Annotated in this window: 50 protein-coding genes (2 of these 50 cut by a window edge); 28 read left to right on the forward strand and 22 right to left on the reverse strand. The window is 60.5% G+C overall.

Annotated elements, in window-relative coordinates:
* The 5 genes from BOP96_RS02475 to BOP96_RS02495 all read right to left on the reverse strand — a co-directional run.
* Positions 1-500 carry the beginning of a sarcosine oxidase subunit alpha gene (locus BOP96_RS02475; RefSeq protein ID WP_014720233.1) on the reverse strand. Its footprint begins 2,518 nt before the window's first position, so 500 of the gene's 3,018 nt are visible here — the first part of the coding sequence; it begins with the start codon at positions 498-500; the stop codon falls past the left edge of the window.
* Positions 497-799 carry a sarcosine oxidase subunit delta gene (locus BOP96_RS02480; RefSeq protein ID WP_003194855.1) on the reverse strand — a complete coding sequence of 101 codons (303 nt, stop codon included), beginning with the start codon at positions 797-799 and terminating at the stop codon, positions 497-499. Before BOP96_RS02480 ends, BOP96_RS02475 begins: the two co-directional genes overlap by 4 nt.
* A gap of 15 nt (positions 800-814) precedes the next feature.
* Entirely contained in the window at positions 815-2,065 is a 1,251-nt protein-coding gene (locus BOP96_RS02485; protein WP_003176546.1) for a sarcosine oxidase subunit beta, read from the reverse strand.
* A gap of 22 nt (positions 2,066-2,087) precedes the next feature.
* A complete protein-coding gene (gene glyA, locus BOP96_RS02490; RefSeq protein WP_020302144.1) occupies positions 2,088-3,341 on the reverse strand; it encodes a serine hydroxymethyltransferase in 1,254 nt (417 codons plus the stop codon).
* Between the two features lie 236 nt (positions 3,342-3,577).
* The gene (locus BOP96_RS02495) at positions 3,578-4,306 is read right to left on the reverse strand and encodes a TraX family protein (protein WP_014720234.1); all 729 of its coding nucleotides are present in this window, start codon (positions 4,304-4,306) and stop codon (positions 3,578-3,580) included.
* A gap of 90 nt (positions 4,307-4,396) precedes the next feature.
* Here BOP96_RS02495 and BOP96_RS02500 point away from each other — a divergent pair, with 90 nt between their 5' ends.
* From BOP96_RS02500 to BOP96_RS02510, 3 genes are all read left to right on the forward strand, one after another.
* Positions 4,397-5,437 (forward strand): threonine aldolase family protein, encoded by a 1,041-nt coding sequence (locus BOP96_RS02500; protein WP_014720235.1) that lies wholly within the window; start codon positions 4,397-4,399, stop codon positions 5,435-5,437.
* Between the two features lie 193 nt (positions 5,438-5,630).
* The gene (locus BOP96_RS02505) at positions 5,631-5,831 is read left to right on the forward strand and encodes a hypothetical protein (protein WP_014720236.1); all 201 of its coding nucleotides are present in this window, start codon (positions 5,631-5,633) and stop codon (positions 5,829-5,831) included.
* A 131-nt stretch (positions 5,832-5,962) separates the two neighbouring features.
* A complete protein-coding gene (locus BOP96_RS02510; protein ID WP_020302143.1) occupies positions 5,963-6,496 on the forward strand; it encodes an REP-associated tyrosine transposase in 534 nt (177 codons plus the stop codon).
* Between the two features lie 622 nt (positions 6,497-7,118).
* Here the strand turns inward: BOP96_RS02510 and gbcB are convergent.
* Complete coding sequence (gene gbcB / locus BOP96_RS02520) at positions 7,119-8,219, reverse strand: glycine-betaine demethylase subunit GbcB (protein WP_014720237.1); 1,101 nt, start codon at positions 8,217-8,219, stop codon at positions 7,119-7,121.
* 282 nt (positions 8,220-8,501) lie between these two features.
* On the opposite strand from gbcB, the gene gbcA reads away from it, so the two are divergent.
* The 3 genes from gbcA (at position 8,502) to BOP96_RS02540 (ending at position 12,136) form a co-directional block, all read left to right on the forward strand.
* Complete coding sequence (gene gbcA, locus BOP96_RS02530) at positions 8,502-9,797, forward strand: glycine-betaine demethylase subunit GbcA (RefSeq protein ID WP_014720238.1); 1,296 nt, start codon at positions 8,502-8,504, stop codon at positions 9,795-9,797.
* An 854-nt stretch (positions 9,798-10,651) separates the two neighbouring features.
* The gene (locus BOP96_RS02535) at positions 10,652-10,864 is read left to right on the forward strand and encodes a prepilin-type N-terminal cleavage/methylation domain-containing protein (RefSeq protein ID WP_014720239.1); all 213 of its coding nucleotides are present in this window, start codon (positions 10,652-10,654) and stop codon (positions 10,862-10,864) included.
* A gap of 51 nt (positions 10,865-10,915) precedes the next feature.
* Positions 10,916-12,136, forward strand: a complete 1,221-nt coding sequence (locus BOP96_RS02540) for a lytic polysaccharide monooxygenase (protein ID WP_038451788.1) — start codon at positions 10,916-10,918, stop codon at positions 12,134-12,136.
* A gap of 73 nt (positions 12,137-12,209) precedes the next feature.
* Here the strand turns inward: BOP96_RS02540 and etfB are convergent, their stop codons facing one another.
* The 6 genes from etfB to BOP96_RS02570 all read right to left on the reverse strand — a co-directional run bounded on the left by etfB (position 12,210) and on the right by BOP96_RS02570 (position 19,954).
* A complete protein-coding gene (etfB, locus tag BOP96_RS02545) occupies positions 12,210-12,986 on the reverse strand; it encodes an electron transfer flavoprotein subunit beta (protein ID WP_165901703.1) in 777 nt (258 codons plus the stop codon).
* Positions 12,987-12,990: 4 nt separating this feature from the next.
* Positions 12,991-14,211, reverse strand: a complete 1,221-nt coding sequence (etfA, locus tag BOP96_RS02550; RefSeq protein ID WP_073451767.1) for an electron transfer flavoprotein subunit alpha — start codon at positions 14,209-14,211, stop codon at positions 12,991-12,993.
* Positions 14,211-16,154 (reverse strand): dimethylglycine demethylation protein DgcB, encoded by a 1,944-nt coding sequence (gene dgcB / locus BOP96_RS02555; RefSeq protein ID WP_073451769.1) that lies wholly within the window; start codon positions 16,152-16,154, stop codon positions 14,211-14,213. The genes etfA and dgcB overlap by 1 nt, the downstream gene beginning before the upstream one ends.
* Before the next feature lie 137 nt (positions 16,155-16,291).
* A complete protein-coding gene (gene dgcA, locus BOP96_RS02560) occupies positions 16,292-18,352 on the reverse strand; it encodes a dimethylglycine demethylation protein DgcA (RefSeq protein WP_014720244.1) in 2,061 nt (686 codons plus the stop codon).
* Between the two features lie 15 nt (positions 18,353-18,367).
* Complete coding sequence (locus BOP96_RS02565) at positions 18,368-18,898, reverse strand: DUF5943 domain-containing protein (RefSeq protein WP_008033249.1); 531 nt, start codon at positions 18,896-18,898, stop codon at positions 18,368-18,370.
* Between the two features lie 78 nt (positions 18,899-18,976).
* The gene (locus tag BOP96_RS02570; RefSeq protein WP_014720245.1) at positions 18,977-19,954 is read right to left on the reverse strand and encodes a dipeptidase; all 978 of its coding nucleotides are present in this window, start codon (positions 19,952-19,954) and stop codon (positions 18,977-18,979) included.
* A 218-nt stretch (positions 19,955-20,172) separates the two neighbouring features.
* On the opposite strand from BOP96_RS02570, the gene BOP96_RS02575 reads away from it, so the two are divergent.
* The gene (locus BOP96_RS02575; RefSeq protein WP_014720247.1) at positions 20,173-20,574 is read left to right on the forward strand and encodes a lysozyme inhibitor LprI family protein; all 402 of its coding nucleotides are present in this window, start codon (positions 20,173-20,175) and stop codon (positions 20,572-20,574) included.
* Positions 20,575-20,617: 43 nt separating this feature from the next.
* On the opposite strand, the gene BOP96_RS02580 is transcribed toward BOP96_RS02575, so the two are convergent.
* Positions 20,618-21,580 (reverse strand): tyrosinase family protein, encoded by a 963-nt coding sequence (locus BOP96_RS02580; RefSeq protein WP_032902308.1) that lies wholly within the window; start codon positions 21,578-21,580, stop codon positions 20,618-20,620.
* A 190-nt stretch (positions 21,581-21,770) separates the two neighbouring features.
* Here BOP96_RS02580 and BOP96_RS02585 point away from each other — a divergent pair, with 190 nt between their 5' ends.
* Positions 21,771-22,187, forward strand: coding sequence for a DUF3010 family protein (locus tag BOP96_RS02585; RefSeq protein WP_014720249.1), 417 nt, complete (start codon positions 21,771-21,773; stop codon positions 22,185-22,187).
* A 31-nt stretch (positions 22,188-22,218) separates the two neighbouring features.
* Here the strand turns inward: BOP96_RS02585 and BOP96_RS02590 are convergent, their stop codons facing one another.
* Together BOP96_RS02590 and BOP96_RS02595 are read right to left on the reverse strand one after the other, a co-directional pair.
* The gene (locus tag BOP96_RS02590; protein WP_073451771.1) at positions 22,219-23,397 is read right to left on the reverse strand and encodes an AAA family ATPase; all 1,179 of its coding nucleotides are present in this window, start codon (positions 23,395-23,397) and stop codon (positions 22,219-22,221) included.
* Between the two features lie 68 nt (positions 23,398-23,465).
* Entirely contained in the window at positions 23,466-24,410 is a 945-nt protein-coding gene (locus BOP96_RS02595) for a GlxA family transcriptional regulator (RefSeq protein ID WP_032902306.1), read from the reverse strand.
* A 195-nt stretch (positions 24,411-24,605) separates the two neighbouring features.
* Here BOP96_RS02595 and BOP96_RS02600 point away from each other — a divergent pair, with 195 nt between their 5' ends.
* The 5 genes from BOP96_RS02600 (at position 24,606) to BOP96_RS02620 (ending at position 28,652) form a co-directional block, all read left to right on the forward strand.
* Positions 24,606-25,550 (forward strand): choline ABC transporter substrate-binding protein, encoded by a 945-nt coding sequence (locus BOP96_RS02600; RefSeq protein WP_032902304.1) that lies wholly within the window; start codon positions 24,606-24,608, stop codon positions 25,548-25,550.
* An 88-nt stretch (positions 25,551-25,638) separates the two neighbouring features.
* The gene (locus tag BOP96_RS02605; RefSeq protein WP_038451795.1) at positions 25,639-26,526 is read left to right on the forward strand and encodes a 3-keto-5-aminohexanoate cleavage protein; all 888 of its coding nucleotides are present in this window, start codon (positions 25,639-25,641) and stop codon (positions 26,524-26,526) included.
* Between the two features lie 75 nt (positions 26,527-26,601).
* Positions 26,602-27,567: an L-carnitine dehydrogenase gene (locus BOP96_RS02610; RefSeq protein WP_014720254.1), complete on the forward strand. Its 966-nt coding sequence runs from the start codon at positions 26,602-26,604 to the stop codon at positions 27,565-27,567.
* 102 nt (positions 27,568-27,669) lie between these two features.
* Positions 27,670-28,164 (forward strand): thioesterase family protein, encoded by a 495-nt coding sequence (locus tag BOP96_RS02615; protein WP_014720255.1) that lies wholly within the window; start codon positions 27,670-27,672, stop codon positions 28,162-28,164.
* Between the two features lie 224 nt (positions 28,165-28,388).
* Positions 28,389-28,652: a hypothetical protein gene (locus tag BOP96_RS02620; protein WP_014720256.1), complete on the forward strand. Its 264-nt coding sequence runs from the start codon at positions 28,389-28,391 to the stop codon at positions 28,650-28,652.
* Between the two features lie 87 nt (positions 28,653-28,739).
* Here BOP96_RS02620 and BOP96_RS02625 read toward each other — a convergent pair whose 3' ends face one another.
* Together BOP96_RS02625 and BOP96_RS02630 are read right to left on the reverse strand one after the other, a co-directional pair.
* On the reverse strand, positions 28,740-29,843 hold the full coding sequence (locus BOP96_RS02625; protein WP_003194907.1) for a GlxA family transcriptional regulator: 1,104 nt from the start codon (positions 29,841-29,843) through the stop codon (positions 28,740-28,742).
* A 528-nt stretch (positions 29,844-30,371) separates the two neighbouring features.
* The gene (locus tag BOP96_RS02630; RefSeq protein ID WP_014720257.1) at positions 30,372-31,748 is read right to left on the reverse strand and encodes an L-serine ammonia-lyase; all 1,377 of its coding nucleotides are present in this window, start codon (positions 31,746-31,748) and stop codon (positions 30,372-30,374) included.
* Positions 31,749-32,164: 416 nt separating this feature from the next.
* Between BOP96_RS02630 and BOP96_RS02635 the strand changes: the two genes are divergently transcribed.
* The 3 genes from BOP96_RS02635 (at position 32,165) to choV (ending at position 35,202) form a co-directional block, all read left to right on the forward strand.
* Positions 32,165-33,112 carry a choline ABC transporter substrate-binding protein gene (locus BOP96_RS02635; RefSeq protein WP_019817457.1) on the forward strand — a complete coding sequence of 316 codons (948 nt, stop codon included), beginning with the start codon at positions 32,165-32,167 and terminating at the stop codon, positions 33,110-33,112.
* Positions 33,113-33,181: 69 nt separating this feature from the next.
* Positions 33,182-34,027, forward strand: a complete 846-nt coding sequence (gene choW / locus BOP96_RS02640; RefSeq protein WP_073451773.1) for a choline ABC transporter permease subunit — start codon at positions 33,182-33,184, stop codon at positions 34,025-34,027.
* A complete protein-coding gene (gene choV, locus BOP96_RS02645) occupies positions 34,024-35,202 on the forward strand; it encodes a choline ABC transporter ATP-binding protein (protein WP_014720259.1) in 1,179 nt (392 codons plus the stop codon). The genes choW and choV overlap by 4 nt, the downstream gene beginning before the upstream one ends.
* A 157-nt stretch (positions 35,203-35,359) precedes the next feature.
* Here choV and BOP96_RS02650 read toward each other — a convergent pair whose 3' ends face one another.
* Positions 35,360-37,294 carry a BCCT family transporter gene (locus BOP96_RS02650; RefSeq protein ID WP_224796996.1) on the reverse strand — a complete coding sequence of 645 codons (1,935 nt, stop codon included), beginning with the start codon at positions 37,292-37,294 and terminating at the stop codon, positions 35,360-35,362.
* A gap of 389 nt (positions 37,295-37,683) precedes the next feature.
* Between BOP96_RS02650 and betI the strand changes: the two genes are divergently transcribed.
* From betI to yccS, 10 genes are all read left to right on the forward strand, one after another.
* Positions 37,684-38,277, forward strand: a complete 594-nt coding sequence (betI, locus tag BOP96_RS02655) for a transcriptional regulator BetI (RefSeq protein WP_003194919.1) — start codon at positions 37,684-37,686, stop codon at positions 38,275-38,277.
* 110 nt (positions 38,278-38,387) lie between these two features.
* Complete coding sequence (betB, locus tag BOP96_RS02660) at positions 38,388-39,860, forward strand: betaine-aldehyde dehydrogenase (RefSeq protein ID WP_014720261.1); 1,473 nt, start codon at positions 38,388-38,390, stop codon at positions 39,858-39,860.
* Positions 39,861-40,014: 154 nt separating this feature from the next.
* On the forward strand, positions 40,015-41,718 hold the full coding sequence (betA, locus tag BOP96_RS02665) for a choline dehydrogenase (RefSeq protein ID WP_014720262.1): 1,704 nt from the start codon (positions 40,015-40,017) through the stop codon (positions 41,716-41,718).
* Positions 41,719-41,933: 215 nt separating this feature from the next.
* Positions 41,934-43,376, forward strand: a complete 1,443-nt coding sequence (locus BOP96_RS02670) for a TldD/PmbA family protein (protein WP_073451775.1) — start codon at positions 41,934-41,936, stop codon at positions 43,374-43,376.
* Positions 43,376-44,692 (forward strand): TldD/PmbA family protein, encoded by a 1,317-nt coding sequence (locus BOP96_RS02675; protein ID WP_073451777.1) that lies wholly within the window; start codon positions 43,376-43,378, stop codon positions 44,690-44,692. The genes BOP96_RS02670 and BOP96_RS02675 overlap by 1 nt, the downstream gene beginning before the upstream one ends.
* A 72-nt stretch (positions 44,693-44,764) precedes the next feature.
* Entirely contained in the window at positions 44,765-45,655 is an 891-nt protein-coding gene (locus BOP96_RS02680; RefSeq protein WP_014720265.1) for an alpha/beta fold hydrolase, read from the forward strand.
* A gap of 36 nt (positions 45,656-45,691) precedes the next feature.
* Entirely contained in the window at positions 45,692-47,119 is a 1,428-nt protein-coding gene (gene mdtD, locus BOP96_RS02685) for a multidrug transporter subunit MdtD (protein ID WP_014720266.1), read from the forward strand.
* 130 nt (positions 47,120-47,249) lie between these two features.
* Positions 47,250-48,587 carry an ATP-dependent RNA helicase DbpA gene (dbpA, locus tag BOP96_RS02690; RefSeq protein ID WP_229999345.1) on the forward strand — a complete coding sequence of 446 codons (1,338 nt, stop codon included), beginning with the start codon at positions 47,250-47,252 and terminating at the stop codon, positions 48,585-48,587.
* 150 nt (positions 48,588-48,737) lie between these two features.
* Positions 48,738-49,916, forward strand: a complete 1,179-nt coding sequence (locus BOP96_RS02695; protein ID WP_073451878.1) for an NAD(P)/FAD-dependent oxidoreductase — start codon at positions 48,738-48,740, stop codon at positions 49,914-49,916.
* Positions 49,917-50,053: 137 nt separating this feature from the next.
* On the forward strand, positions 50,054-52,237 hold the full coding sequence (gene yccS / locus BOP96_RS02700; protein WP_019817463.1) for a YccS family putative transporter: 2,184 nt from the start codon (positions 50,054-50,056) through the stop codon (positions 52,235-52,237).
* Positions 52,238-52,343: 106 nt separating this feature from the next.
* On the opposite strand, the gene BOP96_RS02705 is transcribed toward yccS, so the two are convergent.
* Complete coding sequence (locus BOP96_RS02705) at positions 52,344-53,081, reverse strand: substrate-binding periplasmic protein (RefSeq protein WP_014720270.1); 738 nt, start codon at positions 53,079-53,081, stop codon at positions 52,344-52,346.
* A gap of 197 nt (positions 53,082-53,278) precedes the next feature.
* On the opposite strand from BOP96_RS02705, the gene BOP96_RS02710 reads away from it, so the two are divergent.
* Entirely contained in the window at positions 53,279-53,731 is a 453-nt protein-coding gene (locus BOP96_RS02710; RefSeq protein WP_014720271.1) for a GNAT family N-acetyltransferase, read from the forward strand.
* A gap of 98 nt (positions 53,732-53,829) precedes the next feature.
* Here BOP96_RS02710 and BOP96_RS02715 read toward each other — a convergent pair whose 3' ends face one another.
* Genes BOP96_RS02715 through BOP96_RS02725 form a run of 3 tightly spaced genes read right to left on the reverse strand, consistent with a single transcriptional unit; the run spans position 53,830 to position 56,792 of the window.
* Positions 53,830-54,126, reverse strand: a complete 297-nt coding sequence (locus BOP96_RS02715) for a winged helix-turn-helix domain-containing protein (RefSeq protein ID WP_073451780.1) — start codon at positions 54,124-54,126, stop codon at positions 53,830-53,832.
* A 17-nt stretch (positions 54,127-54,143) separates the two neighbouring features.
* Positions 54,144-54,644 carry a M48 metallopeptidase family protein gene (locus BOP96_RS02720; RefSeq protein WP_014720273.1) on the reverse strand — a complete coding sequence of 167 codons (501 nt, stop codon included), beginning with the start codon at positions 54,642-54,644 and terminating at the stop codon, positions 54,144-54,146.
* A gap of 42 nt (positions 54,645-54,686) precedes the next feature.
* The gene (locus tag BOP96_RS02725) at positions 54,687-56,792 is read right to left on the reverse strand and encodes a putative bifunctional diguanylate cyclase/phosphodiesterase (RefSeq protein ID WP_014720274.1); all 2,106 of its coding nucleotides are present in this window, start codon (positions 56,790-56,792) and stop codon (positions 54,687-54,689) included.
* 312 nt (positions 56,793-57,104) lie between these two features.
* Here BOP96_RS02725 and BOP96_RS02730 point away from each other — a divergent pair, with 312 nt between their 5' ends.
* Positions 57,105-57,671, forward strand: the 5' portion of a protein-coding gene (locus BOP96_RS02730) for a polysaccharide lyase family 7 protein (protein WP_058410801.1). 99 nt of this gene lie beyond the right edge of the window; 567 of the gene's 666 nt are visible here — the first part of the coding sequence; its start codon is at positions 57,105-57,107; its stop codon lies off the right edge, out of view.

Raw genomic sequence — 57,671 nt, forward strand, 5'->3', positions numbered from 1 at the left:
AAGTTGTCGTAGGTGTCCGGGTCGTTCTCGGTGGGCGAGCGGCCAAGGCCCGCCGCCTTGCGGATGTACTTCTCGTAGGTCATCCAGAACGATTGCGGGTACATGAAGGTTTTGTAGTAGAAACCCGGCGGCATCAGCTTGCCGCCGACCTTGCCGAGAATCCCCATCATGTCGTTGTTCACGCTCGGCCAGCCGTTGGTGCTGGTAGCAACCAAGCCCTGGTACAGCGCCTGTTGGGTGGCGCGCACGTTGGGGATCTGCGTGGCTTCGGTGGCGCCGATCTGCAGCACCGCGTTCGGCTCTTCGGCGCCCGCGGCAAAGATGCCCCGTGGGCGCGAATATTTGAAGCTGCGGCCAATGATGTCGACACCGTTGGCCAGCAGGGCGGCAGCCAGGGTGTCGCCTTCAAAGCCCTTGTAGCTCTGACCGTTGAACGTAAACGTCAGGACTTTATTACGGTCGATGCGGCCACCGTTGGACAGGCGATTGATCTGGCTCATACCTTCTCTCCAGAGGCCTTGGCGGTGAACTGAGGCTTCTCACCGATCTTGTAGGTTTCAAGAATTTCGTAGGTCACAGTGTCGCGGGTGGCGTTGAAATACTGGCGGCAACCGGCGGCATGGATCCACAGTTCGTGGTGCAGGCCGCGCGGGTTATCGCGAAAGAACATGTAGTCGCCCCACTGCTCGTCGGTGCAGGCATTCGGGTCTAGCGGGCGCGGGATGTGCGCTTGGCCGGACGCGTGGAATTCCTCTTCGGAGCGCAGTTCGCCACAGTGAGGACAGAAGATATGCAACATAGGGAATTTCTCCTGTTAGTGGGCGACGGCCGCAGCGCCGTGTTCGTCGATCAACGCACCGTTGTGGAAACGGTCGATGGAAAAAGGTGCGGCCAGTGGGTGCATTTCACCCTTGGCCAGGCTGGCGGCAAACACGTTGCCTGAGCCTGGGGTGGCCTTGAAGCCGCCCGTACCCCAACCGCAGTTGAAGAACATGTTCGGTACCGGGGTCTTGGAGATGATCGGGCAGGCATCCGGCGTGGTGTCGACGATGCCGCCCCACTGGCGGTTCATGCGCACCCGTGACAGCACCGGGAACATCTCGACGATGGCCTGGATGGTGTGCTCGATCACCGGGTACGAACCGCGCTGGCCGTAACCGTTGTAGCCGTCGATACCGGCGCCGATCACCAGGTCGCCCTTGTCGGATTGGCTGATGTAACCGTGCACGGCGTTGGACATGATCACGCTGTCGATAATCGGCTTGATCGGCTCCGACACCAGGGCTTGCAGCGGGTGGGATTCGATCGGCAGGCGGAAGCCCGCCAGCGAAGCCATGTGCCCGGAATTACCGGCAGTCACCACACCGACACGCTTGGCGCCGATAAAGCCCTTGTTGGTTTCCACGCCGATGCACACGCCGTTTTCCTTGCGGAACCCGATCACTTCGGTCTGCTGGATCAGGTCCACGCCCAAGGCATCGGCAGCACGGGCAAAGCCCCAGGCCACGGCATCGTGACGGGCCACGCCGCCGCGACGTTGCACGGTGGCGCCGAGCACGGGGTAACGGGTGTTCTTGGAGCAATCCAGATACGGGATTTCGTCGGCTACTTGCTGGGCATTCAGCAGCTCGCCGTCCACACCGTTGAGGCGGTTGGCGCTCACGCGGCGTTCGGAGTCACGGATGTCCTGCAGGGTGTGGCACAGGTTGTACACGCCACGCTGGGAGAACATCACGTTGTAGTTCAGGTCCTGGGACAAACCTTCCCAGAGTTTCATGGCGTGTTCGTACAGGTGCGCCGACTCGTCCCACAGGTAGTTGGAACGCACGATGGTGGTGTTGCGCGCGGTGTTACCGCCGCCCAGCCAGCCTTTCTCGACCACCGCCACGTTGGTGATGCCGTGTTCCTTGGCCAGGTAGTAGGCGGTCGCCAGACCATGCCCGCCGCCGCCGACGATGACCACGTCGTAGACCTTTTTAGGGGTCGGCGTGCGCCACATCTTCTGCCAGTTTTCGTGATGGCTGAGGGAGTGCTTGAAGAGGCCGAAGCCTGAGTAGCGTTGCATAGTCATTACTCCAAAACCGCGCTCAGCGATAAACCGGGAAATCAGCGCACAGGGCAGACACGTGCTTGGCCACGTTGGCCTCGACGTCGGCGTCGCCGAGGTTGTCGAGGATGTCGCAGATCCAGCCGGCCAGTTCGACGCACTGCGACACCTTGAAACCACGGGTGGTCACCGCCGGGGTACCGATGCGCAGGCCCGAGGTCACGAACGGCGACTGCGGGTCATTGGGCACCGCATTTTTGTTGACGGTGATGTGGGCGCGACCCAGAGCGGCATCCGCCTCTTTGCCGGTGAGGCCTTGGCGGATCAGGCTGACCAGGAACAGGTGGTTGTCGGTGCCGCCGGAGACCACATCGTAGCCACGCTTGATGAACACTTCGGCCATGGCCTGAGCGTTATCGATCACTTGCTGCTGGTACGCCTTGAAGCCGGGCTCGAGCGCTTCCTTGAAGCACACGGCCTTGCCGGCGATCACGTGCATCAGCGGGCCGCCCTGGGCGCCGGGGAATACCGCAGCGTTGAGTTTCTTTTCGATTTCTTCGTTGGCCTTGGCCAGGATCAGGCCGCCCCGTGGACCGCGCAGGGTTTTGTGGGTGGTGGTGGTGACCACGTCGGCGTAAGGCAGCGGGTTCGGGTACAGGCCAGCGGCAACCAGGCCGGCGACGTGGGCCATGTCGACGAACAGCAGCGCGCCAACCTTGTCGGCGATCTGACGAAAGCGTGGGAAATCCAGGGTCTTGGAGTAGGCCGAGAACCCTGCCACGACCATCTTCGGCTTGTGCTCGACCGCCAGGCGCTCGACTTCGTCGTAGTCGATCAGGCCGGTGTCGGTGTTGATGCCGTACTGCACCGCGTTATACAGCTTGCCCGAGGATGACACTTTGGCGCCGTGGGTCAGGTGACCGCCGTGGGCCAGGCTCATGCCCAGGATGGTGTCGCCGGCATTGATCAGCGCCAGGTACACGGCGCTGTTGGCGGAGGAACCGGAGTGCGGTTGCACGTTGGCGTAATCGGCGCCGAACAGCTGCTTGGCGCGCTCGATGGCCAGGGCTTCGACCTTGTCCACATGCTCGCAGCCGCCGTAGTAGCGCTTGCCCGGGTAGCCTTCGGCGTATTTGTTGGTAAGGCCACTGCCTTGAGCTTCCATCACGCGCTTGCTGGTGTAGTTCTCCGACGCGATCAGCTCGATATGATCTTCCTGGCGCTGCTCCTCGGCATTCATCGCCGCCAGCAGTGCGTCGTCATATCCCTGGATCTGGTCTTGTTTGCTGAACATCGCGTCTCTCCCAGCCTTTCGTATTGTTGAGGCCCTCGCAGGGCCCTTTGATGCGATGGTAGGGCTGGCGCGTGCGGGCCAAATGCCTGCGCACGCCACGCAAAGGTGCGTTTACGACATGGACTGAAGAATGTGCAAACGCTTGTGTGGGAGCTGGCTTGCCTGCGATGGCATCGCTGCGGTGCAACTGGCAGACCAAGGTGTGTGCATCGCAGGCAAGCCAGCTCCCACAGGGGTTAGGCGATGATCTGGCGGATGAGTAGCAGCAGCAAGAAATGCAGTGGATATAAAGCATAGGCCCAACGCCGCATCGCTGGTGGCGAGACATTTTTGGCATGTCGCAACAAGACCAAACCCACCCATGGCGCAATCAGACATGTTGCCAACCCCAACAGCGCCACCGGTGTGCCGCTATTCAGCAAAATCTGCCATTGGTTGGCGGCAACACAAACCAAGCCTGGAAGCACACTGAAATACCAAGGGCGACTGAACACCAGCAACATCGCCACGGGCAGCAACACACCGAAAAAACCGAACATCAAATGTGTCGCAAACGCCCCCGCGATACTGAGCGCTAACAGCGCTAATCCTCGATCAAAAAGCGCCTTTTGCTGCCAACCTCGGGCAACCAGCAAACCTAACACCAAAGTCGGCAGCACATTCAACGTATCGGCGTCCTCGATAAATAGCCGATACGGCACTTCGCTGATCACGCTGAACAACAGCAACCAACCCAGGTAGCGCCAATGGCCGGTCACTGGGACGTAACGGACACGATGCACATTGGCCGCAATCGCCAGGCAAAACCATGGAAACGCCAGACGCCCCGGCACGTATAGCCCATCCAGGCTCAGCCCCACATAGCGCAGGTGATCGAGCACCATACTCAACAGCGCCAGCCACTTGAGCAGATCCAAAGCGCCATCTCGGACAGGTCCGACAGGCAAGGTGTGAGTACCGTGCATAATTCCCCAACGACTTTGCATTTACAGTGCGTGCGTGCCCCCGGCAATCTTGGGTAAAGTGCGCACCAACATCGACCACAGGAACGGGCCATGACCGACAAGAGCCAACAATTTGCCAGCGACAACTATTCCGGCATCTGCCCGGAAGCCTGGGCCGCCATGGAACAAGCCAACCAGGGCCATCAACGCGCCTACGGCGATGATGAATGGACCCACCGCGCCGCCGACGGTTTCCGCAATCTGTTCGAGACCGACTGCGAGGTGTTCTTCGCCTTCAACGGTACGGCTGCCAACTCCCTGGCGCTGTCCTCGTTGTGCCAGAGCTACCATAGCGTGATTTGCTCGGAAACCGCCCACGTCGAAACCGACGAATGCGGCGCGCCGGAGTTTTTCTCCAACGGCTCCAAACTGCTGGTTGCCCGTACCGAGAACGGCAAGCTGACCCCGGAGTCGATCCGCGAAATCGCCCTCAAGCGCCAGGATATCCATTATCCCAAGCCGCGCGTCGTGACCCTGACCCAGGCCACCGAAGTCGGCAGCGTGTACACCCCGGAAGAAATCCGCGCCATCAGCGCCACCTGCAAGGAACTGGGACTGAACCTGCACATGGACGGCGCACGCTTCGCCAATGCTTGTGCATTCCTGGGCTGCTCACCGGCCGACCTGACCTGGAAAGCCGGCGTCGACGTGCTGTGCTTTGGTGGTACCAAAAACGGCATGGCGGTAGGTGAAGCCATCCTGTTCTTCAATCACAAACTGGCTGAAGACTTTGACTACCGCTGCAAACAGGCCGGTCAGTTGGCGTCGAAAATGCGCTTCCTTTCTGCGCCATGGGTGGGCCTGCTGGAAAATGACGCGTGGCTCAAGCATGCACGCCACGCCAACCATTGCGCGCAATTGCTCAGCAGCCTGGTGTCGGATATTCCCGGCGTGGAATTGATGTTCCCGGTACAGGCCAACGGCGTGTTCCTGCAACTCTCGGAACCCGCGATTGCAGCGCTGACCGCCAAGGGCTGGCGCTTCTACACCTTCATCGGCAAAGGCGGTGCGCGCTTCATGTGTGCGTGGGATACCGAGGAAGAGCGTGTGAGGGAATTGGCTGCCGATATTCGGGAAGTAATGAACGCTTAACGTACGAATTCGGCCAGTTGGTACTGGCCGATTGCCGAGACTGTTTTTTGATATTTCCGACCGCTACGTAGCTCGCTTTCATTGTCTAGCCTCTTGTTACCCGCAAGGAAAACGCAGCGATAACTGCCGCCTTTCGGGTTTCATCGCCAGCCGAATAATCGGCCGCAAAGGCACATCAATGGAGAGTTTTATCATGGAATATCAAAGTAATGGCAACACACTGCAAAGCGGCGGCGGCACTAGCACCACGGTCATAGACTGGGACGAGTTCAGGAAACACGCCAAGATCGGGGACACCATTCAGGAGCCCTCAAGGACGTTGACCATCTACGACAAAGCCTACGAATTGACAAACTCAGGCCAGCACTTCGTTGTTCATATCTATGCCCAATAACTGTTAACGCCTAAGCGCCGCGTCGCAGATTCATGGCCTGCGACGCGACGCTGAATCATGATCGTTCCCGCGCTCCGCGTGGGAATGCCTCCTCGGACGCTCCGCGTCCACCCGAAATCAAGGATGAACACGTGGGCAGAAGCCGCTATGTCATCACCGAACCCGAAAAACCCCACTTCCTCACCTGCACTGTCATGGAATGGCTCCCCCTCTTCACCTGCAACTACCTGGTGGACCATCTTCTGGATTGCTGGCGATATCAACAAAGCAACCACGCTTTAAACTTGTTTGGTTACGTCATCCTGGAAAATCACTTGCACTTTATTGCTCAAGCGCCAGATCTGGGAAAGTGCGTCAGCCAATTCAAATCCTTCACCGCCCGAACCATCATTGACGACCTGCAAAGCAAAGGCGCGGAGCGGGTATTGCAGCGCCTGCGTTTCTGCAAGCGTGCACACAAGACAGATCGTGTTTATCAACTGTGGCAGGAAGGTTCACATGCGGAGTTGGTTTACAGCGAGGCAGTCATGCGCCAGAAGCTTGATTACATCCATCACAACCCCATAAAGCGGGGCTATGTGGACCTGGCTGAACACTGGCGTTACTCCAGCGCGCGCAACTATGCAGGTATGCCAGGCCTGATCGACATCCAACCTTGGCTCTGAAGATCCGCGTGCCCCTTCCCTTACGACGGGACGCGGAGCGTCCCAGGTGGCGTTACCACGCAGAGCGTGGGAACGAGCATGTGCCTGCTGCCGGAAAGATCGTTCCCGCGCTCCGCGTGGGAATGCAGCCCGTGACGCTCCGCGTCACACCCTCAATGCGGCCGGACGCGGAGCGTCCTGGACGGCGTTACCACGCAGAGCGTGGGAACGAGCATGTGCCTGCTGCCGGGAAGATCGTTCCCGCGCTCCGCGTGGGAATGCAGCCCGTGACGCTCCGCGTCACCCCTCAACTGCGGCGGGACGCGGAGCGTCCCAGGTGGCGTTACCACGCAGAGCGTGGGAACGAGCATGTACCTGCTGCCGGGAAGATCGTTCCCGCGCTCCGCGTGGGAATGCAGCCCGTGACGCTCCGCGTCACACCCTCAATGCGGCGGGACGCGGAGCGTCCTGGGAGGCGTTACCACGCAGAGCGTGGGAACGAGCATGTGCCTGCTGCCGGGAAGATCGCTCCCGCGCTCCGCGTGGGAATGCAGCCCTTGACGCTCCGCGTCACACCCTCAATGCGGCCGGACGCGGAGCGTCCTGGGCGGCGTTACCACGCAGAGCGTTAGGAACGAGCAGATCAGAATTCGATGCGTACATCACCCTTCGGCACACTGCAGCACGACAGGATGTAGCCTTCAGCCTCGTCTTCTTCGGTAATCCCGCCGTTGTGCTCCATCTCCACTTCGCCGCCCAGTTTCATCACCTTGCACGTACCGCAGATGCCCATGCCGCAGGCCTTGGGGATCAGCAGGCCGAGCTTGGCCGCTGCGGCATGCACCGTTTCCCCCGGTGCCACGCGAATGCTTTTGCCGGACGCGATAAATTCCACTTGATGCAGGTCTGCCAGGTCGATCTCCGGCGCATCCGCCGCTTGCTCGGCCTGCTCCACCGCATCGGCACGGGCTTCGGGCGGCGTCGCGCCAAACGATTCCTCGTGATAACGCGTCATGTCGAAACCGGCAACTTCCAGCAAACGCTTCACCGCGTTCATGTACGGCGTAGGGCCGCAGCAGAACACTTCGCGCTCCAGGAAGTCCGGCACCATCAGCTCCAGCATCTTGTGGTTCAGATAGCCGCGATACCCGGCCCAGGGTTCGCCCAGGCCGTGTTTTTCGCAAATCAGGTGCAGGCTGAAGTTGTCGATCCGCGACGCCATGTGCTCCAGCTCGCGGTGATAGATGATGTCCTTGGGCGAGCGGGCGCTGTGGATAAACGTCATGTCGACGTTCGCGTTGGTGTCGTAAAACCAGCGCGCCATGGACATCACCGGCGTGATCCCAACGCCACCGCTGAGGTACAGCACTTTCGGGCTTGGGAAGTCGATGGCATTGAACAGCCCGACCGGGCCGTGCACCGCCAACTCCTGGCCTTCGTGCAAAGTGTCGTGCAGCCAATTGGAAACCCGGCCGCCCGGTACGCGCTTGATGGTCACCGAGAAGCTGTAAGGCACCGACGGTGAGCTGGAAATGGTGTACGAACGCATGATCGGCTGGCCTTCGATTTCCAGCTCCAGGGTGACGAATTGCCCTGGCTTGAAAAAGAACAGGATCGGCTGATCGGCCATAAAACAGAAGGTGCGCACATCCCAGGTTTCCTGGATGACTTTGACGCAACGGACGATGTGCCGGCCATTGGCCCAGGTCTGGGTGGTTACCGGATTCAGGAAATTATTGGACATGTTGTTCTCCACCGCCGACGTCGGCCTTATGGTGGCGATTCTGCGTAACGCGAGAACCACCCATTTACCTATCTGCGACATTCACATACTTACGGCGACCAGCCCCCAAAGACAGGGGCTTGCGCGTCGGGATCAGATTGGGCCATGTCGCCCATGGATAAGGTTCGACGTTACGCCGGGCCCACACTCGCTCCCAACAAAGACGCGTTCTTTACGCCTTGCACAGCACCAACCGTAGCCACTATTCGCCGGCCACACAGAATGGCCATGAGGACACACACGATGGACGTCACCGCAACCTTAAGCTTGGGCGATCCGCTGGAACCCGCACGCAAGGCCACCGCGCAAATGCTGCAAGAGCGCGAGCGCACTTTTTCGCTGCCGCAGCCGTTCTACTCTGATGAGCGGCTGTTCGATATCGACATGCAGGAGATCTTCCAGAAAGAGTGGTTGATCGCCGGCATGACCTGCGAAATTCCTACCAAGGGCAACTACCTGACCCTGCAAGTGGGCAAGAACCCAATCATCGTGATCCGGGGTGCCGATGGCGTGGTGCATGCGTTTCACAACGTGTGCCGCCACCGTGGTTCGCGCTTGTGCACCAGCGAAAAGGGCAAGGTCGCCAAGCTGGTTTGCCACTACCACCAGTGGACCTACGAGCTGGACGGCCGCCTGCTGTTCGCCGGCACCGAGATGGGCGCCGATTTCGACATGAAGCAGTACGGTTTGAAGCCGGTGAACGTGAAGACCGCTGGCGGCTATATCTTTATCAGCCTGGCCGAAAACCCGCCGGCCATCGATGACTTCCTGTCGACGCTCAGCCATTACATGGAGCCCTACGACATGGAGAACACCAAGGTGGCGATCCAGACCACCTTGTTCGAAAAAGCCAACTGGAAGCTGGTGCTGGAAAACAACCGCGAGTGCTACCACTGCAACGCCTCGCACCCGGAACTGCTCAAAACCCTGCTGGAATGGGACGACGTTACCGACCCACGTGCCGACCAGGCGTTCAAGGACCACGTAGCCGCCTCCGCCGCCGCCTGGGATGCCGAGAAGATCCCTTACGCCCACGCCAGCTTCGGCCTGCGTAACCGGATTGTGCGCATGCCGCTACTCAAGGGCACCGTGTCGATGACCCTGGATGGCAAACAAGGTTGTGCCAAGCTCATGGGCCGCATCAAGAACCCGGACCTGGGCTCGATGCGCATCCTGCACCTGCCGCACTCCTGGAACCACTGCATGGGCGACCACATCATTGTGTTCACCGTGTGGCCCATCAGCGCCCAGGAAACCATGGTTACCACCAAGTGGATCGTGCACAAGGACGCCGTGGAAGGCGTGGACTACGACGTGGAACGCATGCGCCAAGTGTGGGACGCCACCAACGACCAGGACCGCCGCCTGGCCGAAGAGAACCAGCGCGGGATCAACTCCACCGCTTACCAACCCGGCCCGTACTCCAAGACCTATGAATTTGGCGTGGTGAATTTTGTGGATTGGTACAGCGAGCGCATGCTGAGCAACCTGGGTGCGGCGCCGGCGCCTTATCTCAAAGGCGTAGCTGCTCACGAATAACGCTTGTTTGGGAGCGGGCTTGCCCGCGATGGCATGGTGTCTGTCAAAGTCTGTATTGGCTGATAGACCGCTATCGCAGGCAAGCCAGCTCCCACATTAGGACAGATTAGCTGTTCAAAATTCGATCAGCTCTGATACAGCCCTTTACCACCCTGCCCTCCAGCCTTTACCCAACAACTTATCCACAAAGCCACCCACAGCAATTGTGGGCAATTGCGTCGTGGACGAAAATTAAATCAAGAAAATCCGTGACTTATTCAAACTTCCGGGTTTCAGCTCAAGCTGATCATTTATTGATCAAACCTCCAAGAGCCTTGTTTGGCGTGGCTTGCAGCGGTAAGCGAACACCTTATCCACAGATGCGCCAACAGACTTTGGGGGCAACTTTGTCTGGGCTGTGGAAAACCACCTAAAGTCGCTATTTCCGCGGGTCATGAGACGTTTTAAGGGTTAAATACAGTGTTTTGGTGATTTTTTAACCAACCCTCTGTAGGCCTCGTATTACCTGGCCTACAACGGATAGCGAACATCTTATCCACAGATCCGCCAACAGACTTTGGGGGCAAGTTATAAAATCCGCTTAGCTTTATCCACAGCAAAACCCTAGAGAAAACCGCCACTTAGCCTGATCATTTTTCAGCCAATAGCGTACAGGCCTTTAAATACGTGCCCTGCGGACAAACACAAACACCTTATCCACAGGCACGTGCACAGCGATTGTGGGTAATTGCCCGCTTGTCCGTTCCTTGTGCGGAAACGCTCAAATTTAAACTTCATCTACACTCTTTCTTGCAGTTATATCCATTGGCCCAGGTGAGTACAGAAGTCCTTGGCGCAAAAGAGGAGATAGACCGGTGACGTGGCAGGGCAATCCCAGCCATCACCGCGCCAAAGGTTTTACGCTGATTGAATTACTACTGACGCTGGCCTCACTGGCCACGCTTTCGACAGTGGCTTATCCGCTGACGGCGCTGATGGGTCAACACATTCGGGAACTCGACTTGCAGCGTTCGCTGCGAGACATTCGCTATGCCATCGATGCTTACAAAACGCTAACAACACACTGAGCGTTCCAGCAGTTCGGAACTTGTTTGTCTGAATTGAAGGTGGACTAGAGCATGAATAATTTACAGCAACATACGAACGTTCTCATCAAGTGGCTGCTGGCAGCGGTGCTTCTGGCCCCCCTGTTGGTCATGGCACACGGTGCCGTCGATGAGCCGGTATCACGCCAGGTTCATTGCAAAGCGCTTCCAGATTTCTGGTCGGGAAACCCCAGCGATCCAGGATGCGCGGCGTTAGCCAAAACAAGCGGACAGTATCCAGGCCAGCAATGGAATGAAGTTGCCCATTTAATTGCTGCCCCGGGGTATAACGACCCGGAAATCGTTAAAAAAGCAGTTCCAGATGGGCAGCTATGTTCAGCAGGTGACAAGAAGAAAGACGGCCTTAACTTGGTGTCAAATGATTGGTACCGGACGGACGTCACGCCTCACGACGGTAAAATGAACGTTCGCATCATCGGTACGGCCCCTCACGTCCCCAGTTTTGCAAAGGTATTCCTGACAAAACCTGGCTTTGATCCGACCACAGCACCGCTGACCTGGAATGATTTGGTCCTTATCCATACCGAGCAACTGACAGTCGCTCAAACCGACTGGGGCACCAGGCCGCCTGCCATTTCGTCTTCGGGGTACTTCAGATTTCCAGTGCCTATCCCTGCAGAACAATTCGGCAACGCGACCCTCTTCGTGCAATGGCAACGAATTGACCCGGCCGGGGAAGGATTCTACAACTGCAGTGATATCAATATTATCGGGGCAGGCGTTCCCGAGCGGTGGTTTGATCTGGGGCAATTCATCGATGCCGTCATGAAAGACCTCACCCCAGGAAACGCCGTTCACTTCCGTATTCTGGACAACACGCCACAAGCGAAAGAGGTCGTAGACATTACCCTGCCCATTGACGCAAACAATCTGGACGCGAAGATATGGGGCCCGCAACTGGCCAATCAAATCCCTTCAAGCATCGCCAAAGTAGGGGAAAAAGACGGCAATGACATTGTGTTCAACACGGCTGATCCGCAGGTCAATTCGGTATTCGTACAGGTCAAGGGTTACTCCAAGGCCATGGCGATAGTCGAAGCGGGCGGTGGGGAATACCCCGCGTACGTGCCGAACAAGAGCCCCCCTTACAAGCCACGTGACGTTGTATCTAACAAGGGCGCCAATTATGTGTGCAAACCCTACCCAAATAGCGGCTGGTGCTCGCAATCACCCAGCTATTACGAACCTGGTGTAGGCAGCCAATGGAACGATGCGTGGGATAAGAAAGACTGAGAAGTAAAATGTCTGTTGCGAGACAAACGCTGTGGTGTATACAGCGTTTGCCTCGCTATCTTTTCAGAAGAGCTTAGCGAACCACGCCTTCCTCTATCAGCAACTTGAGAATCGCCTGCGCGCCCTCTTCGGCGCTGACGCCCTTGAGCACCTGCCCCCCACCCCCACTGGCCTTGGCTGTGGCAGCTTTCATACGATCGGCGCCGCTCTTGGCCTTGATCACCTTGAGGCGCTTGGGCCGCGGTTTGGCCGGTTGCAGCAGTGCGTCTGTGAATAACTCATCCTGTTCAATCTCGACGTCATGGGCTGCCAACTCACCCCGTTGCGCCGGGCCGTAGGCGCTCTGGCGTGGTTTGGGCGCGGCGTTATCCACAGTGGCAAGAAACGGCAGGCGCACCTTCAAGCGCCGCCGCTGGCCGCGAGGCAGCGCCTGCAGCACCAGGGCTACGCCGGCGTCGATGGACTCCACCTGCGCCAGCCCCACAATCAGCGGCCAGCCCAGTTGTTCGGCCAACAGGAACGGCAGCATCCCCGAACCTTCGCCGGTTTCTGCCTGGCTTCCGGTCAGTACCACTTGGGCGCCCGCGTCGCGCAGATACTCGCTGAGCACCGGCAACGCATCGGCGCCCGCCGGCTGTTCGAGTACCTGCAGTTGCGGCAGGCCCATGCCCAGGTAGCTGCGCAGGGTCGGCTCGCTGACATCACCCGCGTGCAGCACCTGCAACTTATCCCCAGCCAGTTGCAGCCCCAACTCTACCGCGCGCGCGTCCTGCTCGGCACGGCGTGGACGCCCGGAGGTGGGGTGAGCGCCGATGGACACCAGGCTGAATACAGTGTTGGTCATGGTCATATCCTCAGGCTGCATCGCGCTTGGCGCCGTTGCGGTAGGTCTCGACCGCCGCGATCAAGGCGTGCAGTATCGCGGCGCTTTCGCCGATCACCGACAGGTCGGCACGCTTGATCATGTCGCACCCTGGGTCGAGGTTGATCGCCACCACCTTGTCGCAGCCACCGATGCCTTGCAGGTGCTGGATCGCCCCGGAAATCCCGACGGCCACGTACACCCGCGCAGTGACCCAGGTGCCGCTGGCGCCGACCTGGCGATCGCGCGCCATGAAGCCATCGTCCACTGCCACCCGCGAGGCGCCTTCGGTGGCGCCCAGGGCCGCGGCGGTCTGGTGGAATAGCGCCCAGTCCTTTACGCCGTTGCCACCGGAGAAAATGAACTCTGCCTCGGCCATCGGAATCGCTGCCGGGTCGACCGCCACCGCGCCGAGATCTTCGATACGCGGCAGACTGCGCGCCAGGCCTGTGGATAACTCCACGGGCAAGACTTCGTGGCGGGTTTCGCTGACCGGATCGGCACATTCGGCGGCGGCGAGGATCAGACGGGGCAACGGTCGCGCCAGGTCTTCCTGGCCGGCACCGGCACGGCCGATGCACTCCTCGCCCTTGATCTGCCACACCCGCGTCGCCGGGCGTTCCTTGAGGCTGGCGGCAAAGCGTCGCCCCAGTTCGCCACCACCGCTGCGGCTATCTGGCAGCAACCAGTGGCGCGGGCTGAATTGGTTATCCACAGCGCGCAGGCCCTGCACCCGTTGCTCCGGTGCATAACCCTCGAACTCATGCCCTTCCAGCACCAGCAGACGGTCGACGCCGGCCGTGGCAAAGGCGCTTTCCTTGTGTTCACCGAATACCACCGCCAATACCGCGCCGTCACTGCCAGCCAACTGGCGCGCCAGGCCAAGCAGGTCACGGTCGTGGCTGCTCAGACGGCCACCAACCATGTCCGGCACCACGTTGATATAGAACGCCGGGGTCGGCACCTGATGCAGCGGCAATTGCACTTGCACTGCCGCGCTGCGCTTGGCCGCGCCGCCCTGCTGGGCACCGCTGCGGTCGATGCGCTTGATGCCGTTGGGCCCGATAAAACCGACACCATGCACGTTTTTGCGAATGATACCGTTGGGCCCCATCCAGCTGTGTTGCACCGGCTGCATCGCCGCGTGCAACGGGTGCAGGCGGTTACGGGCGATCCATTCGGCCCGGGGGTCGCGGCGGATAATATCGCTCATCAGTGCACCTCCGCAGGTTCACGCTTGAGGGGGACTTTGGCCGGCGCGGCGTCTTCAAGCAACGCGTCGGCTACCAGTTCGGCGATGTCTTTGATCAACGGGCGCGGTTCGACCACGCCTTCAAGCATCGCGGTGCATTGCGGGCAACCCACGGCCACCAGTTCGGCACCGGTCTCGCGGATGTCGTCCATGCGCATATCGGGGATACGTTGCTTGCCGGGGATATCTGTGATCGGCGCGCCGCCACCGCCACCGCAACAGCGTGAACGGAAGCCCGAGCGTTGCATTTCCTTGACCTCGATACCCAACGCCCGCAGCACTTGGCGCGGCGCCTCGTATTCACCGTTGTAGCGGCCCAGGTAGCAGGGGTCGTGGTAGGTCACGCTGTTGCCTTTGTGCTGGCCCAGGTTCAGCGCGCCCTCGCCAATCAGCTCGGCCATGAAGGTGCTGTGGTGCTGCACCCGGTAGTTGCCGTTGAAGGCACCGTATTCGTTTTTCAGCACATGGAAACTATGCGGGTCGCAGGTGACGATGCGCTTGAAGCTGTACTTGGCCAGGGTCTGAATATTGCGCGTGGCCAGCAGCTGGAATGTCGCCTCATCGCCGAGGCGCCGCGCCACGTCACCGCTGTCGCGTTCTTCCAGGCCAAGCACGGCGAAGTCGACCTTGGCGGCCTTGAGCACTTTGACGAAGGCGCGCAGGGTACGTTGGTTACGCATGTCGAAGGCGCCATCGCCGACCCAGAACAGCACATCGCAACTGCCTTTGTCGCTGAGCAACGGCAAGTTCAGGTCTGCCGCCCAGTTCAGACGACCACCGGGTGCGAAACCGCCGGGGTTGTCGGTAGCGATCAGGTTTTCCAGGACTTCGGCGCCCTTGTTCGGCGTGGCGCCTTTCTCCAGGGTGAGGTGGCGACGCATGTCGACGATGGCGTCTACGTGCTCGATCATCATCGGGCACTCTTCCACGCAAGCGCGACAGGTGGTGCACGACCACAGGGTCTCGGCGTCCACCAGGCCGTTGACGATCGGCTGGTGCGGGTTGCCGCCGTGTTCGCCCACCGGTTTGCCGGGGTACGGGCTGCCGGCGAACTTGGCATCGGTGCCACCGGCCAAGCCGACCACCATGTCCTGGATCAGCTTTTTCGGGTTCAGTGGCTGGCCGGCGGCAAACGCCGGGCATGCTGCTTCGCACTTGCCGCACTGCACGCAGGCGTCGAAGCCGAGCAGTTGGTTCCAGGTGAAGTCCTTGGGTTTTTCTACGCCCAGCGGCGCGGTTTTATCACTGAGGTCCAGCGGCTTCAGACCGGTGGAGCGGCCACCGCCAAAGCGCTCGGCGCGACGGTGCCAGGCCAGATGCAGGGCACCGGCGAAGGCGTGTTTCATCGGCCCGCCCCAAGTCATGCCGAAGAACATTTCGGACACGCCCCACAGCACGCCCACGCTCAGCAAAGCCGCGAGCAGCCAGCCGCCGAAATCGGCGGGCAGAATCCCGGCCACCGGCAAGGTCACCAGGAAGAAGCTCACCGAGAACGCCATCAGGCTTTTCGGCAGGCGCATCCACGGGCCTTTGGACAAGCGGGCAGGCGGATTGCGGCGGCGCAGGTACATGAAGATCGCGCCGACAAACATCAATGTCGATGCCAGCAGCAGCGCATAGCCAAGAATGCGGCTCTGCAGGCCGAAGCCGTGCACCAGGATCGCCAGCAGCGCCGACAGCACAAAGCCGAGCGCCGTGGCTACGTGGGTGTTGGCGATGTATTTGTCACGGGCGACCACGTGGTGCAGGTCGACCATGTAGCGCTTGGGCATGGCCAAAAGGCCACCCAGCAGGTCGACTTTGGACGCGCGGCCACGGCGCCACATGTTCAACCGGCGCAAGGCGCCGAGGACGGCGAGGCCCAGGGCGGCAAACAAGAGAATAGGCAGCAAGGTATTCAACATGGTGAAGCTCCCACGAAGATCGTTCCCACGCTCTGCGTGGGAATGCATCCTGTGACGCTCTGCGTCACGACCTTAAAAGCAGACGCGGAGCGTCCAGGGCGGCATTCCCACGCAGAGCGTGGGAACGATCAGGTGCGTCAGAAATCCTTGCACAAGCGCAGGGCGTCATAGATGGCGGCGTGGGTGTTGCGCTGGGCCACACAGTCACCAATGCGGAACAGCAAGTACCCCTCGCCCGCCTCGCTCAAGCATGGCTGCGGCTTGATCGCAAACAGCGCTTCAACGTCGATCTGGCCCTTGTTGCGCGAACCTTCCTTGAGCCCGTAATAAATGGCCTCGTCCGGACGCACGCCGTTCTCCACCACCACCTGGTCGACCACCCGCTCCTCTTTGGCGCCGGTGTATTCGTTTTCCAGCACGGCCACCAGCTTGTCGCCCTCGCGGTAGACCTTTTCCAGCATCATGTCGCCGGTCATGATCACTTCCTTGGGGTACATGCTGCGGTAGTACGTGGGGAACGACGTACCGCCGATTGCCACGCCTGGCTTGATGTCGTCGGTGACGATCTCCACCTGGCTGCCTTTGTCGGCCAGGAAGTCGGCCACCGACATCCCGGTGAATTCACAGATGGTGTCGTACACCAGCACGTTCTTGCCCGGCGCAACCTTGCCGTCGAGCACGTCCCAACTGCTCACTACCAAGCCTTCGGCGGCGCCCCAGTGTTCGTTCTGCTCGATGAACGGGTGCCCGCCCACCGCCAGCACCACCACGTCCGGACGCACGTCCAGGATGGTCTCGGCATCGGCTGCAACACCCAGGCGCAGGTCGACTTTCAAACGCGCCAGCTCCAGTTGATACCAACGAGTGATACCGGCGATCTGGTCACGTTGCGGCGCTTTCGATGCCGTGGTGATTTGCCCGCCGATAAACTCCTTTTTCTCGAACAGCGTCACGTCGTGGCCACGTTCAGCCGCCACGCGCGCGGCTTCCATCCCGGCCGGGCCGGCGCCCACTACAACCACCTTGCGCTTGGGCCCGGTGGACTTCTCGATGATGTGCGGCACGCCCATGTATTCACGGGAGGTCGCAGCGTTCTGGATGCACAGCACATCCAGGCCCTGGTACTGGCGGTCGATGCAGTAGTTGGCGCCCACGCACTGCTTGATCTGGTCGATCTGGCCCATCTTGATCTTGGCGATCAGGTGCGGGTCGGCGATGTGCGCACGGGTCATGCCGACCATGTCCACATAGCCGCCTTCCAGAATACGCGTGGCCTGGTTCGGGTCCTTGATGTTCTGCGCGTGCAGCACCGGAACCTTGACCACTTCCTTGATGCCGGCCGCCAGGTGCAGGAACGGTTCCGGCGGGTAGCTCATGTTCGGGATGACGTTGGCCAGGGTGTTGTGGGTATCGCAACCCGAGCCCACCACGCCGATGAAATCGAGCATGCCGGTGTCATCGTAATACTTGGCGATTTGCTTCATGTCCTCGTGGGACAAGCCGTCCGGGTGGAACTCGTCGCCGCACAGGCGCATGCCCACGCAGAAGTCATCCCCCACTTCGGCACGCACGGCCTTCAACACTTCCAGGCCGAACTTCATGCGGCCCTCGAAGCTGCCGCCCCACTCGTCGGTACGCTTGTTGACCCGCGGGCTCCAGAACTGGTCGATCATGTGCTGGTGCACAGCCGACAACTCCACCCCGTCCAGGCCACCGGCCTTGGCCCGACGCGCAGCCTGGGCGTAGTTGCCAATCACACGCCAGATTTCTTCCGGCTCGATGGTTTTGCAGGTGGCACGGTGCACCGGCTCACGCACGCCGGACGGCGACATCAGGGTCGGCCAGTTGAAGCCGTCCCAACGCGAGCGCCGGCCCATGTGGGTAATCTGGATCATGATCTTGGCGCCATGCTTGTGCATGGCATCGGCCAGATTCTGGAAGTGCGGGATGATGCGGTCGGTGGACAGGTTCACCGACGCCCACCATTCCTGCGGGCTGTCGATGGCCACCACGGAGGAGCCACCGCAGATCGCCAGGCCAATACCGCCCTTGGCTTTCTCTTCGTAGTACTTCACATAGCGGTCGGTGGTCATGCCGCCGTCGGTGGCATACACCTCGGCATGCGCAGTGCTGAGCACCCGGTTGCGGATGGTCAGTTTGCCGATCTGGATCGGCTGGAACATTGCTTCGAAAGCCATGGCACGGTCCTCGGCTTACAACGGTTTGACGGTGAACAAACCATCATCGTGGCCCTCTTCGGAGCCTCCGTAGACTTGTTCGGCGACAGTGCGAATCTTGCTGCCACGCGCTTGAAGGATCTGGTCCATGGCGCCGGCAAACCAGCCGGTGAACATGTAGTCCACCTTGCGGCCGACCTTGCCGTACACGTAGACGAACGCCGAGTGTTCCAGCTTGACGCTAGCGGTGCCTTTATCCAGGTCGATGTCCTGGATCTTGAACAGGCCCCAGCCGCGTTGCGACAGGCGCTTCATGTAGTGCTCGAACACCGCGACGCCTTCCAGGCCGTGGCATTCAGCTTCTTTTTCACACCAGTGCCAGGCGGACTTGTAGCCGGCCTTGTAAAGGATCTCGGCGTAGGCATCAGCGCCCAGCACTTCTTCGATACCCATGTGGTTGTTGACGAAGAAATGACGCGGCACGTACAGCATCGGCAGGGCGTCGGAGGTCCAGACACCGGTTTCGCTGTCGACTTCAATTGGCAATTGCGGGGCGATCTTGGCCATGGAAACTTAACTCCAGAAAATTCGTTTTGATGCCCGCCACGCGGATGGCGGCGGGTGAAGGATTAAGCGAGCAGTGGCTTATTCGCCCCAGACGTCCTTGAGCACGTTGACCCAGTTCTCGCCCATGATCTTGCGCACCACGCGCTCGCTGTGGCCGCGCTTGAGCAGGGTCTCGGTGAGGTTGGGGAACTCACCCACGGTGCGGATGCCCAGCGGGTTGATGATCTTGCCGAAGCTGGTCAGGCGGCGGGCGTAGCCCTTGTCATGGGTGAGCATTTCGAAGAAATCCTGGCCATGGCCCTGGGTGAAGTCGGTGCCGATGCCGATGGCGTCTTCACCGACGATATTCATGGTGTATTCGATGGCTTCGGCGTAGTCGTCGATGGTCGAGTCGATGCCCTTGGCCAGGAACGGCGCAAACATGGTCACGCCGACAAAACCGCCATGGTCGGCGATGAACTTCAGCTCTTCATCGGACTTGTTGCGCGGGTGCTCTTTAAGCCCGGACGGCAGGCAGTGCGAGTAGCACACTGGCTTTTTCGATTCGAGGATGACCTCTTCGCTGGTCTTGGAGCCCACGTGGGACAGGTCGCACATGATGCCGACGCGGTTCATCTCGCCGACAATCTCACGACCGAAACCCGACAGGCCGCCATCGCGCTCATAGCAACCGGTGCCCACCAGATTCTGGGTGTTGTAGCACATCTGCACCACGCCAACGCCGAGCTGCTTGAAGATCTCGACATAGCCGAGCTGGTCCTCAAAGGCATGGGCATTCTGGAAACCGAAGATGATGCCAGTCTTGCCCTGCTCCTTGGCGCGGCGGATGTCGGCGGTGGTTTTCACCGGGATCACCAGGTCGCTGTTCTCACGGATCAGGGTTTGGCTGGCAACGATGTTATTGATCGTGGCCTGGAAGCCTTCCCACACCGACACCGTGCAGTTGGCGGCGGTGAGGCCACCTTTGCGCATGTCTTCGAACAGGTCGCGGTTCCACTTGGCAATAATCAGACCGTCGATAACGATGCTGTCGGCGTGCAACTCGGCTGGGCTCATCAGGCGTCCCCTTATTGGCGATTCATGCGCCGAATCGTCTGCCGGCGCTTTGGGGCCAGCATATGCCCAGGCACCGACGGAGCCGGGTGCAAAAACGACAGGGGAATTGCCGAAAGCGTCAATCCACGACAAAGGCTATGCAGACATGCCTGACTGGCGGCTGTTCTTTGTCTGACGCTTGAGCCAGAATTGCGCATCACGTGATATGAGACGGCGCAATGAAATCGATTTTCCTGGCTTTGGCACTCATCGCAACCACCGCCCACGCGGCCGAAGACACCGACAGCACGCCGTGCGACGGCATCGAGAACGACCAGCAAACCCTGGAATGCGCCACCTATAACAAAACCACCGCCGAGCAATTGCTCAAGGATAACTATCAGGGGTTGCTGGAGCGCATGGGTTCGACCTACGGCAGCGACAAGACCAAACTGGCGGACATTACCGCCCGTCTGAAGGACGCGCAGCAAAAGTGGGAAAAACTGCGGGATGCCGATTGTGCGGTGGACACCTTCCCGGCAGTGACCGGCACCAAGGCCTATGCGATTGCGCACAACGACTGCCTGGCGCGGATGAGTGATGAGCGGTCGGAGTTTTTGGAGTCGATTGGCCAGGAGTAAACACCCTTCACGCGACCAGGCCGCGCAAAGGGCTGCGCCACGCTCAAGCCATGAAAGGTGACTTGAACGGCCTTTTGGTCAAGGGTGAGGCTGGCTCGTAGGCATACCCCAGCGCGGTGATATCCATCACCTCACGGATACGACGAGTCCAGGGCTTGATCACATCATCGTAATTATGCCCGGTGGGGCCATCCTGCATCGGGCAGTAATGAGGCGCCAGTGCGGGCTTATCCAGCATCATTTGCGCCTGCCAGTCGGCCCAGATTTTGTCGATGAAACAATGATGCAGAAAAAATACTGGATCTTCGGGCGAGGTCATCGCCAGCATGTTGCCGCCAATCCATAAATGGACGCGGTTGTGCAATTGAGAACCAGGGGTGGTGACTTGCGGGTCGCCCTTCTGAGTGATCCAGCCTTCGAGTCGGTTTCTGAAGCCTCTATTGAACGGACTCGACGTGTAGTTCGGCTCGTCATACAGCTCTTCATTCATTGCCATCTGCAAGTCCGCGGCCGTCGGCAGCGAGTTGACCAAACGTGAGAACTGGCGCTTTAACCCCGCCCCCGGCAGCCCATCTTCCGGATAGGCAGGCACCGGCCAATTGCCGTATCGGTACGCGAAGGGTCCATCCTGCACCCTGAATTCATCGGCAGCGTCACCGTCCCCCCCCAGCAGGCTTTGCTCCCACACCGGCGAATTCGTCGGGTCTGCCGCGTCCAATGTCCAATCCCAGTAAGGCAGCGTGATACCGGGCGTAATGGCCTGAAGGTCGGCTTCCAACTGCAACAACATTTCACGATGCCAGGGTAAAAAAGCCGGCCCCAAGTGGGCGCCATTACGATAGTCGGGATCTTGGGGTTCATCAGGGTGAACGGTAGGTACCATCACTGCGTGATGCCAATGCACATACTTGTCGTATCCGCCATTACCCTTAAGGGCCAACAGCGTATTGGTAAACGCTAGCCGTTCAGGCCCGCTCAGTTTTCGAATTTCCTTGCGAATATTCATTGCCCGCCCCCCTCGTCGCAAAAACATGGGACCGCGTGCCGGCCCCTGCTGCGAATCTAGTTGGGGAACCCATCAAGATCTACTGTCAGATCTGACAGTATCAGCACTATCTCCGACGGATGGTCAGCTCCTCTCGAACGAACCGAGCCTGTTACCATCCGTGCCCTCTTTTCCTGCTCAAGGCAACGCCATGATTATTTGCGGCATCGAAATCAAAGGCAGCGAAGCCATCATCGCCCTCGCCGCCCTGGACAACCAGGCGCTGACCCACGTCGCCCTGGCGACCAAGAAAATCGCCCTCGACGATGACGATGAAGCGGCCAACGTCAAAGCCTTCGCCGCTCAGGTGAAAGCGTTTGTGCAGGACAACGCCATCACTCGCATCGCCATCAAGAAGCGCAGCAAAAAAGGTGAATTCGCCGGTGGCCCAACGACGTTCAAGATTGAAGGGGTGCTTCAACTGCTGGAGGGGGTGGAGGTGACGCTGTTGTCGCCGCAGACCATCAATGCGCAGAACAAAAAGCACACCTTTGATCTGCCAGCGACGCTTAACAAGTATCAGCATGAAGCCTACAAGGCGGCATGCTCGGCCCTGGTAAAGAAATAAACCACCTCCGCTCTCGTTAGAAGCCGGCCTTTTAGCGCGGTGTAAGGCTCTTGTGTTGCAGCCAGTCACCGAAGGTGTTGTCCTCCAGGGCATAGCCGCCTCGGCTCGACTTCCACACCAGTTCCTTGTCGCGCAGGGCATCGATGCAGGCCTGGATGGTCTGGGTACCCGGCACCACGTCGCTACCCATCTTTTCCAGCGCCTTGCTGACCGCCGTGAGGGTGCTATCGGTGAATGGCGCGAAGGGTTCGTTGTTTTGAGAACGCTCCACCATCACCTCCAGCACGGCGCGCTGCGGGATGGTCAGGGCGTTCCAGGCGCTTTCGAACTCGGTCCATACACCCGCGCGCAGCAGTTCTGCGCGACTGTGCAGCAGTTGGCCAAGATTGCTCGCCTCGCCCAACTCCAATGCGACTTCACCGATGATCGTGCGCAACATCTCGGGACGCCGACCTACCCGCTCAAACGCCTCATCAATATCAGCCGCGTTGAATTGGTTGTTCTGGGCCAGGTGCGCGTTGAGGTGCACGGTGTAGGCCTGGGTGAACGCTTTGCCCAGCAGCGGAAACGGCGTGATGCTGGAACCGAAGAATGGCTGGCTTTTACCCAATACCAAATGAGCGAGTTTGTCGCGATTGGATCCGGTAAACACCAGGCGCAAACCGCTGCCCTCCTCGTCACGGCCTTGGTTGAGCTGATCCCGGGCAGCCTTCAACGCGAACATCGCATTGATACCTGACTCGGTGGTTAATGCGTGCTGTGCTTCGTCAATCACCAGCACAACGGGTTTTTCTGCAGCCCTATGGAGCAATTCCAACGCTTGGGTCAGCGTCGCACCGACAGGCAATTGTGGCTTGGTAAAGTCCCAGGAAAGCGTACGCAGAAAGCTTAGTTTCTCGATGCCAATGTTCTTTGCCAGTTTGCGAATGCCCTTTTCAAACGGCACCAACGCCCCCGCAATGGCACTCGCAATCAGCTCGGCGGGGTCTTTTTCCTTGTCGGCCCACAGGTCGACATACACCGCCAGCCAGCCCCGCCGCTGACATTCCGGAATCAGGTCTTCGCGCAGAAAAGTGCTTTTGCCCGTGCGTCGGGGCGCCGCGAGAAACAGGCCGGAGGTGAAATCCTGAATACCGGCCCCCACCAGGCCATCGGCAATACTGCTTGCCAGGGTGGGGCGGCGAAACACAAAGCCGCTGTGCTTGGACATGGTTTTATACTCAATTATTGAAATGACTATAAATTATAGCCAAGAGTATAATTGACTATAATTGTCCGTCAAACCACCTCCCGTCGCCGATCCTCCCGCGGGCATTTGGCAAACCTTGCGCGATAGCTCCTGGTGAAATACGACGGTGACTCAAACCCGCACGCAATACTCACTTCCAGCACGCTCATGTCGCTCTGGCGCAGCAGTTTTCGGGCTTTTTCCAGGCGCAGGCCCAGGTAGAAATTACTGGGGGTGTCATTCAGGTGCAGGCGAAACAGCCGCTCCAGTTGGCGTCGGGTGACCTTGATCGTTTCGGCCAGGGCCAAGGTGCTCAGGGGCGGTTCGGTGTGCTGTTCCATTTCGCCGATCACCTGCACCAGTTTCTTGTTATTGATGCCGTAGCGCGTGGCGATCTGCATGCGCTGGTGGTCCTTGCGGGGGCGGATGCGGCCAAGTACGAATTGCTCGGAAACCTGGATCGCCAGCTCCGGGCCGTGGGCCTGGGCGATGAGATCGAGCATCAAGTCGATGGACGCGGTCCCGCCGGCGCAGGTGATGCGGCGCCGGTCGATTTCGAACAGTTCCTGGGTCACGCTCAGGTGCGGATAGGCTTCCTTGAAGGCGTCGATGGCTTCCCAGTGCAAGGTCAGGCGGTGGCCGTCAAGCAGGCCCGCTTCGGCCAACACGCAGGCGCCGGTGTCGATGGCACCAAGAGTCACACTCTCATGGTCGAGGCGGCGCAGCCAATGCTCCAGGGCGGGCGTGGCGAACTGCAGGGGTTCGAAGCCAGCCACCACCAGTAAAGTCGCGCCTTTTTTCAATGGTTCAAGCGCGGCGTCGGCGTTGACCGACATGCCGTTGCTCGCCAGTACCGCGCCGCCATCGGCACTCAAGATGTGCCAGCGGTACAGCTCGCCGCGAAAGCGATTGGCCACGCGCAACGGTTCCAGCGCGGAGATAAAACCGAGGGCCGAGAACCCCGGCATCAGCAAGAAATAGACATCCTGGAACATGGTGGCGCTCTCGTCATACGGGCAGCGTGCTCACTGTGATACGCCAGTTCAACCGGCCATTCAAGAGCACAGGTCGCTGCAGTGCAAGAGCGGGTCGCCGCCGTGCGCTTTGCGGGGCGCCAAGCTGCGTAACGTGATCCCACGGCGCACAAAGACGCCGGCACCCACAATAACGACCTGCCGAGGGCTCCACCCATGAACCGACTGATCAGCCGCTGCGCACTCGCACTCAGCGCCAGCGCCATCTTGAGTAACACCGTCATGGCAGCGGACGCCGCTTCTTGCCAGAACGTGCGCATGGGCGTGGTGAACTGGACTGACGTCATCGCCACCAGCGCCATGGCTCAAGTACTGCTCGACGGCCTGGGCTACAAAACCAAACAAACCAGCGCGTCCCAGCAAATCATCTTTGCCGGTATACGTGATCAGCGCCTGGACCTGTTCCTTGGCTACTGGAACCCGCTGATGACCCAGACCATCACACCGTTCGTCGACGCCAAGCAAGTCAAGGTCCTCGAAAAACCCAGCCTGCAAGACGCCCGCGCCACCCTGGCAGTACCCACCTACCTGGCGGACAAGGGCCTGAAAACCTTTGCCGACATCGCCAAGTTCGAGAAAGAGCTGGGCGGCAAGATTTATGGCATCGAGCCGGGCTCGGGCGCCAATACGCAGATCAAGGCGATGATCGCCAAGAACCAGTTCGGCCTGGGCAAGTTCCAGTTGGTGGAGTCCAGCGAAGCCGGCATGTTGGCGGCCGTGGACCGTGCCGTGCGCCGCAAGGAAGCCGTGGTGTTCTTTGGTTGGGCGCCGCACCCGATGAACGTCAATGTGGCGATGACTTACCTCACCGGCAGCGAAGATGCCCTGGGCCCGAACGAAGGCATGGCCACCGTATGGACCGTGACCGCGCCGGCCTATGCCGAGCAGTGCCCCAACGTGCATAAGTTGCTGACCAACCTGACGTTCACCGCCGCCGACGAGAGCCGCATGATGCAACCGCTGCTGGATCACAAGGACGCCATCGAGTCCGCCAAGCAGTGGCTCAAGGATCACCCACAAGACCAGGCGCGCTGGCTGGAGGGTGTGACCACCTTCGACGGCAAGCCGGCTGCTGCCAACCTGCAACTGACCCGCAAATAACCCTATTTGGACCACCGTGTCGCAGCCGCTCCAGGCCGCGACACGGCGCCCTGCGCCTTGAAATCACCCGCCTGTAAGGAACCGCATCATGAACCACGACGTCATCATCACCTGCGCACTCACCGGTGCTGGCGACACGACCGCCAGAAGCCCCCACGTGCCGGTCACACCCAAACAAATCGCCGCCGCTGCCGTGGAGGCCGCCAAGGCCGGCGCCACGGTCGTGCATTGCCACGTACGCGACCCCGAGACCGGCAAGTTCAGTCGCGACGTCGCGCTGTACCGCGAAGTGATGGAGCGCATCCGCGAGGCCGACATCGACATCATCGTCAACCTCACCGCCGGCATGGGTGGCGACCTGGAGATCGGTGGCGGCGAGAATCCCATGGAGTTCGGGCCCAATACCGACCTGGTGGGCCCGCTGACCCGCCTGGCCCATGTTGAAGAACTGCTGCCGGAAATCTGCACCCTGGACTGCGGCACGCTGAACTTCGGCGATGGCGACACCATTTACGTGTCCACCCCGGCGCAACTGCGGGCTGGCGCCAGACGTATCCAGGAATTGGGCGTAAAGGCTGAGCTGGAAATTTTCGATACCGGCCACCTGTGGTTCGCCAAGCAGATGATCAAGGAAGGACTGCTGGATAACCCGCTGTTCCAACTGTGCCTGGGCATTCCCTGGGGCGCACCGGCCGACACCACCACCATGAAAGCCATGGTCGACAACCTGCCCGCCGACGCGGTGTGGGCAGGGTTCGGGATTGGTCGCATGCAAATGCCAATGGCCGCGCAAGCGGTGCTGTTGGGGGGCAACGTACGGGTGGGCCTGGAGGATAACCTGTGGCTGGACAAGGGCGTGCTCGCCACCAATGGCCAACTGGTGGAACGCGCCAGTGAAACTCTCAGCCGGTTGGGCGCACGGGTCCTGACCCCAGCCGAAGGCCGCATCAAGATGGGCCTGACCCCACGCGGCTAACACAGACACCACACAACCCTGTGGGAGCAAGCCCGGCTCCCACAAGGAATTACCGAACTTTTCAGGAATGTCGCCATGCGCTTTATCACCGAAATCAAAACCTTTGCTGCGTTGGGCAGCGGTGTCATCGGCAGCGGCTGGGTATCCCGTGCTCTTGCCCATGGCCTGGATGTAGTGGCCTGGGACCCCGCCCCCGGTGCCGAGGCGGCCTTGCGTAAACGCGTCGCCAACGCCTGGGGCGCCCTTGAACAACAGGGCCTGGCGCCCGGCGCCTCCCAGGACCGCCTGCGCTTTGTCGCTACCATCGAAGACTGCGTAAAAGACGCCGACTTCATCCAGGAAAGCGCTCCCGAACGCCTGGAGTTGAAGCTGCAATTGCACAGCCAGATCAGCGCCGCGGCCAAGCCGAATGCCTTGATTGGTTCGAGCACCTCCGGGCTATTGCCCAGCGAGTTCTATGAGGGCTCTACCCACCCGGAACGCTGCGTGGTCGGCCACCCCTTTAACCCGGTCTACCTGTTGCCGTTGGTAGAGGTAGTGGGCGGTAAAAACACCGCGCCAGAGGCGATCCAGGCAGCAATCAGCGTGTATGAATCCCTCGGCATGCGCCCGCTGCATGTACGCAAGGAAGTGCCTGGGTTTATTGCTGACCGCCTGCTGGAAGCGCTGTGGCGAGAGGCGCTGCACCTGGTCAATGACGGGGTGGCGACCACCGGCGAAATCGACGATGCCATTCGTTTTGGTGCCGGGTTGCGCTGGTCGTTCATGGGCACCTTCCTCACTTACACGCTGGCGGGTGGCGATGCCGGCATGCGCCACTTCATGGCACAGTTCGGCCCGGCGTTGCAGTTGCCGTGGACTTATCTACCGGCGCCTGAATTGACTGAAAAGCTGATTGATGATGTGGTCGATGGCACCGCTGAGCAGTTGGGTAACCGCAGCATCTCGGCGCTGGAGCGCTATCGTGATGACTGCCTGCTGGCGGTGCTGGAAGCCGTAAAAACAACCAAGGCCAAGCACGGCATGAGCTTCGCCGAATAACCCCGTGGGAGCTGGCTTGCCTGCGATGGCGGTGGCCTCACCCTTGTTATCGCAGGCAAGCCAGCTCCCACATTTGACCGCATACCAAATTGGATTCATGCCATGCCCGCACTGACCACCTACACCACCAAAATCCTGCCCGACTGGGTTGACTACAACGGCCATCTGCGTGACGCGTTCTACCTGCTGATCTTCAGCTACGCCACCGATGCGCTGATGGACACCCTGGGGCTGGACAGCGAAAACCGCGAAGCCAGCGGCCACTCGCTGTTCACCCTAGAGTTGCACCTGAACTACCTGCATGAGGTAAAGCTCGGCGCCGAGGTTGAGGTGCATACCCAACTGATCGCCCACGACGCCAAGCGCCTGCACCTCTATCACAGCCTGCACCTTGTGGGCGAAGAGCGCGAGTTGGCGGGTAACGAACAGATGCTGCTGCATGTCGATCTGGCCGGGCCGCAGTCGGCGCCGTTTGCCGGCGCGACCCTGGAAAAACTCATCGCTCTCAGCCAGGCACACGCCGATCTACCCCGGCCAGCCCTGCTCGGCCGGGTGATCGGGCTGCCCGCGCAAAAAAAAGCCCCGATCCAGCCGTGACGGGATCGGGGCAGAGTGCTTTGTGTGAGCCGTGCATTTCGAGGGTGACCAAACCTTCAAGCTGCGTGCCTGGGTTCAGTGTGCCCGTTACGGGCCGGGTCAAGCACCTCGAAAACGACCTGTTCATAGCCATCCGAGCCATCGGTGGATTCTGCCCTTGCCGCCAGTCCTGGGGCCTACCAGAATCCAAGTCAATTCCCGCTCTCTACACCAGGATGACCGTCATGATGCACGCGGATTTGATTGACCAGGATGACCTGCTGAGCCAACTGCGCTCACTGGGTTTTGACGTGTCCAGCGGCGCTACCGCCGAGCAGGCTTGCGAATGTGCGGTGCGCGGGTTGAGCGAAGCGCGGGCCAAGGCGCTCAAGGGCATGGTGGAACAGATGTACAGCGGCAGCGCGACGATTTTGCCGGCGGTGAGGCAGGCGATCGACAAACAGTTGCTGCCGGCGCTGATGCAGTTCAAACAGAACTCTGGCGCCTGAAACTCCGCCATCGCAGGCAAGCCAGCTCCCACAGGGGAACGCATTCCAAGGTGGGAGCTGGCTTGCCTGCGATGCAGACGGCTCGGTTTAGAGCCTTACACTGGCAAAGGTCGACTCATTGCGCGCCTGGCTCAACGCCGACATCGGCCCCGACAACGGTGACAACACCAGTGCCGGCGGAATCGGCATCATCGCCACTTGCTGCGTGGTGTTGGAGCCTACGCGTTCATCCCGTGGCGGAATGCCGAAGTATTCGCGGTAGCACTTGGAAAAGTGCGGCGTGGACACAAACCCGCACACCGACGCGACTTCGATGATCGACATGGGGGTCTGCTTGAGCAGCTGCCGTGCACGAATCAGGCGCAGCTTGAGGTAATAACGCGACGGCGAGCAGTGCAGGTATTTCTGGAACAGCCGCTCCAACTGCCGGCGCGACACGGCGACATACACCGCCAGTTCGTCCAGGTCGATCGGCTCTTCGAGGTTGGCTTCCATCAGCGCGACGATTTCCTGCAGCTTCGGCTGGTTGGTGCCAAGCATGTGCTTGAGCGGCACACGCTGGTGATCCTGTTCGTTGCGGATGCGTTCGTACACGAACATCTCGGAGATGGCGGCCGACAATTCACGGCCGTGGTCGCGGCTGATCAGGTGCAACATCATGTCCAGGGGCGCGGTGCCACCGGAGCTGGTGAAGCGGTTGCGATCGAGGGTGAACAGACGCGTGCTCATGGCCACCCGCGGGAAGGCTTCCTGCATCGACGCCAGGCATTCCCAGTGCACGCTGCAATCAAAGCCATCGAGCAAGCCGGCGCAGGCAAGGGCCCAGCTGCCGGTGCACACCGCGCCAAGGCGACGAGACTGGCGTGCCTGGCTTTGCAGCCACGACACATGTTCACGGGTGACGGTGCGCTGGATACCGACGCCGCCGCACACGATGACCGTGTCCAGGACGGGGGCTTTGTGCATGGAGGCATCGGGTGTGATTTGCAGGCCATCACTGGCCCACACCTGGTTGCCGTCGACACTCAGGGTTGTCCAGCGATACAGCTCGCGGCCGGACAGCTGGTTGGCCATGCGCAGTGGCTCCACGGCTGACGCCAGGGAAATCAGCGTGAAATTGTCCAGCAGCAAAAAGCCGATGGATTGAGGCGCACGGTTCTGGGGTTGGGCCCCGGAGTTGGTCGACGTCATCGCGGTATCTCCTCACATCACACAAAGCGGGTGGTGGCCTCAGGCGAGGCTCTTGTTATTGCACTCGTCCTGGAAAGGCGAGGCTTTGAAATTGATAGAGCAAATGCCATGCCTAAAATTGAATGGCTATTCAAGAACTCCTGAAAACGACCTGTTTATGCGTCTATATGAGCCCACGCGTGAAGTGCGGGATATGACGCATAACGGGCGAGGTTCAAGGGGTGTGAGCAGATCGGTAGCACTTGTGGGAAGGCGCTTTGCGGGCGTAGGAGAAGTCTGTCACCCAAAGCACATCAGGCGTGTGATCGTGGAGGAATTCGTTCGGAAGCTACTTATCTATTTGCGACGCGCTAAAAGGTGGCGATTTTGGCTGGGGTGTTCACTTTGTGAGCAATGGTGCTCCTCTGTTCAGCTCGTTCCCACGCTCTGCGTGGGCATGCATCCTGTGACGCTCTGCGTCACCCCTGGGACGCGGAGCGTCCGGGGCGGCATTCCCACGCGGAGCGTGGGAACGATCATGTCACTGACTCAACATTCAACCGCACTCACCGCCAACCCACCGCGTGATGTCTCTTTGTACTTGTCATGCATATCGGCCCCGGTATCACGCATGGTGCGGATCACCCGGTCCAACGAGATGAAGTGCTGGCCATCGCCCCGCAACGCCATTTGCGCCGCATTGATCGCCTTCACCGCCGCAATTGCATTGCGCTCGATACACGGCACTTGCACCAGGCCGCCCACCGGGTCGCAGGTCAGGCCGAGGTTATGTTCCAGGCCGATTTCGGCGGCGTTGCACAGTTGCTCCGGCGTGGCGCCGAGGATTTCAGCCAACCCGGCTGCTGCCATGGCGCACGCGGAACCGACCTCGCCCTGGCAACCGACTTCGGCACCGGAAATCGAGGCGTTCTTTTTACACAGGATGCCCACCGCCGCCGCGCCCAGCAGGTAGTCGACCACGTTGGCTTCGGTGACTTCTTCGCTGAACTTCATAAAGTAGTGCAGCACCGCCGGGATGATTCCCGCCGCGCCGTTGGTGGGCGCCGTGACCATGCGCCCACCGGCGGCGTTTTCTTCGTTGACCGCCAGGGCGAACAGGTTGACCCATTCCATGGCGCTCAAGGTCGAGCCGATCACATTGGGCTTGTTCAGCTCCTGCAAGCTGCGGTGTAACTTGGCAGCGCGACGGCGCACGTTCAAGCCGCCGGGCAGGATACCTTCGTGCTTGAGGCCCTGCTCCACGCAATCTTGCATGGCGCGCCAGAGTTTCATCAGGCCGCTGCGGATTTCTTCTTCGCTGCGCCAGGTTTTTTCATTCGCCAGCATCAGTTCGGCAACGCGCAGGTTGTGGGTCTTGCACAGCTGCAACAGCTCCACGGCACTGGAAAAATCATAGGGCAGCTCGGTACGGTCCATGTCCGCCACACCGCTTTGGGCCTGGGCTTCATCTACCACGAAACCGCCACCCACCGAGTAATAGGTGTCGCGGTGCAGCTCGCCGTTTTCGCCAAACACCACCAGGGTCATGGCGTTGGGATGGAACGGCAGGTTTTCGTCGAGCAAGCGCATGTCCCGCGCCCACACAAACGGCACCGGCAAACGCCCGTCCAGCAGCAGCGTGTCGGTTTCGCGCAGGGTGTGAATGCGGGCGCCGATTTGCGTGGGGTCGATTGCGTCTGGCCATTCGCCCATCAGGCCCATGATGGTGGCGGTGTCGCTGCCGTGGCCGATGCCGGTGGCCGACAGCGAGCCGTACAGTTGCACTTCGACACGCTGCACCTGTTCCAGCCACCCACGCTCACGCAACCCTTGAACGAACAACGCCGCGGCGCGCATGGGCCCCACGGTGTGCGAACTCGAAGGCCCGATGCCGATCTTGAACAGGTCGAAAACGCTGATAGCCATTAACGTGAAACTCCTCGATAAGCACGGGCCGGGCTTGAACGAGGTGCTACGCTCAGATCGCCCAGATGGCGGCATCATCAAGCTTTTATTCGTCATCACGGCGTCTCACACCGACGCACTCATGCTCACCAGCGGCGCTCGCGTGCGAACGCCAGTTTTGGCCGTTTTTTGCGGTGCAGACGGGTAAAAACAGCAGTTTTACCTTAGGAAAAACCTGTAAGCGACGTCATCGGTACTGGATGCGACCCTCCCTGTACTGGATACGACGCCCCCTGTAGGCGTCAGATTTTCACTGGTACATGATCAGTCTCGACTCGTTTGCAAGGCACCGCGCCAGAGCTGTTGTCGCACGCTCCAACCGCAACACTTATAAAGCGCGGCGGATGCCGCCAGAAAAGACACAGGAGTCTACCCACATGAAAGGTTCACCCTCGTTGTTGTTGGCCGCCATGCTGAGTCTGCCAGTCGTGGCATACGCCGCAGAACCGGAACAGTGCAAGACCGTCAACTTCTCCGATGTCGGCTGGACCGACATCACCGTCACCACCGCGACCACCAGCGAGATCCTCAAGGGCCTGGGCTACAAGCCGCGCACCACGATGATTTCGGTACCTGTGACTTACAAGTCCCTGGCCGACGGCAAGAACATGGACATTTTCCTCGGCAACTGGATGCCGACCATGGAAAACGACATCAAGCAGTACCGTGATGCCGGCACCGTGGAAACCGTGCGCGCCAACCTGGAGAACGCCAAGTACACCCTGGCGGTCCCAGAGGCGCTGTATGAGAAGGGCCTGAAAGACTTCGCCGACATCGCCAAATTCAAGGATGAGCTGGGCGGCAAGATCTACGGCATCGAGCCGGGCAACGATGGCAACCGCACCATCCAGACACTGATCGACAAAGATGCCTTCGGCCTGAAAACCGCCGGCTTCAAGGTGGTCGAATCCAGCGAAGCCGGCATGCTCTCCCAGGTTGAACGCGCTTCCAAGCGCAACCAGGCCATCGTGTTCCTCGGCTGGGAACCGCACCCGATGAACACCCGCTTCAAGATGAAGTACCTGACCGGTGGTGACGACTCGTTCGGCCCCAATTACGGCCAGGCCACCATCTACACCAACACCCGCAAAGGCTACACCCAGGAATGCAGCAACGTCGGCCAGTTGCTGAAAAACCTGGTGTTCACCCTCGACATGGAAAGCACCCTGATGGGGAACGTCCTGGACGACAAGATGAAGGCCGACGCTGCCGCCAAGGCCTGGTTGCAGAAGAACCCGCAAGTGCTCGACACCTGGCTCGCCGGTGTCACCACCGTTGATGGCAAACCAGGGCTCGATGCCGTTAAAGCTTACCTCGCCAAATAGCACCCGCTGACCCCAGGCCGGTGCGCTGGCCTGGGATGTTTTCCCCTTCGCATGTGGACATTCACTACCATGCTGACTGAACAGAAAATCCCACTAGGCCAGTACATCGCTGCCTTCGTCGACTGGTTGACCCAACACGGTGCCAACTACTTCGACGCAATCGCATCGACACTGGAAACGATGATCCACGGCGTGACGTTTGCGCTGACCTGGTTCAATCCACTGGCATTGATCGGTCTGATTGCGCTGCTGGCTCACTTTATTCAACGTAAATGGGGACTGACTGTTTTTGTCATCGCCTCCTTCCTGCTGATCCTCAACCTGGGATACTGGCAGGAAACCATGGAAACCCTCGCACAGGTGCTGTTCGCCACCCTGGTCTGCGTGGTCATCGGTGTGCCGCTGGGCATTGTTGCCGCGCATAAACCAATGTTCTACACCATGATGCGGCCGGTACTCGATCTGATGCAGACCGTGCCGACCTTCGTCTACCTCATCCCTACCCTGACCCTCTTCGGGCTGGGTGTGGTGCCTGGGTTGATTTCCACGGTGGTGTTCGCGATTGCCGCGCCGATCCGCCTAACCTACCTGGGTATCCGCGACATCCCGCAAGAATTGATGGACGCCGGCAAGGCCTTTGGCTGCTCGCGCCGCCAGTTGCTCTCGCGCATTGAACTGCCCCACGCCATGCCGAGCATCGCCGCCGGCATTACCCAATGCATCATGCTGTCGTTGTCGATGGTGGTGATCGCGGCCCTGGTAGGCGCCGACGGCCTCGGCAAGCCGGTGGTCAACGCACTCAACACCGCCGATATTGCCCTGGGCTTTGAAGCGGGCCTGGCCATTGTGTTGCTCGCCATCATGCTCGACCGTATCTGCAAACAACCCGACGCTAAAGTAGGGGGTGATGCATGAGCATTATCCGATTCGACAAAGTCGACGTGATCTTTTCCAAAGACCCACGCGAAGCGCTCAAGCTGCTGGACCAGGGCATGAGCCGTAACGAAATTCTGAAGAAGACCGGGCAGATCGTCGGCGTCGAGAACGCCAGCCTGGATATCGAGAAAGGCGAGATCTGTGTGCTGATGGGCCTCTCGGGCTCAGGCAAATCCAGTTTGCTGCGCTGCATCAACGGCCTCAATACCGTCAGCCGTGGCCAGCTGTTTGTGGAGCATGAAGGGCGTCAGATCGACATCGCCTCCTGCACCCCCGCCGAACTGAAAATGATGCGCACCAAACGCATCGCCATGGTGTTTCAGAAGTTCGCCCTGATGCCTTGGTTGACGGTGCGCGAGAACATCAGCTTCGGCCTGGAGATGCAGGGCCGGCCAGAGAAAGAACGACGCACGCTGGTGGACGAGAAACTCGAACTGGTGGGCCTGAGCCAATGGCGCAACAAGAAGCCCGACGAGTTGTCCGGCGGCATGCAGCAGCGCGTCGGCCTGGCTCGCGCCCTGGCGATGGACGCCGATATCCTGCTGATGGACGAACCCTTCTCGGCCCTCGACCCGCTGATCCGCCAAGGCTTGCAAGATGAACTGCTGGAACTGCAACGCAAGTTGAGCAAGACCATCGTGTTCGTCAGCCACGACCTGGATGAAGCGCTGAAACTGGGCAGCCGTATCGCGATCATGAAAGACGGCAAGATCATCCAGTACAGCGTGCCGGAAGAAATCGTACTGAACCCGGCAGACGACTATGTGCGCACCTTCGTCGCGCATACCAACCCGCTGAACGTGCTGTGCGGACGCAGCCTGATGCGCACGCTGGACAACTGCAAGCGCGTGAACGGTTCGGTGTGTCTTGATCCGGGTGGCGACTCCTGGCTGGACCTGGCCGAAGGCAACACCATCCAGGGCGCACGCCAGAATGGCGTGGCGATGAACCTGCAAAACTGGGCGCCAGGGCAGGCCGTGGAAGGCTTGGGCCGCGTACCGACGCTGGTGGACTCGAACATCGGTATGCGCGATGCACTGCAGATTCGCTACCAGACAGGCAACAAGCTGGTGCTGCACGACAACAACAAGGTGGTGGGGATACTGGGGGACAGTGAGCTCTACCATGCCCTCTTAGGCAAGAACTTGGGCTAAGGCCCCAACTGAAGGAATGCGGTCAATGTGGGAGCTGGCTTGCCTGCGATAGCTATGTTGGATTCACCCTTGCTATCGCAGGCAAGCCAGCTCCCACATTCGACCGCATTCAATGCTTGCAACAGCGGCGCCAGTGAGGGCGCCGCCAGCTCAACTATCAGCTATAGACCCGGCCAAGGAGCTGCCGATGGCTTTCAAACTGATCGAGCACATCCCGGGTGATCTGTTCCTGGGTGAAGCCCATCAGGTCATACTCCTGCGGCCCGTTGTGCAGGTACACCTCGGCACGGTAGTAACGGGTGCGCTCTTCTTCAGGCAGGTCAGCCGGCGCCGCCGAGTAGCCATCCAGGCTCACTTCGTAGACAAACGGGTTACCCTCGTCCATCTCGATCCGCACGCCGATGCAGCGTTTGGATTTGCCCAGCAGGGTCTGCACTTCCAGGCCCTGATCACGCAACGCACTCGCGGCTTCTTCCAACGCCGGCGTTACGTGCTTGTCCATAAAGCGCTGCACGGTGGCCTGGCTCGGTTGCAGGTCCAGGGCGCTCAAGCGCTCGCTGAAACCACGACGCCCGCGTTCAGCCAATTGCGCCTGCTCCTGTTCGATGGCCACGTCCTGGCGCATGGCCTTGTGCAAACCGAACATAAAGAACACCAGCACCACCGAGAACGGCAGCCCCGCCAGCACCACCATGGTTTGCATGGCTTCGAAGTTACCGGCAAACAGCAGACCGATGGTCACCAGGGTGATCACCGCCGACCAGAAGATACGCAACCAGTGCGGCGCATCTTCATCCACGTTGCCGCCCTTGCAGGACAGGTTGGCCATCATCACCGCGCCGGAATCCGCCGGGGTCAGGAACAGCACAAAGCCCACGAAGATCGACACGCCGATCACCACTTTCGACGCCGGGTAATGCTCAAGCAGTTGGTAGATGGCCATGGACGGTTGTTCCAGCGCCGTCTTGCCCAACTCCACCGCCCCATGGTTCAACACCAGGTCCAGGGCCGAGTTGCCGAAGATCGACAGCCACGCCAGGGTAAAGCCCAGCGGGATCAGCAATACGCCAGCCACCAGCTCGCGCACGGTACGACCACGGGAAATACGCGCGATGAACATGCCCACAAATGGCGCCCAGGAAATCCACCAGGCCCAGTAGAACAGAGTCCACAGACCCATCCAGCGTTCGGTCTTGGCACCGTCGCCTTCGTACACATACAGGTCGAAGGTTTTCAGCACGATACCGTTGAGGTAATCACCGGTGTTCTGCACCAGGCCATTGAGCAGGTGCAAGGTAGGGCCGAACAACAGCACGAAGATCAGCAAACCGCTGAACAGCACGATGTTGAGGTTGGACAGGCGGCGAATACCGTTTTCCACACCCGACACGGCGGCGATGGTCGCCACGGTGCTCATCACGATGATCACGATCAGCAGGTTGGTATTGCTGTGCTCCATGCCGAACAGGTTTTCCAGCCCCGACGACACCTGCATCGAGCCGATCCCCAGGTTGGTCACCAGCCCCAGCAGGGTCACGAACATGCCGAAACCGTCTACAGCATGCCCCGCCGCGCCCTTCACCCAACGCTCGCCCACCAGCGGGTACAGCGCCGAACGCAGTGCCAGCGGTTGGTTGTGACGGTACGCAAAGTACGCCACGGCCAGGCCGACCAGCGCATAGATCGCCCAGCCGTGCAGGCCCCAGTGCAGGAAGGTCAGTTGCAGCGCCTGGCGTGCCGCGCCATTGCTTGCGGCAGCGCCTTCGGGCGGGTTGAAGTAGTGGTCCAACGGCTCGGACGCACCGAAATACAACAGCGAGATGCCGATACCGGACGAGAACAACATGCCGGCCCAGGCGCCATAGCTGAAGTCTGGGGTATCGTCCTTCGCACCCAGCTTAAGTTTCCCATAGGACGAAAACGCCAGGCCGACCACAAACACCAGGTAGGCGGCGATGACCACCATGTAGTACCAGCCAAAGCTTTTCGACAGCCAGGCCTGTGCGACACCGAGCAGGCGCCCGGCCTCCTGCGGGGCGACGATCAGAATGGCGGTCAACAACAAAATCAGCGCGGTGGAGGTGTAGAACACCCAACCGTTGACCCGGACCTTTTCCGGTGGGGTCTTTATAAGAGAGGCAGAACTCATGGCGCAGATGCTCCAGGCAGTGCGAGAGAGAAACACAAGGCAACGGTTATCCCGGGACATCGATTTTTCGGCAGTCGACGGACGGGTGTTATAAAGACACCCCAAAATTCTTGAGCCCGCCTAAGCGGTGATCAGGCTCTGAAGTGGCCTGTTTCAAGGGTTTTTGCAGGTGTCGAAGGTTGCGGCTCGCAGGTAGGAAACATCTGTAGGCAGCGACCATTTGTCGCAGATCTTATTCTTTGTTGATTGAACGTTCAATCAAAACAAAATAGACTGGCCCTCAAGCCGACGGACGTGGATCGCCCATCGGCAGGCCTAAGGAGAGGTGCTACATGCCCAAGGTCGGTATGCAACCCATACGCCGCCAGCAGTTGATCGAAGCCACGTTGACGGCCATCGATCGGGTCGGGATGGGAGATGCCAGCATTGCGCTGATCGCCCGTCTGGCCGGCGTCTCGAACGGCATCATCAGCCACTACTTTCAGGACAAGAACGGCCTGATCGCAGCGACGATGCGCTACCTGATGAATGCGCTGATCGAGAACGTGCAAGAACGCAGGCGTGCCTTGAAGGATGACAGCCCACGGGCGCACCTTCAGGTGATCATCGAAGGCAACTTCGACGCCAGCCAGGTCAACGGCCCGGCAATGAAAACCTGGCTGGCCTTCTGGGCCACCAGCATGCACCACCCGTCATTGCACAGGTTGCAGCGGATCAACGATCAACGTCTGTATTCCAACCTGTGCTGCCAGTTCCGCCGAGTGCTGCCGCTGCCGCACGCACGCAAAGCAGCCCGAGGCCTGGCGGCCCTGATCGACGGTTTGTGGTTGCGCGGCGCCCTGTCGGGAGACGCTTTCGACACGGAGCAGGCGCAACGGATCGCTTACGAATACATGGATTTCCAATTGGCCAAGCAGGTGAGTTAGAGCACACATAACCGCTCAACCCCTGAACGTCCGCCGCTCAGTGTTGCCACACCCCCATGGCCCACTGTTCGGCGGGTAACGCCAACCACTTATGCACTTGCGAGGACTTTATGGCCCGTTTCGACCTGCAAAAACTCTACATTGACGGCGGCTACAGCGACGCTGGCAGCGATGCCACCTTCGAAGCCATCAACCCGGCTAACGGTGAAGTTCTCGCCCAAGTGCAACGCGCCACCAAAGATGACGTTGAACGTGCCGTGGTCAGCGCTGAAAAAGGCCAGAAAATCTGGGCCGCCATGACCGCCATGGAGCGTTCGCGCATCCTGCGTCGTGCCGTGGACATCCTGCGCGAGCGCAACGATGAACTGGCCGCCCTGGAAACCCTGGACACCGGTAAAGCCTTCTCGGAAACCAAGTACGTCGACATCGTCACCGGCGCTGACGTGCTGGAATACTACGCCGGCCTGGTGCCAGCCATCGAAGGTGAGCAGATCCCACTGCGCGACACTTCCTTCGTCTACACCCGCCGCGAGCCACTGGGCGTAGTCGCCGGTATCGGCGCGTGGAACTACCCGATCCAGATCGCCCTGTGGAAATCCGCACCGGCCCTGGCCGCCGGTAACGCGATGATCTTCAAGCCAAGCGAAGTCACCTCGCTGACCACTCTGAAACTGGCCGAGATCTACACCGAGGCTGGCGTTCCAGCGGGCGTGTTCAACGTACTGACCGGCAGCGGCCGTGAAGTCGGCACCTGGCTGACCGAGCACCCACGCATCGAAAAAGTCTCCTTCACCGGCGGCACCGACACCGGCAAGAAAGTCATGGCCAGCGCGTCGAGTTCCTCGCTCAAGGACGTGACCATGGAGCTGGGCGGCAAGTCCCCGCTGATCATTTTCGACGATGCCGACCTCGACCGCGCCGCCGACACCGCCATGATGGCCAACTTCTACAGCTCCGGTCAGGTCTGCACCAACGGCACCCGCGTGTTCGTGCCCAAGCACCTGCAAGCCGCGTTCGAAGCCAAGATCGTTGAGCGTGTGGCGCGTATTCGCATCGGCAACCCGGAAGACGAAAACACCAACTTCGGCCCGCTGGTCAGCTTCGCCCACATGGAAAGCGTGCTGGGCTACATCGCCAAAGGCAAAGAGCAAGGCGCCCGTCTGCTGTGCGGCGGCGACCGCCTGACCGAGGGTGACTTCGCCAAAGGCGCCTTCGTGGCTCCGACCGTGTTCACCGACTGCACCGATGACATGGTGATCGTGCGTGAAGAAATCTTCGGCCCGGTGATGAGCATCCTCACCTACGAAACCGAAGAAGAAGTGATCCGCCGCGCCAACGACACCGACTTCGGCCTGGCCGCTGGCCTGGTCACCAAGGACCTGAACCGCGCCCACCGCGTGATTCATCAACTGGAAGCCGGTATCTGCTGGATCAACGCCTGGGGCGAGTCCGACGCGAAGATGCCGGTTGGCGGCTACAAGCAGTCGGGCGTGGGCCGTGAGAACGGCATCAGCTCGCTGAACAACTTCACCCGCATCAAATCGGTACAGGTTGAATTGGGCGATTACGCCTCGGTGTTCTAACACCCGAGCCTTGTATTGCCCGTGAGGCCATCGCGGGCAAGCCCGGCTCCCACATTTGTTCTGTGTGAACCCGATCAAATGTGGGAGCTGGTTTGCCTGCGATCGAGTGCTAAGCACTCGCCAGACCTGACCACACTTCAAAGAGGGTACATTCATGTCCCAAGAATACGATTACATCATTGTGGGTGCCGGCTCTGCCGGTAACACCCTGGCGACCCGTCTGACCGAAGACGAAGGCGTCACCGTTTTGCTGCTGGAAGCCGGTGGCCCCGACTACCGCCTCGACTTCCGCACCCAGATGCCAGCCGCCCTGGCCTTCCCGCTGCAAGGCCGCCGCTACAACTGGGCTTACGAAACCGATCCAGAGCCACACATGGACGGCCGCCGAATGGAATGCGGTCGCGGCAAGGGCCTGGGTGGCTCTTCCCTGATCAACGGCATGTGCTACATCCGTGGCAACGCCATGGACTACGACAACTGGTCGAAGCTGCCGGGCCTGGAAGACTGGACCTACCTGGACTGCCTGCCGTATTTCCGCAAAGCCGAAACCCGCGACATCGGCCCCAACGATTGGCACGGTGGCGATGGCCCAGTCAGCGTGACCACGCCGAAAGCGGGCAACAACCCGCTGTTCCACGCCATGGTTGAAGCGGGCGTACAGGCCGGTTACCCACGTACCGAAGACTTGAACGGCTACCAGCAAGAAGGCTTCGGCCCGATGGACCGTACCGTTACGCCGAACGGCCGTCGCGCCAGCACCGCACGCGGTTACCTGGACACGGCAAAAAAGCGTTCGACCCTGACCATCGTCACCCATGCCCTCACTGACAAAGTGTTGTTCGAAGGCAAGCGTGCGGTCGGTGTGCGTTACCTGATCGGCGCCGCCGAAGAGCGTGTTGAAGCCCGTGCGCGCAAAGAAGTGCTGGTGTGCAGCGGCGCAATCGCTTCGCCGCAACTGCTGCAACGCTCCGGTGTCGGCCCGGCCAAACTGCTGGAAAGCCTCGATATCCCGGTGGTCCACGACCTGCCGGGCGTGGGTGAAAACCTGCAGGACCACCTTGAGCTGTACCTGCAATACGCGTGCACCCAGCCAGTGTCGCTGTACCCGTCGCTGCTCTGGTACAACCAGCCGGCAATTGGTGCCGAATGGCTGTTCAACGGCACCGGCATCGGCGCCAGCAACCAGTTCGAAGCGGGCGGTTTCATTCGTACCCGCGAAGAGTTCGAGTGGCCGAACATCCAGTACCACTTCCTGCCGGTGGCGATTAACTACAACGGCAGCAACGGTGTGAAAGAGCACGGTTTCCAGGCGCACATGGGCTCCATGCGTTCGCCAAGCCGTGGCCGTATCCAGCTGAAGTCGAAGAACCCACGGGACTACCCGAGCATCCTCTTCAACTACATGGCCACCGAGCAGGACTGGCAGGAGTTCCGCGACGGCATCCGCCTGACCCGTGAAATCATGCAGCAGCCGGCACTGGACCCGTACCGTGGCCGCGAAATCAGCCCGGGTATCGAAGTGCAAACCGATGAGCAGTTGGACAAGTTCATCCGCGAGCACGCCGAGACCGCGTTCCACCCGTCCTGCTCGTGCAAGATGGGCACCGACGAGATGGCCGTAGTCGATGGCGAAGGCCGCGTACATGGTATGCAGGGCTTGCGGGTGGTCGATGCCTCGATCATGCCGATCATCACCACCGGCAACCTGAACGCGCCGACGATCATGATCGCCGAGAAAATCGCCGACAAGATCCGTGGCCGCAAGCCGCTGCCGCGCAGCACTGCGGATTACTACGTGGCAGGCGATGCGCCGGTGCGTGGCAAGCCGTTGCGTGAAGTGGGGCCGTTGGCGCAGTAACTCCAGCACCGCGGCGCCTGCATCGCAGGCAAGCCAGCTCCCACAGTTGACCGAGTTCGCCTGAACAACTCGGTCAACTGTGGGAGCCGGGCTTGCCCGCGATGAGGCCCGACCAGACACCGCAAAATTACCCGCCGACACTTTCCTTGATCAGCTCCTCGCCCAGGCCTACTCTGTTTGCCTGCCCGCGCCGAGCCGCCCACAAGGAAGGCCCCATGTTCGAACACCACGCCACGCTCAAGAAACACTTCGGTGCCCTGCGCACCACCGCCGAATTTTTCTCCCTGCGCTACGTGCGCGAATCCGGCCAGTACCTGTCGGTACGCAAGAACGTCGCCGAGCCGCCTCACCTGGGCCATGATGAAGGCGCCATGCTCACCGTGCGTCTCAACGGCGTGGAAGCCTACGCCGCGACCAACGATATTTCCCTTGCCGGCCTGCAGGCCGCCCTTGAGCGCGCTGAGCAACAAGCCAGGCTTATCAAGCCCCACGCCCTGCTCGACCTGCACCAGCAACCGGTGTCCAGCGACGTCGCCGACTACCTGTCGCCCGACCTCGACCAGCCCTTCCCGTCCCTGAGCGACTGCTACCAATTGCTCGGCGATGAGTCCGCCGCTGTGCCCGAGGATGAGCGCCTGGCGAGCTGGGAAGTCAGCCTGGGGACCACGCGGGTTGAACAGATCTACCTCAACAGCGCCGGCGCCCAATTGCGTCAGGCCCAGCGCTTTGTCTTTCCGGGCCTGAGTGTGACCGCCTTCGACGGCAACGACAGCCAGACCCGTACCCTGGGCGGTACCAACTTCGGCCAGCAAGGCAGTGCCGGGGTGATCCAGCGTTTTGGCCTGGTGGGCGCCGCCCGCAAGGTGGCCGACGAAGCCCTGCAATTGCTGCTCGCACCGAATACGCCCCACGGCCCGCGTGACCTGCTGCTGATGCCCGACCAGATGATCCTGCAGATCCACGAGTCCATCGGCCATCCGCTGGAGCTGGATCGCATCCTCGGTGACGAGCGCAATTACGCCGGCACCAGTTTTGTGAAAGCCAGCGATTTCGGCCACCTGCAATATGGCTCGCCGCTGCTCAACGTCACCTTCGACCCGGACATCCCCGAACAGCTTGCCAGCTACGCTCATGACGACGACGGCACACCTGCCAGCAAGCAATTTCTGATTCGCGAGGGCCTGCTGCTCAAGCCTTTGGGCGGGGCCTTATCGCAATTTCGCGCCAACCTGCCAGGCGTCGCCAACAGCCGCGCTTGCGGCTGGAACCGTGCACCCATCGACCGCATGGCCAACCTGAATATCGAGCCTGGGGATAAAAGCCTCGCGCAACTGGTGGGCGGCATTGAGAGCGGCATCCTGATGTCGACCAACCGTTCGTGGTCCATCGACGATGCGCGCAACAAGTTCCAGTTCGGCTGCGAGTGGGGCCAGCTGATCGAAAACGGCGAGCTCAAGGGCGTGGTGAAGAACCCCAACTACCGGGCGATTTCTGCGCAGTTCTGGCGCAAGCTCAGCGCGGTAGGCGACGCCAGCACCTTCAAGGTCTTGGGCACGCCGAACTGCGGCAAGGGCGAACCCAACCAGGTGATCCGTGTCGGCCATGCGTCGCCGGCCTGTGTATTCAGCAATGTGGATGTATTTGGGGGCGATGCCTGATGAACCATTTCAAGGCACTGGTGGACTGGCTCAAGCAGGCGGTCACCGATCAAGAACAATTTCACCTCGGCTACGCGGATGAGGCGTCCGAGTTCGTGCGCTTCAACCACGCGCAGGTACGCCAGGCCGGCCAGGTACAGCAGGCCAGCCTGAACCTCAAGCTGATCAACGATGGGCGCCACGCCGACCTGGGTATCACCCTGTCCGGCGAGGCGCAGCTGGATCGCCAGCGCCTGGCGAATGGCCTGCAACAACTGCGCGAAACCTTGCCGCTGTTGCCGCCTGACCCGTACCTGCTGCTGAACCCCGACGCCTGGCACAACCATAACGAACAGCTGCGCCCGCTGCCGGAACTGGCCCAAGTGCTGGACGATATCAGCCGGGCCGCCGATGGCGTGGACCTGGTTGGCTTCTACGCCGCCGGCCCGATCAGCCGCGGTTTCGCCAGCTCATTGGGTGCGTTCGGCTGGCACCGGGCTAACAGCTTCAATTTCGACTTCAGCCTGTTCCACGCCAATGGCGAAGCGGTAAAAGCCAGCTACGCCGGGCACACCTGGAACAGCGTCGAATTCGCCGCCCGTTTCCAACAGGCCCGTGAGCAACTGGCGTTTCTCGGTCGCCCGCTCCACACCCTGGCACCCGGCCAATACCGCGCCTACCTGGCGCCGGCAGCGCTGGAAGAAATCATCAGCATCATCACCTGGGGTGGTTTTTCGGCCCAGGCCATCGCGAGCAAAGGCAGTTCGTTGCAACGCCTGTACGCGGGTGATCAGTCACTGAGCCCGCTGGTGACGGTGGATGAGCAGATCAGCGGCTCCCTGAGCCAGGCGTTTTCCACTGAAGGCTACCCGCGCAAGGATGTCACCCTGATCAACGCAGGCAAGGCCGAGGGCCAGTTGATCAACTCTCGCAGCGCCGCCGAATACGGCTTGAGCACCAACGGCGCCAGCAGCGACGAGTCGCCCAGCGCCTTGCAAATGGCCGCAGGCAACCTGGCCCAGGCCGATATTCTCAAGCAGTTGGGCACAGGGCTGTATATCAGCAACCTCTGGTACCTGAACTACTCCGACCTGCCGGCAGCGCGCCTGACCGGCATGACGCGCTTTGCGACCTTCTGGGTGGAGAATGGCGAAATCAAGGCACCGGTCAGCACCATGCGCTTTGATGACAGTGTTTACAGCCTGCTTGGCTCACAGCTTGAAGCGTTGACCACTGATCGAGAACTGCTGCTGTCGCCCAGTACCTACAGCCAGCGTAATACTGCCTCCAATCTATTGCCGGGAGCCTTGATCAAGCGTTTGACCCTGACCTTATAAATCTTGCCACCCGCCCACGTGCCTGCACGTGATGCATGACCTTGCCTGGACTGGGCAAGCTGGAGTCTTGAGATGAACCATGGAAGTTTCGTCATAGAAAAACTGTTCAAGCAATACAACGTTCACGTGGAGCAACTGGGTAACGACCCACATAGAAAAACCGTACTGATGGTCAATGGCGCGTTATCCACCACGCGCTCCTTTGCCCGTACCAGCAAATGCCTGGCCGAGCACTTCAATGTGCTGCTGTTCGACTTGCCCTTCTCTGGCTTGTCACGCGAGCACAACACCGAACTCGACCTGGTCACCAAGGACGACGAGGTGCAAATCCTGCGTGCCTTGGTGGATCGCTTTGAGGTCAACCATCTAGTCTCGGCCTCCTGGGGCGGCATCTCCACGCTGTTGACCCTGGCGCATAACCCGCCCTCCATCGAAAGCTCGGTGGTGATGGCGCTGGCGCCCAACCTCAACCAGGCGATGCTGGAGTATGTCGAGCGTGTGCGTGTGCTGATCGAGGCCGATGACAAGTCGGCGGTCGGCCATCTGCTCAACGAAACGGTTGGCAAATACCTGTCGCCGCGCCTCAAGCGCAACAACCATCGGCACCTGTCGACCATGGCCACCACCGAGTACCGCCAGGCGCGCTTTCATATCCATCAAGTGTTGGCCTTGGGTGATGGCAATTACCTGCCGGCGCTCAAGCAGATTGAAACACCGGTGCACTTTCTCAACGGCGCACTGGACGAATACACGCCGGCTGACGAGGCCCAGCTGTTCAAACACTACGTAGGCCGCAGCAGCTTTGCGGTGGCCGAACACACCGGCCATCTGCTCGACCTGGAGTCCCGCGAATCCGCGCTGGCAGTACATCGGGCGTTGCTGGATTTCCTGGTGGGCGAACATGTGACATTGTCAGCTATAGACGAACCGCCAGTGGGAAAAGGCGCGACGGATGGCGCATAATCGCCGACACATAGCCTGCTAATTAAAAGGGATCCCATGCCGAATCGTGCCCCTCTCGATGCCAAGACTGCCCGCTGGCTCCCCTGGGTGGTAGCGATTGCCTTCTTCATGCAGTCGCTGGACGGGACGATTCTCAACACCGCGCTGCCGGCCATGGCGCAGGACCTCGCGGAAAACCCGCTGCGCATGCAAGGGGTGGTGATCGCCTACATGCTCACCGTTGCCTTGCTGATTCCGGCATCGGGCTGGATCGCTGACCGCTTTGGCACCAAGAAGATTTTCTTTGGCGCGATCATGCTGTTCAGCATCGGGTCGCTGCTGTGTGCGCTGTCCAGTAGCTTGAGCATGCTGGTGGGCGCACGGGTGATCCAGGGCCTGGGCGGTGCGCTGATGCTGCCGGTCGGGCGGCTGGTGGTACTACGGGCTTATCCACGCTCCGAGCTGGTGCGGATCATGGGCTTCATCACAATTCCAGGCCTGCTCGGCCCCTTGCTTGGCCCGACAATGGGCGGCTGGATGGTGCAATACCTGACCTGGCACTGGATCTTCCTGATCAACCTGCCGGTGGGCATGATCGGCTGCTACGCCGTGTGGAAATTCATCCCCGACCTGCGCGGCAGCGAGCGCACGCGCTTCGACGGCCTGGGCTTTCTGCTGTTCGGCGCGGCGATGGTGTTGATCACTATCGCCATGGAGGGCCTGGGCGAACTGCATCTGCCACACCTGCGCGTGATATTGCTGCTGTTCGGCGGGTTCGCCTGCCTGGCGGCGTACTGGCTGCGCGCCGGGCATATCGATAACCCGCTGTTCTCGCCGGTGCTGTTCAAGACGCGCACCTTTGCCGTGGGGATCCTGGGCAATCTGTTTGCGCGCCTGGGCAGCGGCGCCTTGCCGTTCCTGGTGCCGCTGCTGTTACAAGTGGCGCTGGGCTATTCGCCGTCGGAAGCCGGGATGAGCATGTTGCCGCTGGCGGCGGCGGCGATGTTCGCCAAGTCCATCGCACGCCCGCTTATCGAGCGCCTCGGCTACCGCATCGTCCTGACCGGCAACACCCTGGCCCTGGGCCTGATGCTGGCGAGCATGGGCTTGGTCAGCGAACAAACGCCCTACCCGCTGCTGTTGGCCATGCTGGCGGTACTGGGGGCCATCAACTCCCTGCAATTTACCGCGATGAACACCGTCACCCTGATCGACCTCGACGACGCCCAGGCCAGCAGCGGCAACAGCTTGCTGTCGGTGGTGGCGCAGTTGTCCCTCAGCCTCGGCGTGGCCTGTGCCGGCGCGTTGCTTGGCGGGTTTACTGCCGAGGCCGGCAATGACGGTGTGGAAAGTGTCCTCGGCGCGTTCCAGCTGACCTTCCTCACCGTGGGCATCATGGCGATGCTGGCGGCGGCGATCTTCCTGCAACTGTCGCCTAAAGACGGCAAACGGGTGGTCAGCCGCGAGCACGATATCGAGCACTAACGGGCGTCTCGTCGAGAACTTGCGAGGAAAATCCCACGAGACTGGTACACTGCGCGACATTTTGTTTTGCAGAGCCAGTCCCGTGACTACCATCGCCACCGCTTTTAATACTTTGCCCCTGTCCGCCGCCATGCTGGCTAACCTCGACTCGCTGGGTTACGTCGAGATGACGCAGATCCAGGCGCAAAGCTTGCCGGTGATCCTCAAAGGGCTGGACCTCATTGCCCAGGCCAAGACCGGCAGCGGCAAGACTGCCGCATTCGGCATCGGCCTGCTGAACCCGATCAACCCGCGCTACTTCGGGTGCCAGGCGCTGGTGATGTGCCCGACCCGCGAACTGGCCGACCAGGTCGCCAAGGAAATCCGCCGCCTGGCCCGTGCCGAAGACAACATCAAGGTACTGACCCTGTGCGGCGGCGTGTCCCTCGGCCCGCAGATCGCCTCCCTGGAGCATGGCGCCCACGTTATCGTCGGCACCCCGGGACGCATCCAGCAGCACCTGCGTAAAGGTTCTCTGGTGCTGGACGGCTTGAACACCCTGATTCTCGACGAAGCCGACCGCATGCTCGACATGGGCTTCTACGACGCCATCGAAGACATCATCAGCAAGACCCCACCGCGCCGCCAGACCCTGCTGTTCTCGGCCACCTACCCGGTGAGCATCAAGCAACTGGCCTCCAAGTTCATGCGTGCGCCTCAGCAAGTGAAAGCCGAAGCGTTCCACTCCGACGACCAGATCGAACAACGCTTCTACGAGATCTCCCCGGAAGAGCGCATGGACGCCGTGACCAAGGTGCTGGCGCACTTCCGCCCGGCCTCCTGCGTGGCGTTCTGCTTTACCAAGCAGCAAGTGCAGGAAACCGTCGACCACCTGACGTCCAAGGGCATTTCCGCTGTTGGCCTGCATGGTGACCTGGAACAGCGCGACCGTGACCAGGTATTGGCGATGTTCGCCAACCGCAGCACCTCGGTGCTGGTGGCAACCGACGTCGCCGCTCGAGGCCTGGACATCGACGCCCTGGACATGGTGATCAACGTCGAACTGGCCCGCGACTCGGAAATTCACATCCACCGTGTAGGCCGTACCGGCCGTGCCGGTGAGACCGGCATCGCCATCAGCCTGGTGGCGCCGTCCGAAGCCCACCGCGCCCAGGCCATCGAGCAACTGCAGAAGTCGCCGCTGAACTGGGACCAACTGGACAACCTCAAGCCGCAAAGCGGTGGCCCGCTGTTGCCGCAGATGAGCACCCTGTGCATCGCTGCCGGGCGTAAGGACAAGGTTCGCCCAGGCGACATTCTCGGCGCATTGACCGGTGAAGCCGGCATTCCGGGTGCCCAGGTCGGCAAGATCGCTATCTTTGATTTCCAGGCCTTCGTGGCCGTGGAACGCGGCATCGCCAAGCAGGCGTTGCAGCGTTTGAATGATGGCAAGATCAAGGGCCGTTCGCTGCGCGTGCGCATTTTGTAATAACACCGAGTTCCCATTACAGGAACCGAATGAATGTGGGAGCTGGCTTGCCTGCGATAGCGACGGTGAATCCACTACCGCTATCGCAGGCAAGCCAGCTCCCACAGGGTTGATGGCATTTCAAATCAATAGTTTTGTGAGGACATGGCTGTGCGCTCGACCGAAGTTGTGATCATTGGCGCCGGCGCCGCAGGCTTGATGTGCGCGCTGACCGCCGCCGGGCGTGGGCGCAAGGTGATGTTGATCGACCACGCCAACAAGGCCGGCAAGAAAATCCTGATGTCCGGTGGCGGCCGCTGCAACTTCACCAACATGTACACCGAGCCGGCCAACTTCCTCTCGCACAACGCGCACTTCTGCAAATCGGCCCTGGCCCGTTATACACAGTGGGATTTTATCGGGCTGGTGGCCAAGCACGGCGTGCCGTACCACGAGAAGAAACTCGGCCAGCTGTTCTGCGACAACAAGTCCAGCGACATCCTCGGCATGCTGCTCGACGAGTGCATCCAGACCGGCGCGAGCCTGCACCTGGACACCTCCATCGAGGCAATCGCCAAGCTCGAAAGCGGCTATCAACTGCAAACCACCCTGGGTGAACTGCGCTGTGAATCCCTGGTGATCGCCACGGGCGGTTTGTCGATCCCGACGCTGGGCGCCACCGGTTTCGGTTACCAAGTGGCCAGGCAATTCGGCCATGAACTGCTGCCGACCCGCGCCGGGCTCGTGCCGTTCACCATCACCAACCAGCTCAAGGAGTTGTGCGGCGAGCTGTCCGGCACCTCGGTCGACTGCCTGGTGAGCTGCAACGGCCAGAGTTTTCGCGAGAACATCCTGTTCACCCATCGCGGCCTGAGCGGGCCGGCGATCTTGCAGATTTCCTCGTATTGGCACCCCGGCGACACGGTGGAAATCAACCTGCTGCCCGACCACGACGCCCATGCCTGGCTGCAACAGCAACAGGCCGAACACCCCAACAGCGAGTTGAAAACCCTGCTGGGCGAGATCTTCACCAAGAAGATGGCCAACCTGCTGGCCCAAAGCTGGTTCGAATCCAAGCCGATGAAGCAGTACACCCACGCTGAAATGGCCGATATCGCGCAAAAGCTGGGGAGCTGGCAACTGGTACCGGCCGGCACCGAGGGTTATCGCACTGCCGAGGTGACATTGGGCGGGGTGGATACGCGGGAAGTGTCGTCCAAGACCATGGAATCGCTGAAAAGCCCCGGCCTGTACTTTATCGGCGAAGTGCTGGATGTGACCGGCCACCTGGGCGGGTTCAATTTCCAGTGGGCCTGGGCCTCGGGTTACGCGGCCGCGCAATACGCCTGACCTTCATCTTGAAATGCAATCCCACAGGGGTTTTGCAGTGATCCTGAAAATTTTGCTGTCCGATGTGATCGCCACGCTTGCCGTGGCGTCATTACTGGCTCAATTTAGCGACAACGTCCCGGAAGACTCCAGACTTCATGTCATCGACCTCGTTCAAGCAGTCCATGCGGCGCCTGTGGGCGCTGGATAAATTCAGCTACAGCGTACGGGTGTTCATCGCCCTCACCGGCAGCATGGCATTGTGTTGGTACCAGGATGAAATGACGCTGCTGATCCCGCTATTCCTGGGGATTATCGCCAGCGCCCTGGCCGAGACCGATGACAGCTGGCAAGGCCGTCTCAATGCGCTGGCGGTGACACTGGTGTGTTTCAGCATCGCCGCGCTGTCGGTAGAACTGCTGTTCCCCTACCCCTGGATATTTGCCGTCGCCCTGGCCGTGGCCAGTTTCGGCCTGACCATGCTCGGCGCACTGGGCGAACGCTATGGCGCGATTGCCTCGGCCACCTTGATTCTGTCGGTCTACACCATGATCGGCGTGGACCAGCGCGGCGGCGCCGTCACGGATTTCTGGCATGAGCCGCTGCTGCTGGTGGCCGGTGCCGCCTGGTACGGCGTGCTGTCCGTGCTGTGGCAGGCGCTGTTTTCCAACCAGCCGGTGCAGCAGAGCCTGGCGCGGTTGTTCCGCGAGCTGGGGCGTTACCTCAAGCTCAAGTCATCGTTGTTCGAACCGATCCGGCAGCTGGATGTGGAAGCGCGACGCCTGGAATTGGCCCAGCAAAATGGCCGAGTAGTGGCTGCACTGAATGCCGCGAAGGAAATCATCCTGCACCGCGTCGGCAATGGCCGACCGGGCTCGAAGGTCAGCCGCTACCTGAAACTGTACTTCCTGGCCCAGGACATCCACGAGCGCGCCAGTTCCTCCCACTACCCCTACAACGCCCTCACTGAAGCCTTCTTCCATAGCGATGTGCTGTTTCGCTGCCAGCGCTTGCTGCGCCAGCAAGGCAAGGCCTGCCAGACCCTGGCTGAGTCGATCCAACTGCGCCAACCGTTCATCTATGACGACAGCTTTGCCCAAGCCCTGGGCGACCTCAACGCGTCCCTGGAGCACCTGCGCATCCAGAGCAACCCAGCCTGGCGTGGCCTGCTGCGTTCACTTCGAGCCTTGGCGGCCAACCTGTCCACCCTCGACCGCCTGCTGGGCGACGCCAGCAACCCCGATGCCCTGGCGGACGCCACCGACAGTAACCTGCTGGACCGCGCCCCGCGCAACCTCAAGGAAATGTGGACGCGCCTGCGCACCCAACTGACGCCCACCTCGCTGCTGTTTCGCCACGCCCTGCGCCTGTCCCTGGCGTTGACCGTCGGCTACGCCACCCTGCACGCCATTCACGCGTCTCAGGGTTACTGGATCATCCTCACCACCCTGTTCGTGTGCCAACCGAGCTACGGCGCCACCCGGCGCAAGCTCGGCCAGCGGATTATCGGCACCGCCATCGGCCTCACCGTGGCCTGGGCGCTGTTTGATCTGTTCCCCAACCCGGTGGTGCAGTCGATGTTCGCTATCGCCGCGGGCCTGGTGTTCTTTATCAACCGCACCACCCGCTACACCCTGGCAACGGCGGCGATCACCCTGATGGTGCTGTTCTGCTTCAACCAGGTGGGCGATGGCTACGGGCTGTTCCTGCCGCGCCTGTTCGATACCTTGCTCGGCAGCCTGATCGCGGGCCTGGCGGTGTTCCTGTTTTTGCCGGACTGGCAAGGCCGACGCTTGAACAAAGTGCTGGCCAACACCCTGACCTGCAACAGCATCTACCTGCGCCAGATCATGCAGCAATACGCCGCCGGCAAGAGTGACGACCTGGCTTACCGCCTGGCCCGCCGCAACGCCCACAACGCCGATGCCGCGTTGTCCACCACCCTGGCGAATATGCTGATGGAGCCGGGGCACTTCCGTAAGGAAGCCGACGTGGGCTTCCGCTTCCTGGTGCTGTCTCACACCTTGCTCAGCTACTTATCCGGATTGGGTGCACACCGCGATACTCAGCTACCGACCGACGTACGCGAGCACTTGATCGAAGGCGCGGGCAACAGCCTGGCGACGAGCATCGATGAGATCGCCACCGGCCTGGCCAATAAACAGCCGATTGCGATCCAGAGTGATGCCGAGGAAGGGTTGGCGGCCGAGCTGGAGCAAATGCCCGATGAGATCGATGAGGCGCAGCGGTTGGTGCAGACGCAGTTGGCGTTGATTTGCCGGCAGTTGGGGCCGTTGCGTACGTTGGCGGCGCATCTGATCAAGGAGACCGGCGCGGCTTAGACCGCTATCGCAGGCAAGCCAGCTCCCACATTTGACCGAGTTCCAATATAAGAAGGCGGGCAAAATGTGGGAGCCGGGCTGGCCCGGGATGAGGCCCGCAAGCACGCTACATCCCATGCGCCTTCATCAAGCGCGCATAACTGCCATCAGCCTTCATCCTGGCAATCTCCCGATCAAAGCTGGCAACGATTTGCGCATGCTCGGGGTTCTTCAAACTGACCAGAATATGCAGGCTGTTCTCGCTCAACGGCTTGCCCACAAACGCCACGGCATTGCGCACCCGCGGCGACTCCCGAGCCAGGTAATAGCGCGCTACGTATTCGTCTTCCAGCGTCAACCGCACACGCCGCGCCGCGAGCATGCGCACCGCCATGGCGAAGTTGTGCACCGGTACTTTCTGTAGCTGGGTGTCTTGATCGAACGCAGCCGAGTAAGCGTAACCGCGTACCACGGCGATGGTCTCGTCGTGCAGTCGGGCCAGGTTCTGATAAACGATGTCATCGTCGCTGCGCTTGAGAAAGCGCACACGGTTAAGCAGGTACTCAGCAGAAAATTGGCCAAACTGCGTGCGGGCCTCGTCGTACCAGGCGTTGATCAGCACATCGTAGCGCCCATCGCCCACGCCCTTGAGCGCACGAGCCCAAGGCACCTGTTCAAAATCACTCGCGTACCCCGCACGAGCCAGGGCCGTGCTGACGATATCCGTGGCCAAGCCGCCATTGATCAAGGTGGCATCGGTGAATGGCGGCCAGCCATCCGCCACCAGACGCAGACGCTGTGCCAGCACTGGTTGGGCCAGTAGCAGCACTGCGATCAAAGCAACGGCACGAGTCAATCGCGGCATGCTCAAAGTCCTTGGCGGGCAGGCGGTGGCCTGATAACAGTAGCTCATCAATAAGCTTGCATTGCAGATTACACAAAGAAGCCAACGGCGCACGCACTGAATGATGGCAAATTGACGCCATTCACACATTTGTCAATTTTAGACAGCGGCGCCCGTCACGCTTACTATCCAGGCACGTCTTTATAAGAGCACACATCATGACGGTTGATTGGGTTTGCAAACATCACGACGACTTGGGCAAGGACCAGCTGTATGCCGTCCTGCGCTTGCGCAGCGAGGTATTCGTCGTCGAGCAGAAATGCGCGTATCAGGACATCGACGGGCAGGACCTGGCGGGGGACACCCACCACCTGATGGCCTGGAATGATAACGAGCTGGTGGCTTACCTGCGGCTGCTGGACCCGGAGACCCAGGGCGGCGATGTGGTGATTGGCCGCGTCATCGTTTCGCCAGCGGCACGGGGCACCGGGCTGGGGCATCAAATGCTGGAAGAGGCGCTTGAGCGTATTGAGGATATCTGGCCGCAAACGCCGATTTTTCTCTCGGCCCAGGCGCACTTGCAGGGGTATTACGGGCGGTATGGGTTTGTGGTGGCGGGTGAGGAATATCTGGAGGACGATATTCCACATATTGGTATGCGGCGCCTCTGAGCGCGCCATCGCAGGCAAGCCAGCTCCCACATTGGAACGCATTCAACTGTGGGAGCCGGGCTTGCCCGCGATAGCGTCAGTCCTGCCAAAGCCGACCTTCAGGGATAGCCCAACACCTGCTTGATCGACGCCAGATTAGCCTCGATCCACCCCCGATCAATCGCCCCCCAGTCCCGGATCCGATAGCGCCCGGCATGGTGACGCGCACCGTCCTCCTGCTCGAACTCACACACAATATCCAGGTCGGTCAACGCCGCAATGGTGTCCTGGGCGGTACGCCGAGGCATGCCGGTGGCCTCGGTCAGCGCCGGGACGCTGCTGGCCAGTTGGCTGTCGATCAAGTACGCCACGTACAGGCGGCGGTAGAAGCTGCTTTTGGTCTTGCTCACATCCATGGTCAGTCGCCTTGGGGTTAGGGCTTGCCCTGCAAATCGCGCCAGGTGAGGTACACACGCAGGTCAAATTCCACCTGATGGTAGCCCGGCATCATGTATTGGCAGAGTTTATAGAACGCCTTGTTGTGGTCCGACTCCTTGAAGTGAGCCAACTCGTGTACCACGATCATGCGCAGAAACTCCGGGGCCGCCTCCTTGAACAGCGACGCGATGCGAATCTCTTTCTTGGATTTGAGATTACCGCCCTGCACCCGGGAAATCGTGGTGTGCAAACCCAAGGCACGATGGGTCAGGTCCAGGCGGTTGTCGAACAGCACCTTGTCGATAGACGGCGCGTTACGCAGGTGCTCCTGCTTCAAGGCCAGGGCATAGGCGTACAGGGCCTTGTCGCTCTGCACCCCATGGCGTTCGGGGTAGCGCTGTTCCAGGTAAGCCCCCAACTGGTCCTTGGCGATCAGTTGGCGCACTTGCTCCTGGAGCGCGGCGGGATAGGCCTGGAGGTATTTCAACGCGGTCATGGGCTCTGCAACGCAATTGGGACGGGCGCCAGTGTAGCGAATTCAAAGCGCGCGAGGGTAAGACCAGCCGGCAACGTCTTCGGCCATCAACGGCAGCGCCGCCCACGGCCCCTGGATATACGCGCAGCCATTGGCCTTTAGCCACTGTGTTTGCTCAAGGGTCTCCACGCCTTCGGCGATCACCAGCACACCAAAATGCTCACACAGTTGGATGATGCTGCGCGCCATCGCCCCATCCCGCGCCGAGCCAGGCAGGCGCGCCACTAATTGAGGGTCAAGCTTGAGGGTATCGAATGCCAGGTCGCGCAAATGGGCCAGGGAGCACTGGCCGCAGCCAAAGTCGTCCAGGGCAATCCGCACCCCGATCCGGCGCAGTAACTGGAGTTGCTTGGTAGACTCGGCAAGATTACTCATCAAGCAGTCCTCGCCGATTTCCACCTCCAGTTGCCGCCCCTCTAACCCATGCCGTTCCAGCATCTGCTGCAGTTGGTTGGCCAGGTTGGGCATGTTGAACTGGCTGCTGCTCAGGCTCACGCTCAACACCAGTTCGGGGTCGAAGGTGGCTTGCCAGGCCTGGCGCTGGGCAGCGACTTGCTGGTAGATCCAGGCACTCAACTGGTTGATCAACCGCGCCTCTTCCAGCAGCGGCAAGAACAGGCCCGGCGGCACATCGCCGACGCTGGGATGCTGCCAACGCAACAGCGCTTCGACGCCGCGCAAACGCCCGTCTTCCAGGCAAACCTGAGGCTGGTACACCAAGGTGAAGTCCTTGTTGGCAATGGCGGTACGCACACTGTCTTCCAGCATCAACCGCGAGCGGGCGCGGCCGTTCATTTCCTGGTCGTAGTATCGATACTGCTGACGGCCGGCGCGCTTGGCTTCGTACATGGCAATATCCGCCGCCCGCAGCAGGCCGCTCAAGTCCGAGCCGCAATCCGGGAAGGTCGCGATGCCGATACTGACCCCAAGCATCACCTCCAGCCCATCGACCTGCTGGCACACAGAAACCCGCTCGATGAGCTTTTCCGCGATCTTCGCCGCCTGTTCGGGAAACTCCAGCTCCAGCAACGCGGTGAACTCATCCCCGCCCATGCGCCCCAGAATGTCGTAGGAACGCAGGCACGCCTGCATTTGCTCCGAAACCCAACGCAGCACGCGATCCCCGGCGTCATGGCCCAACGTATCGTTGACCCGCTTGAAGCCATCCAGGTCCAGGTACAGCAATACCAGCGCCTGCTCGCTCCGTTCGCTGCGCAGCAACGTATTCTCCATCGCCTGATGGAAACCGCGCCGGTTCAGCAGCCCGGTCAACGGGTCGGTCACGGCCTGGAACTCCAGTTGCTGGTGCAGATGCCGTACTTCGGACATGTCCAGCACCGTCACCACCATCGCCTTCTGCTCCACAGGCAAGGGCGCGCAGGACAACGCTACCGGCACCTGCTGGCCCCGACCGGTGCGCAAAATGGCGTCGTGTTGGCGCCACGTCTCGCCCCGGCGATACGCCTCGTACATGGGGAAGCCCAACCAGGCTGGCACATGGGGCTTTTGCAGGAAACTGAGGAAACTCTCGCCCTGCAACTCAGCCATCGTCGCATTCAACAGCCGGGAAATGGCCGGGTTGGCGTACTCGATCACACTGTTTTCGCTCACCACTAAAATGCCCTCGGCGGCGTTATCCAGCACGGAGGCATTAAAAGCGCGGGCCAACTCCAGGTCATGGCTCAGGCGCTGCAAGGCACGGCGATTGCGCTGGTGCTCGAGCAACGCCTGCACCTTGGGCTTGAGGATGTGCGGGTCAAAGGGCTTGAACAGATAGTCGATCGCCCCACTGGCGTAGCCTTCAAGCACCGCGTCGGGCGAATGGGCGGTGGCGGTCAGAAAGATAATCGGCGTCATGCGCGTGCGCTGGCTGCCCCGCATCAGGCGCGCGACCTCAAAGCCGTCCATGCCCGGCATGCGCACGTCCAGCAGCACCAAGTCGACGTCATGGGCCAGCAGTAACTCCAAGGCTTCCAGGCCAGACGCAGCAGTGATCACCCGCCAGTCGTCACGCTGCAACAGCGCACGCATGCTGACGAGGTTTTCCGGGTAGTCATCGACCACCAACAGAACCGAAATTGCATCGTCGTGTTGCGGAGCGCCATCCATGCTACGTCTCTTCCTTAGGGAGCTGCACCGGTCACTTTTGCTACCAAGGCCGGATAAACACTGAGGGCTCACTCTAGCCGCGCGGCCAAAAAAGCAGAAGTGACGTGGGTGCCCTCATTGTGCCAAAGACCAGGAAGCCGACTAACGGTAAGGCCCTGTAGCCCGCGGTTCACGGGCAACATGGCTTTTTGGCATTCCTCTGACGCCAATAAATTGCCAGCAATTGTTTAACAATCTCACCCGCACCGCCTATAAAGATCCTGGAAGGCCCTTTGGGCCAATGCCTACACCCTCTGTAAAAAGGCCAACACCATGATCGACCTTTCCACCTGGAACCTGAGCATCCCGGTCGGCTCCCCACCCACGACCATTGAAACGCCAAGGCTGATGAGCGGCTTCAACGATCAATACTTCCAGGCCGAAGGCAGCGATGTGCAGTTCTGGACGCCTGTGACGGGCTCGCGCACCGAAAACGCCATCTACCCACGCAGCGAATTGCGTGAAACCTACGCCGACGGCCGCCTGCGTAACTGGACCTACCCCGAAGCCGACAACTTCCTGCGCGCAACCCTCACCGTCAACCAGGTGCCCTCCTCCGGCAAGATCGTGATCGGCCAGATCCACGCCTACGACAGCCAGAAACCGTTGATCAAGCTGGAGTACCAATTCAAGGAGAAAGCCCAGACCGGCAACATCGTCGCCAAAGTGCGCATGCGCCCGGACGAAGCCGAAAGCCAGGTGATCATCGTCGCCTCCAATGTGCCACTGCAGAAGAGCTTCACCTACGTGATCAACCTCAACAAAGCCGGGCTGCTGAGCGTGTATGCCGCCGACAGTGAGTGGAATGAACGCATAGGCGCGGCCTGGGGTGACAAGCCG

The organism is Pseudomonas sp. FSL W5-0203 (assembly GCF_001896155.1).
In the GTDB taxonomy this organism is placed as follows: Bacteria; Pseudomonadota; Gammaproteobacteria; order Pseudomonadales; family Pseudomonadaceae; genus Aquipseudomonas; species Aquipseudomonas paracarnis.

Bases quoted from the DNA above. Each gene is read 5' to 3' on its own strand.
- BOP96_RS02480 (WP_003194855.1), bottom strand. From the start codon at position 799: ATGTTGCATATCTTCTGTCCTCACTGTGGCGAACTGCGCTCCGAAGAG.
- BOP96_RS02485 (WP_003176546.1), bottom strand. From the start codon at position 2,065: ATGCAACGCTACTCAGGCTTCGGCCTCTTCAAGCACTCCCTCAGCCAT.
- glyA (WP_020302144.1), bottom strand. From the start codon at position 3,341: ATGTTCAGCAAACAAGACCAGATCCAGGGATATGACGACGCACTGCTG.
- BOP96_RS02495 (WP_014720234.1), bottom strand. From the start codon at position 4,306: ATGCACGGTACTCACACCTTGCCTGTCGGACCTGTCCGAGATGGCGCT.
- BOP96_RS02500 (WP_014720235.1), top strand. From the start codon at position 4,397: ATGACCGACAAGAGCCAACAATTTGCCAGCGACAACTATTCCGGCATC.
- BOP96_RS02505 (WP_014720236.1), top strand. From the start codon at position 5,631: ATGGAATATCAAAGTAATGGCAACACACTGCAAAGCGGCGGCGGCACT.
- gbcB (WP_014720237.1), bottom strand. From the start codon at position 8,219: ATGTCCAATAATTTCCTGAATCCGGTAACCACCCAGACCTGGGCCAAT.
- gbcA (WP_014720238.1), top strand. From the start codon at position 8,502: ATGGACGTCACCGCAACCTTAAGCTTGGGCGATCCGCTGGAACCCGCA.
- BOP96_RS02540 (WP_038451788.1), top strand. From the start codon at position 10,916: ATGAATAATTTACAGCAACATACGAACGTTCTCATCAAGTGGCTGCTG.
- etfB (WP_165901703.1), bottom strand. From the start codon at position 12,986: ATGACCATGACCAACACTGTATTCAGCCTGGTGTCCATCGGCGCTCAC.
- etfA (WP_073451767.1), bottom strand. From the start codon at position 14,211: ATGAGCGATATTATCCGCCGCGACCCCCGGGCCGAATGGATCGCCCGT.
- dgcB (WP_073451769.1), bottom strand. From the start codon at position 16,154: ATGTTGAATACCTTGCTGCCTATTCTCTTGTTTGCCGCCCTGGGCCTC.
- dgcA (WP_014720244.1), bottom strand. From the start codon at position 18,352: ATGGCTTTCGAAGCAATGTTCCAGCCGATCCAGATCGGCAAACTGACC.
- BOP96_RS02565 (WP_008033249.1), bottom strand. From the start codon at position 18,898: ATGGCCAAGATCGCCCCGCAATTGCCAATTGAAGTCGACAGCGAAACC.
- BOP96_RS02570 (WP_014720245.1), bottom strand. From the start codon at position 19,954: ATGAGCCCAGCCGAGTTGCACGCCGACAGCATCGTTATCGACGGTCTG.
- BOP96_RS02575 (WP_014720247.1), top strand. From the start codon at position 20,173: ATGAAATCGATTTTCCTGGCTTTGGCACTCATCGCAACCACCGCCCAC.
- BOP96_RS02580 (WP_032902308.1), bottom strand. From the start codon at position 21,580: ATGAATATTCGCAAGGAAATTCGAAAACTGAGCGGGCCTGAACGGCTA.
- BOP96_RS02585 (WP_014720249.1), top strand. From the start codon at position 21,771: ATGATTATTTGCGGCATCGAAATCAAAGGCAGCGAAGCCATCATCGCC.
- BOP96_RS02590 (WP_073451771.1), bottom strand. From the start codon at position 23,397: ATGTCCAAGCACAGCGGCTTTGTGTTTCGCCGCCCCACCCTGGCAAGC.
- BOP96_RS02595 (WP_032902306.1), bottom strand. From the start codon at position 24,410: ATGTTCCAGGATGTCTATTTCTTGCTGATGCCGGGGTTCTCGGCCCTC.
- BOP96_RS02600 (WP_032902304.1), top strand. From the start codon at position 24,606: ATGAACCGACTGATCAGCCGCTGCGCACTCGCACTCAGCGCCAGCGCC.
- BOP96_RS02605 (WP_038451795.1), top strand. From the start codon at position 25,639: ATGAACCACGACGTCATCATCACCTGCGCACTCACCGGTGCTGGCGAC.
- BOP96_RS02610 (WP_014720254.1), top strand. From the start codon at position 26,602: ATGCGCTTTATCACCGAAATCAAAACCTTTGCTGCGTTGGGCAGCGGT.
- BOP96_RS02615 (WP_014720255.1), top strand. From the start codon at position 27,670: ATGCCCGCACTGACCACCTACACCACCAAAATCCTGCCCGACTGGGTT.
- BOP96_RS02620 (WP_014720256.1), top strand. From the start codon at position 28,389: ATGATGCACGCGGATTTGATTGACCAGGATGACCTGCTGAGCCAACTG.
- BOP96_RS02625 (WP_003194907.1), bottom strand. From the start codon at position 29,843: ATGACGTCGACCAACTCCGGGGCCCAACCCCAGAACCGTGCGCCTCAA.
- BOP96_RS02630 (WP_014720257.1), bottom strand. From the start codon at position 31,748: ATGGCTATCAGCGTTTTCGACCTGTTCAAGATCGGCATCGGGCCTTCG.
- BOP96_RS02635 (WP_019817457.1), top strand. From the start codon at position 32,165: ATGAAAGGTTCACCCTCGTTGTTGTTGGCCGCCATGCTGAGTCTGCCA.
- choW (WP_073451773.1), top strand. From the start codon at position 33,182: ATGCTGACTGAACAGAAAATCCCACTAGGCCAGTACATCGCTGCCTTC.
- choV (WP_014720259.1), top strand. From the start codon at position 34,024: ATGAGCATTATCCGATTCGACAAAGTCGACGTGATCTTTTCCAAAGAC.
- betI (WP_003194919.1), top strand. From the start codon at position 37,684: ATGCCCAAGGTCGGTATGCAACCCATACGCCGCCAGCAGTTGATCGAA.
- betB (WP_014720261.1), top strand. From the start codon at position 38,388: ATGGCCCGTTTCGACCTGCAAAAACTCTACATTGACGGCGGCTACAGC.
- betA (WP_014720262.1), top strand. From the start codon at position 40,015: ATGTCCCAAGAATACGATTACATCATTGTGGGTGCCGGCTCTGCCGGT.
- BOP96_RS02670 (WP_073451775.1), top strand. From the start codon at position 41,934: ATGTTCGAACACCACGCCACGCTCAAGAAACACTTCGGTGCCCTGCGC.
- BOP96_RS02675 (WP_073451777.1), top strand. From the start codon at position 43,376: ATGAACCATTTCAAGGCACTGGTGGACTGGCTCAAGCAGGCGGTCACC.
- BOP96_RS02680 (WP_014720265.1), top strand. From the start codon at position 44,765: ATGAACCATGGAAGTTTCGTCATAGAAAAACTGTTCAAGCAATACAAC.
- mdtD (WP_014720266.1), top strand. From the start codon at position 45,692: ATGCCGAATCGTGCCCCTCTCGATGCCAAGACTGCCCGCTGGCTCCCC.
- dbpA (WP_229999345.1), top strand. From the start codon at position 47,250: ATGCTGGCTAACCTCGACTCGCTGGGTTACGTCGAGATGACGCAGATC.
- yccS (WP_019817463.1), top strand. From the start codon at position 50,054: ATGTCATCGACCTCGTTCAAGCAGTCCATGCGGCGCCTGTGGGCGCTG.
- BOP96_RS02705 (WP_014720270.1), bottom strand. From the start codon at position 53,081: ATGCCGCGATTGACTCGTGCCGTTGCTTTGATCGCAGTGCTGCTACTG.
- BOP96_RS02710 (WP_014720271.1), top strand. From the start codon at position 53,279: ATGACGGTTGATTGGGTTTGCAAACATCACGACGACTTGGGCAAGGAC.
- BOP96_RS02715 (WP_073451780.1), bottom strand. From the start codon at position 54,126: ATGGATGTGAGCAAGACCAAAAGCAGCTTCTACCGCCGCCTGTACGTG.
- BOP96_RS02720 (WP_014720273.1), bottom strand. From the start codon at position 54,644: ATGACCGCGTTGAAATACCTCCAGGCCTATCCCGCCGCGCTCCAGGAG.
- BOP96_RS02725 (WP_014720274.1), bottom strand. From the start codon at position 56,792: ATGGATGGCGCTCCGCAACACGACGATGCAATTTCGGTTCTGTTGGTG.